34 protein-coding genes and 2 pseudogenes are annotated in these 42,162 nt (G+C 60.4%); 10 read left to right on the top strand and 26 right to left on the bottom strand.

All coding sequences use genetic code 11. The annotated features are described in order from the left end of the window. Together FEZ21_RS12795 and FEZ21_RS12790 are read right to left on the bottom strand one after the other, a co-directional pair. Positions 1-101: pseudogene (locus FEZ21_RS12795) on the bottom strand (electron transfer flavoprotein subunit beta/FixA family protein); the annotation flags it as partial. Positions 102-186: 85 nt separating this feature from the next. Continuing rightward, positions 187-891, bottom strand: a complete 705-nt coding sequence (locus FEZ21_RS12790) for a YoaK family protein (RefSeq protein ID WP_165439689.1) — start codon at positions 889-891, stop codon at positions 187-189. A 207-nt stretch (positions 892-1,098) separates the two neighbouring features. Here FEZ21_RS12790 and FEZ21_RS12785 point away from each other — a divergent pair, with 207 nt between their 5' ends. The 5 genes from FEZ21_RS12785 (at position 1,099) to FEZ21_RS12765 (ending at position 6,031) form a co-directional block, all read left to right on the top strand. Further along, positions 1,099-1,773 (top strand): histidine phosphatase family protein, encoded by a 675-nt coding sequence (locus FEZ21_RS12785; protein ID WP_003446489.1) that lies wholly within the window; start codon positions 1,099-1,101, stop codon positions 1,771-1,773. Between the two features lie 286 nt (positions 1,774-2,059). Continuing rightward, positions 2,060-2,281 (top strand): YgdI/YgdR family lipoprotein, encoded by a 222-nt coding sequence (locus tag FEZ21_RS12780; RefSeq protein WP_003446487.1) that lies wholly within the window; start codon positions 2,060-2,062, stop codon positions 2,279-2,281. A gap of 100 nt (positions 2,282-2,381) precedes the next feature. Then, on the top strand, positions 2,382-3,437 hold the full coding sequence (locus tag FEZ21_RS12775) for a permease (RefSeq protein ID WP_029612989.1): 1,056 nt from the start codon (positions 2,382-2,384) through the stop codon (positions 3,435-3,437). 268 nt (positions 3,438-3,705) lie between these two features. Next, entirely contained in the window at positions 3,706-4,434 is a 729-nt protein-coding gene (locus FEZ21_RS12770) for a carbonic anhydrase (RefSeq protein ID WP_160627340.1), read from the top strand. A 73-nt stretch (positions 4,435-4,507) separates the two neighbouring features. Then, a complete protein-coding gene (locus tag FEZ21_RS12765; protein ID WP_003446481.1) occupies positions 4,508-6,031 on the top strand; it encodes a SulP family inorganic anion transporter in 1,524 nt (507 codons plus the stop codon). A gap of 97 nt (positions 6,032-6,128) precedes the next feature. On the opposite strand, the gene FEZ21_RS12760 is transcribed toward FEZ21_RS12765, so the two are convergent. The 17 genes from FEZ21_RS12760 to FEZ21_RS12680 form a co-directional block, all read right to left on the bottom strand. Then, positions 6,129-7,157, bottom strand: a complete 1,029-nt coding sequence (locus tag FEZ21_RS12760; protein ID WP_003446479.1) for an AraC family transcriptional regulator — start codon at positions 7,155-7,157, stop codon at positions 6,129-6,131. A 75-nt stretch (positions 7,158-7,232) separates the two neighbouring features. Continuing rightward, positions 7,233-8,408 carry an MFS transporter gene (locus FEZ21_RS12755; protein ID WP_160627336.1) on the bottom strand — a complete coding sequence of 392 codons (1,176 nt, stop codon included), beginning with the start codon at positions 8,406-8,408 and terminating at the stop codon, positions 7,233-7,235. Positions 8,409-8,436: 28 nt separating this feature from the next. Next, positions 8,437-9,474, bottom strand: coding sequence for a Rieske 2Fe-2S domain-containing protein (locus FEZ21_RS12750; protein ID WP_003446476.1), 1,038 nt, complete (start codon positions 9,472-9,474; stop codon positions 8,437-8,439). A 244-nt stretch (positions 9,475-9,718) separates the two neighbouring features. Next, the gene (locus FEZ21_RS12745) at positions 9,719-10,552 is read right to left on the bottom strand and encodes an SDR family NAD(P)-dependent oxidoreductase (RefSeq protein WP_010657366.1); all 834 of its coding nucleotides are present in this window, start codon (positions 10,550-10,552) and stop codon (positions 9,719-9,721) included. A 16-nt stretch (positions 10,553-10,568) separates the two neighbouring features. After that, positions 10,569-11,336: an SDR family oxidoreductase gene (locus tag FEZ21_RS12740; protein WP_003446472.1), complete on the bottom strand. Its 768-nt coding sequence runs from the start codon at positions 11,334-11,336 to the stop codon at positions 10,569-10,571. 52 nt (positions 11,337-11,388) lie between these two features. After that, positions 11,389-12,633, bottom strand: a complete 1,245-nt coding sequence (locus FEZ21_RS12735; protein WP_369826381.1) for a helix-turn-helix transcriptional regulator — start codon at positions 12,631-12,633, stop codon at positions 11,389-11,391. Positions 12,634-12,799: 166 nt separating this feature from the next. After that, complete coding sequence (locus FEZ21_RS12730; RefSeq protein WP_003446467.1) at positions 12,800-15,232, bottom strand: RND family transporter; 2,433 nt, start codon at positions 15,230-15,232, stop codon at positions 12,800-12,802. Beyond that, positions 15,229-16,209, bottom strand: coding sequence for a YCF48-related protein (locus tag FEZ21_RS12725; protein ID WP_010657369.1), 981 nt, complete (start codon positions 16,207-16,209; stop codon positions 15,229-15,231). The genes FEZ21_RS12730 and FEZ21_RS12725 overlap by 4 nt, the downstream gene beginning before the upstream one ends. 284 nt (positions 16,210-16,493) lie before the next feature. Further along, entirely contained in the window at positions 16,494-17,849 is a 1,356-nt protein-coding gene (locus FEZ21_RS12720) for an MATE family efflux transporter (RefSeq protein ID WP_003446464.1), read from the bottom strand. A gap of 188 nt (positions 17,850-18,037) precedes the next feature. Next, positions 18,038-19,246: an acetyl-CoA C-acyltransferase gene (locus FEZ21_RS12715; RefSeq protein ID WP_003446462.1), complete on the bottom strand. Its 1,209-nt coding sequence runs from the start codon at positions 19,244-19,246 to the stop codon at positions 18,038-18,040. A 9-nt stretch (positions 19,247-19,255) separates the two neighbouring features. Then, positions 19,256-19,726 (bottom strand): MaoC family dehydratase, encoded by a 471-nt coding sequence (locus FEZ21_RS12710; RefSeq protein ID WP_003446460.1) that lies wholly within the window; start codon positions 19,724-19,726, stop codon positions 19,256-19,258. A gap of 9 nt (positions 19,727-19,735) precedes the next feature. Next, on the bottom strand, positions 19,736-20,521 hold the full coding sequence (locus tag FEZ21_RS12705; RefSeq protein WP_003446457.1) for an SDR family oxidoreductase: 786 nt from the start codon (positions 20,519-20,521) through the stop codon (positions 19,736-19,738). Between the two features lie 82 nt (positions 20,522-20,603). After that, the gene (locus FEZ21_RS12700) at positions 20,604-21,482 is read right to left on the bottom strand and encodes an SDR family oxidoreductase (RefSeq protein WP_003446455.1); all 879 of its coding nucleotides are present in this window, start codon (positions 21,480-21,482) and stop codon (positions 20,604-20,606) included. A 10-nt stretch (positions 21,483-21,492) separates the two neighbouring features. Further along, entirely contained in the window at positions 21,493-22,644 is a 1,152-nt protein-coding gene (locus FEZ21_RS12695) for an acetyl-CoA C-acetyltransferase (RefSeq protein ID WP_160627334.1), read from the bottom strand. 3 nt (positions 22,645-22,647) lie between these two features. Next, on the bottom strand, positions 22,648-23,706 hold the full coding sequence (locus tag FEZ21_RS12690) for an acyl-CoA dehydrogenase family protein (RefSeq protein ID WP_160627332.1): 1,059 nt from the start codon (positions 23,704-23,706) through the stop codon (positions 22,648-22,650). A gap of 8 nt (positions 23,707-23,714) precedes the next feature. Beyond that, positions 23,715-24,869 (bottom strand): acyl-CoA dehydrogenase family protein, encoded by a 1,155-nt coding sequence (locus tag FEZ21_RS12685; protein ID WP_010657371.1) that lies wholly within the window; start codon positions 24,867-24,869, stop codon positions 23,715-23,717. A gap of 10 nt (positions 24,870-24,879) precedes the next feature. Beyond that, positions 24,880-25,656, bottom strand: coding sequence for an enoyl-CoA hydratase family protein (locus tag FEZ21_RS12680; RefSeq protein ID WP_003446447.1), 777 nt, complete (start codon positions 25,654-25,656; stop codon positions 24,880-24,882). A 198-nt stretch (positions 25,657-25,854) separates the two neighbouring features. Here FEZ21_RS12680 and FEZ21_RS12675 point away from each other — a divergent pair, with 198 nt between their 5' ends. From FEZ21_RS12675 to FEZ21_RS12665, 3 genes are all read left to right on the top strand, one after another. Beyond that, positions 25,855-27,027: an acyl-CoA dehydrogenase family protein gene (locus FEZ21_RS12675; protein ID WP_160627330.1), complete on the top strand. Its 1,173-nt coding sequence runs from the start codon at positions 25,855-25,857 to the stop codon at positions 27,025-27,027. Next, on the top strand, positions 27,024-28,208 hold the full coding sequence (locus FEZ21_RS12670; RefSeq protein ID WP_160627329.1) for an acyl-CoA dehydrogenase family protein: 1,185 nt from the start codon (positions 27,024-27,026) through the stop codon (positions 28,206-28,208). The genes FEZ21_RS12675 and FEZ21_RS12670 overlap by 4 nt, the downstream gene beginning before the upstream one ends. A 701-nt stretch (positions 28,209-28,909) precedes the next feature. Further along, complete coding sequence (locus tag FEZ21_RS12665; protein ID WP_003446441.1) at positions 28,910-29,368, top strand: transposase; 459 nt, start codon at positions 28,910-28,912, stop codon at positions 29,366-29,368. A 1,412-nt stretch (positions 29,369-30,780) separates the two neighbouring features. Here FEZ21_RS12665 and FEZ21_RS12660 read toward each other — a convergent pair. From FEZ21_RS12660 to FEZ21_RS12645, 4 genes are all read right to left on the bottom strand, one after another. Continuing rightward, positions 30,781-32,394, bottom strand: a complete 1,614-nt coding sequence (locus tag FEZ21_RS12660) for a DUF1302 domain-containing protein (RefSeq protein WP_003446423.1) — start codon at positions 32,392-32,394, stop codon at positions 30,781-30,783. Between the two features lie 93 nt (positions 32,395-32,487). After that, complete coding sequence (locus FEZ21_RS12655) at positions 32,488-33,870, bottom strand: DUF1329 domain-containing protein (protein ID WP_003446421.1); 1,383 nt, start codon at positions 33,868-33,870, stop codon at positions 32,488-32,490. Between the two features lie 119 nt (positions 33,871-33,989). Further along, a complete protein-coding gene (locus tag FEZ21_RS12650; protein ID WP_160627326.1) occupies positions 33,990-36,368 on the bottom strand; it encodes an RND family transporter in 2,379 nt (792 codons plus the stop codon). A gap of 422 nt (positions 36,369-36,790) precedes the next feature. Further along, positions 36,791-37,261 (bottom strand): hypothetical protein, encoded by a 471-nt coding sequence (locus FEZ21_RS12645; protein ID WP_029612994.1) that lies wholly within the window; start codon positions 37,259-37,261, stop codon positions 36,791-36,793. A 453-nt stretch (positions 37,262-37,714) separates the two neighbouring features. On the opposite strand from FEZ21_RS12645, the gene FEZ21_RS12640 reads away from it, so the two are divergent. Further along, the gene (locus FEZ21_RS12640; RefSeq protein ID WP_003446415.1) at positions 37,715-37,945 is read left to right on the top strand and encodes a hypothetical protein; all 231 of its coding nucleotides are present in this window, start codon (positions 37,715-37,717) and stop codon (positions 37,943-37,945) included. A gap of 19 nt (positions 37,946-37,964) precedes the next feature. Here the strand turns inward: FEZ21_RS12640 and FEZ21_RS12635 are convergent, their stop codons facing one another. The 3 genes from FEZ21_RS12635 to FEZ21_RS12625 form a co-directional block, all read right to left on the bottom strand. Next, positions 37,965-38,183 carry a hypothetical protein gene (locus FEZ21_RS12635; protein ID WP_003446414.1) on the bottom strand — a complete coding sequence of 73 codons (219 nt, stop codon included), beginning with the start codon at positions 38,181-38,183 and terminating at the stop codon, positions 37,965-37,967. A gap of 125 nt (positions 38,184-38,308) precedes the next feature. Continuing rightward, positions 38,309-39,652: a DUF2235 domain-containing protein gene (locus FEZ21_RS12630; protein WP_160627324.1), complete on the bottom strand. Its 1,344-nt coding sequence runs from the start codon at positions 39,650-39,652 to the stop codon at positions 38,309-38,311. A gap of 187 nt (positions 39,653-39,839) precedes the next feature. Further along, positions 39,840-40,244 (bottom strand): TraR/DksA C4-type zinc finger protein, encoded by a 405-nt coding sequence (locus FEZ21_RS12625; RefSeq protein ID WP_003446412.1) that lies wholly within the window; start codon positions 40,242-40,244, stop codon positions 39,840-39,842. Between the two features lie 378 nt (positions 40,245-40,622). On the opposite strand from FEZ21_RS12625, the pseudogene FEZ21_RS12620 reads away from it, so the two are divergent. After that, positions 40,623-42,162 (top strand): annotated as a pseudogene (locus FEZ21_RS12620) (hypothetical protein); the annotation flags it as partial.

Raw genomic sequence — 42,162 nt, 5'->3', positions numbered from 1 at the left:
GACATCTTGACGTTGGCGAGGTCAACGCCGGAGTTGTCCGCTTTGACGCGAACCTTGACGTTGTAATCGACCACTCGCTTGATACAGGCCAGCACCTTCATTATTTCTCCCCCGATGGCTATTGGTGCCCCAGCTTATCCTGCAGGCACTGACCCGCGTATCGACCATTCGGGTTAGACAAGCCGCCTAGCGCGGCATGTAATCTCGCTGCCAGCGCCGCGGAATCTTCAGCGACACCAGCCCCAGTACGGTGGCAAAACCGGCACTGAACAGCATGGCCCGAAGCCCGAAGTGCGCCTCCAGCAATGCCCCCAGTACAGCTCCCAGCAACATCCCGGTCCAGGGCACCAGTTGCACTCGCCAGCCGCTGTGCCGTTCCCCCAGCATCCAGCGCCCCAGCCCCCGGCCAAAACGCGACAACGCGCCGGTCACATACGTCAGCCCCACCGGCAGGCCGTTAACCTGCTCCACAGCGGCATTGAGCATGCCCATGGCCACAATTGCCGCCAGCAATGCCGGAACCCGGGTATCGAACGGCAACAGCGCCGCCGTGCACAACAGACCGGCAATCACCAGCATCAAGGGTAACGCCCGGCGACCGCTCAAACGCCCCAGCAAAACACCCACGGCGTTGCCCGTAATAAACGCCAGCACGGCAAAGATCAGGCGTAGCGCCATGGACCCATCACCCTCGCCAATCGCCACTGCCATTCGGGTCGTGTTACCACTCATGAACGAGACGAAATCGCCGGTGGCCAGAAAGCCGATGGCATCGGTCATGCCCGCCAGTACCGACAAACTTGCGACCAACCCCAGCCCCACCCGGCCGCGCCAGGCACGCACACGCTGATGAAGGGGGTTGCTGGACCTTCTAAGTGGCACAGGAAGCATCGATCGGGCCCTCAGGCTTAAATTGTAAGAAAATCCCCATATTGCACAGGTATAACCGAACCAATATCGAAAAAGGCGTCTAATAGACACTTTGACTCAAGGAGGAGAATCATAGGACGTTTACACACGACAGGGATCAACGCCCGAGAACCCCCACTCGCCGCGTCCAGGCAGGTCAGCCTTAATGGACCTAACCAGAAGAGCCCCATGACCAAAGCTGTTTGGAACACCCCCCGACTCAAGCCTTATCTGCTCGGCGTCATCCCCGCGCTACTCGTCGCCGGTGCGATCACGCTGGCAGTGCATGCCGATAAAGTTTTTGCCCAACCCATAGACGGTGTGCAGACACTGGTTTTCATGCGCCATGCGGAAAAACCTGCCGACGGTCTTGGGCAACTCAATTGCCAGGGACTGAACCGTGCCATAGATTTGGCGACCCTGCTGCCACAACGCTATGGCAAGGCCGATTACGTATTTGCCGCCGACCCTTCGCGCCAGGTTGAAGAAGGCGCCGACGATGACGCCTACAGTTATGTCCGGCCGCTGATGACCATCAATCCCAGCGCCATCAAACTGGGTTTGCCGATCAACCTGGAGTACTCGGCCAACGATACCCGGGCCCTGGCCAACGAGTTGACTGACGACAAGTATCACAATGCAACCATCTACACCGCATGGTCCCATGGCTATCTGCCCGAGTTGATCAACGGCGTCGCCAGCAAAGCCCTGGGCAAAAAGACCACACTGACTGACGACTGGTCCGGCGGTGACTTTGATTCCCTGTATGTGCTGACCCTGACCTGGAAAGACGGCAAGGCCAGCCTCCTTAGCCGGGTGGACAAGCAGGGCCTGAACAATGGCGCCAAAGGTTGCCCGACCTGACGGGTCAGCTCCTGATCGAGCCCGGGGCCATGCTCGCCGCCGCCCTGCAATCGCTGTAAAACCAGTGACGTACCACAGTTTCTGGCTTTTCCCGGGCCTGCTGGCGTTTAATACGGCCCACGCTGCGGGCCCGGTCGCGATGCACCGGCCGTTTAAAATTTATCTCTGCCCATGACGCACTCCCGACGTAAAAAGCGGTCACATGCGGCAACCACTTTCAACGCTGGCCATTGCATCAGGCCCGGCACGACCAACTGCTTATTTGCGAACGAACCAAGGTACTTGCATGAAGATCAACGTTATCGGTTTGCCTTTACTCCTGGCTGCTGTCTTGGGCCTGGCGGGCTGTGCATCACCTACGGTCGTGACCCTGCAAAACGGCACGCAATACCTGACCAAAGACCAGCCAAAAACCACCGGCAAGGATGGCTTTTACGAATTCGTCGACATTGCCGGCAAGCACATCAAAATCAAGGCCGCTGACGTCGCCACCGTTAAATCGGACTGACCCCCGGTCACTGGCAAGTTGCTCCTGGGCAAGCAGCCACCCCCCGGACTGTGCGCTCAGGTATGATGCCGCGCTATTTCCCAGCGTTCGGTAATTCTTTATGTCCAGTCTCTCCTCACCCAGACCCGCCCGGGGCTGGTCATTCTGGTGGAAGCCTTTGCTGTTCCTGCTGGTCGCGGGGATCGGTCTGTACTACGTCAAATGGTCGCCCTACTACTTCAAGGCGTTTGTCGCCGCCGATAACCACAGCATCGGTGCGTCGATCCTCAACGACAATCAGGGCGAACCCGTTGCCGCTGCACTGGCCTATGCCAAGGTGTATTTCCTGGCGATCTGGAAAGCAGCCGTCCTGGCGGTCATTCTCGGCTCACTGATTCAGGTCCTGATTCCCCGCGACTGGCTACTGCGCCTGTTTGGCAAGGCCGGGCTGGGTTCGACCCTGCGCGGCGGCCTGTTCGCCCTGCCTGGCATGATGTGCACCTGCTGCGCCGCACCTGTGGCCGCCGGCATGCGCCGGCAAAAAGTCTCGGTCGGTGCGGCACTGGCTTTCTGGATCGCCAACCCGGTCCTCAACCCGGCCACCCTGGTGTTCATGGGCTTTGTACTGGGCTGGGGCTTTACCGCGCTGCGTCTGGTCGCAGGGGTGATACTGGTGATCGGCGTGTCCCTGATTGCGCAGCGCATCTCGCGTCCCGAGAGCATCCCTGAAGCAGCCCTGGATGCCGTATCGGAAGCCAGCGTGATCGATCAGCAGAATTTCTTCAGCCGCTGGGGCCGCACGCTGTGGCAACTGTTCTGGAACACCATCCCGGTCTACCTGCTGGCAGTCCTGCTGCTGGGTGCGGCGCGGGTGTGGCTGTTCCCCCATGTGGACGGTGCCATGAGCGACAGCCTGATGTGGCTGGTACCGCTGGCCATTATCGGCACCCTGTTCGTGATCCCGACGGCAGCTGAAATCCCGATTGTGCAAACCATGATGGCTCTGGGCATGGGCACCGCCCCTGCCGTAGCGCTGCTGATGACCTTGCCGAGCGTGAGCCTGCCGTCATTGTTGATGCTGCGCAAAGACTTCGACGCCCGGGTCCTGATCAGCGTGGCGCTGATGACCATGCTGGTGGGCGTGCTCAGCGGTCTGGCGGGGATGTGGTTGCTCTGAACCCTGCACCGGGGGCTGCTATTGCCCCCTACCCTGCAGGAGCGAGCTTGCTCGCGAGCTCTGTGTCATAAAAAGCCTGCTCGCGACCCAGGCACCACGGTCGCCCTCCCCCCTCTCACACCGCCACTGTAGTTGCCTTTTAACATCATCAAACCCTTGTTCTAGAGCGGCCCATTAAGGTTTAGTTAAGTTTCGCGCGCTAGTGTGACCGGCGAGTCACAAATGACTCGCATTAACTATTAACCCGCTCTGCCACAGAGGTTGAATGATGGATAATAAAGTCACACAGTCATCGGCTGCAGCATGTTCCCCTCCCGAAACAGAACATGCCGACGCAGCGCTTCACCTTATTGTCGAAGGTTTTTTACATTTTCATCGGGAGGTCTTTCCGCAACAGAAAGACCTGTTCAAAAAACTGGCCACGGCCCAACGACCAAGGGCAATGTTCATTGCCTGCGCAGATTCACGCATCGTCCCCGAATTAATCACCCAGAGTGCCCCCGGAGATTTGTTTGTGACCCGTAACGTCGGCAATGTCGTGCCACCTTACGGCGAGATGAACGGCGGCGTATCAACGGCCATCGAATACGCCAACCTGGCACTGGGCGTGCAGCACATCATCGTTTGCGGGCACTCCGACTGTGGCGCGATGCGCGCTGTGCTCAACCCCCGCAGCCTGGACAAAATGCCCACGGTCAAAGCCTGGTTGCGCCATGCCGAAGTTGCCAAAACCATGGTCCAGGAGAACTGTGCCTGTACCAATGAAGCCGAAGGCATGCACGCCCTCACCGAAGAAAACGTGATTGCCCAGTTGCAGCACCTGCGCACTCACCCGTCCGTGGCCTCGCGCATGGCCAACGGACAATTGTTCATCCATGGCTGGGTCTACAACATCGAAACCAGTCAGATCAAAGCCTACGATGCCGAGCGCGGCTGTTTTCTGCCTTTGGACAGCCTGCAAGACATCCCTTGCGCGACCCCCAGAGCGCGCTTCTGACCCCTCCTTGCCACCGCATTACACAGTTCAGACAAGCCTGGATGCGCCTCAATAAACCTCAGGGAGAATCATCATGCGTGCTGCACAATTAAAAGCTGTACTGCCACGGGAGCTGCTGGCCTCGGTGGTGGTGTTTCTGGTCGCCCTGCCCTTGTGCATGGGCATTGCCATCGCCTCCGGGATGCCGCCGGCCAAAGGCCTGATCACCGGGATCATCGGTGGCCTGGTCGTCGGCTGGTTGGCCGGCTCACCGCTGCAAGTCAGTGGTCCGGCCGCCGGGTTGGCAGTCCTGGTCTTCGAGTTGGTGCGCCAGCACGGCATGGCCATGCTGGGGCCGATCCTGCTACTGGCCGGCTTTCTGCAACTGGTGGCCGGGCGTCTGCGCCTGGGATGCTGGTTCCGCGTTACGGCCCCGGCCGTGGTCTACGGCATGCTCGCCGGGATCGGGGTACTGATCGTACTGTCACAAGTGCATGTGATGCTCGACGGCGTCCCCCAACCGTCGGGGCTGGATAACCTGACAGGCTTCCCGGCCGCCGTGGCCGAGGCCATTCCCGGTCTTGGCTGGCAAGCCGGCCTGCTTGGCCTGACCACCATGCTGGTGATGTGGGCCTGGGATAAATTACGCCCGCATAAATTGCGTTTTGTCCCCGGCGCCTTGCTGGGCGTGGGCCTGACCACGGGTGCCAGCCTGCTGTTGGCCTTGCAGGTCAAGCGCGTGCAAGTCCCGGAAAACCTGGCAGACGCCATCGACTGGCTACGCCCTGCCGACCTGCTCAACCTGGCCGACCCCAGCCTGCTGGTTGCGGCGTTCGCCGTGGCGTTTATCGCCAGTGCCGAAACCCTGCTCTCGGCGGCAGCCGTTGACCGCATGCACAATGGCCAGCGCTCCGACTTCGATAAAGAACTGTCGGCGCAGGGTGTCGGCAACATGCTGTGTGGCCTGGTCGGAGCCTTGCCGATGACCGGCGTCATAGTGCGCAGTTCGGCCAATGTACAGGCAGGTGCCACGACGCGGCTTTCGGCGATGTTCCATGGCGTCTGGCTTTTGGCTTTTGTATTGCTGCTGTCCAGTGTGCTGCAAAGCATTCCGGTGGCGAGCCTGGCGGGTGTACTGGTCTATACCGGGATCAAGCTGGTGGATCTCAAGGCGTTTCGTGGTCTTGGGCGCTATGGGCGGATGCCGATGTTTACCTACGCGGCAACAGCGCTGGCGATCATCTTCAGCGACTTGCTGACCGGGGTACTGGTGGGCTTTGGTCTGACCCTGGCGAAACTGGCGTGGAAGGCATCGAGGCTCAAGATCAGCCTGATTGAACTGCCCGTGGCGGGTGAAATGGAGTTACGCCTCACCGGCGCGGCAACCTTCCTCAAGGTTCCGGCCTTGACCCAGATACTGTCGCGGGTGCCTGCTGGTAGCAGCGTGCATGTACCACTCAACAACCTGAGCTATATCGACCACTCGTGCCTGGAACTGTTTGAGGAATGGGGCCGGGCCAATGCGGCCAAGGGATCCAGACTGATGATCGAACCACGGGGCCTCAAGCGTCGCCTGGAAGGCAGGATACGCACGACTACAGGGTTAGGCTCGGCTTAACGACAACCGCGTCGCCGATCGCAACCTTCGTAGCCGCTGACGAGCTACGCGAGGCTGCGATCGATCGATTGCACAGCGATCGATTATCCATCCGTGCCTACGCCGTCGGGGACTCCGCCCCCTGCAAAATCAAACTCCGATAATGCCCCGGATTGGTCCCCGACCATTTGCGGAACGCCTTGTAAAACGAGCTGGTTTCGGCGAAGCCCAGGCGCAGCGCAATATCGGCGAAACTCAGTTGCGGCTCTGCCAGCCAGCCAATAGCCAGCTCCTTGCGCACACTGTCCTTTATTCCTTGCCAGGTCTGCCCTTCCTCCGCCAGACGCCGACGCAAGGTTGAAGCCGACATGCACAACCGCTGGGCCATGCCCCCGGTTTCCGGCCACTGATGCGCAGGCAATTGCCGCAAATCCTGCTTGATCTGACTGCCCAGACTTTGCGGATCACGGTACTTGACCAGGATATTGGCCGGCGCCTGGGCCAGAAAGCTCTGTAACTCCTCGGGGCTGCGCTTGATCGGGGCTGCCAGACAATCAGCGGCAAAGATCATCCGCGTACGCGGGCGGTCAAAACGCAGGTTGGCGGAGAACATCACTTCATAATCTTCGCAGTAATCAGGCGCCGCGCAGCGCAGCTCGATGGCCATGATCGGAATCCGTCGGCCCGCCAGCCAGCAGGCAACGCCATGCACGATCATCCAGTAGGTGAAGTAGGTAAAAGCGCGGCCCGACCCGGCGTCAGATTCATGCAAGACAATTTCCGCCAGGCTCTGCTGGCGTACCAGACGCGCAGGCATGCGTTCGAGCATCAACGACAGAAACCCCAGTACCAGCTCCAGCCCCTGGGCCAGGGTGGGCTGGACCATGGCCGCGCGCGACATGAACGCCAGGCTGCCATGCCTGAGCTTGCGCGGGTCCATGCCAAAGAACTCATCATCCAGGCGTCGCGCCAGCAGTCGCCACAGGCGCGCATAAACAACCGCAGGCACCCGGGCCTGCGGCTGACCGAGCAACTGCGGGTCGATCCCGACCTTATGCAGCACTTCGTCCATGGCCTTGCCCGGCGCGCAGCTCTGCAGCAGCGCCTCACGCACCAGATGAATAGAGATGGTGTCTTTGTTCAGCATTGGCCCTGATCCAAGCCCGGTGACCTTCAGATGTCAGACATCTTAAGCAGCACGGATCAAAAAGCCAGTAGTACCTTAGCCTTGTGCGGGTAGCGCCAACGGCCGCAGCGTCAGGCGACTGGCCAGTAATCCGGCAAAGGCCAGCACTGGCACCACGGCCGTGCCCAGTGCCAGCCACAACAACCCGTCAAACCCGCCGGCGACCAATTGCCCGGCAAGGGCCGGTCCGACCATCGAGCTCAGGGCGAACGCTGCCGGTACCAACATGATCGCGCGCCCGCTCGGATCCAGCCTGGCGACAGCGGCGCTCTGGTAAATACAGCCCCAGCAAAAACCCACTTCCCAGATCCAGGCCCCCAGAGCGTACATCACAAAGCCCTGGGCATAGGCCAACAACAGCAAGCCGGCACCAATCACGGCCAACACCAGCAAATGCGGCCAGCGCGACCCCAGGCGGTCGCCGATCAGGGCCAGCGCCAGGGCAGCCGCGCCGCCCAGCAACTTGAGCACCGCAAACACCACCCCCATCTGCGCCGGTGCCACATCCAGCCCATGCCCCAGGCGTTCAAGAAACGCCCACAGGCCAATCTGACCGGCGCCAAACACGAAGAAAAAGCCCAGGGCCCAATATGCCGGCACCGGGAAGCGAAAACGGCCTTGAAGGGAACTGTCTTTCGCTTGATCAACCGCGAAATCACTGCGCCCGGGCAATGCAAATGCGCTCAGGCTCAGTAACAGAATCATTGCCGCCAACACCAGCGCAGCCCCTGCGTAGTGAAAATGGGCAATCACCAGCGAGGGCAGGACAAACAGCACCAGTGCCACCAGACCGAGTTCAATCCCCTGGCGCATCCCCAAGGCCCGCTCCTTGTCAGGCATTTCGGCCATGATGCGCAACCCGAGACAGGTCATGAGCGCTGCGAAAAAACCGATCAGGGCCCACAAGGGCAACTGCGCAGCTGCAGGTAACTGCGAGGAGGCGAGCAACGCCAGCGCCGAGCCCAGCGCACACCCGAAGGTCAGTGCGCGCCAGTTGCAACGGTCAATAAAGCCCACGGCCACCAGGGTACCCAGCAGATAACCGGTAAAGCACACAGACCCCAGCAAGCCGATCTGGCTCGCTGCAAAGCCAAAACTATCCGCCAGTGAACCCAGCAAAATAGGCAGCGTATTGAAAGGCAAACCGCCAATGGTCGATGCCAGACTCGCGGCCAGCATAAACACCAGCGTTTTGCGTTGATTCAACATCATTGGCAGTGCCCTTCCCTGAGCTGATCAATCAGCGTTGATCAACGGTCGTGATTTCACGGCGTTCGGCCATGCTCGCCGGCACGCCGGCCTCATCGGTGAAGAACTGCTGATACCACTCGCGCAGCTGATACACAGGGCCGTCGCCCTCGGCCAGAACCGGATTATTGACCCGGACTTTGTGGGTCCAGATATCAACGTCCTGATAGAACGAATCGCGGTTACGCTGCACATAATCCAGCGCCAGCGCTTCGTTTTGCGCATCGCTCCAGCCCGGGACTTTTTTCACCATGCAGCCAAAACGCAGTTCAAAACTGTTGGGGCCGATCGGCACGTGGCAGTTGAGCAGAATGGACTTGATTTCCTGACCGTCGAACATGGCGCGCATGCGGGTCAGGTGAGTGGCCGGGCCGTAATAGGCCGACTCCGCCACCAGATCCCCGCCCAGGCGCTCGGAGTCGCCATGGAAAATCTGCTCGGCAATATGCCCCTGGAAAACGTTGTGGAAATACTTGGTCGGCGTGCCGTGCACCGGGCCGAAATGCTGGGCATCCACCAGGTTGTCGACCAACTCGCGAGGATTGGTGTCGATGATCATCTTGTCCAGATGCCAGCTGTGCAGCCACTCATCGCTGTCCATTTCCGGCAGGTGCGGAATCACCACATCTTCAGCGGGCGGCTTGCCTTCCGGGTTGTTCCAGACAAACAGCAGCTTGTTCACTTCACAGGTCAGCCAGGCGCGGGTTTTGGCCTTGGGCGGGATACGCTTGCAATACGGGATCTCGACACATTTCCCGCTGGCTTCGTACTGCCAATGGTGAAAAGGACAGACCACACGGTCGTTCTCGATAGTGCCCTGGGACAGGTCGGCACCCATGTGCGGGCAATGGGCGTCGAGCACACTGATCTCGCCCTTGGAGGTGGCGTAGGCCAGCAGGCGGGAGCCGAAGATGTTCAGGGTATGTAATTTTCCATCACGGTATTCATCCGCCTCGCCCAGGCAATGCCATCCCCGGCCAAAGCGCGGAGCTAACGCATTCTCGACGTGGATTTCAGCGAGTTTAGTCATTTTTATTATTCCTCAGGTTAGGGACCAGGACGCGTGCCTGATTGATCTTCACCGAGGCGGGAGGCGGGCTCATCGTTCAGATGGACTAGAGACAGGACTTGCACAAATCCTCTGGGTGCCCGGCTTGCAGGCGATGCAGGCAACCGGCCAAGGCACAGACAGCCCGCCGATCCTGTGGCGGGGCAAGCCCGCTCCTGCAGAGTGCAGCCATGAAAATGCACAACCCCTGCAGGAGCCCGGCGTGTCAGCGCCAGTCGGCCACTATCCCGTGCTCACGGGCAAACGGCTGGCAGTGAATGGTTTGACGCTGGTAATCGCGCGCGGCTTCGTCAGTCGCCAACCACAGCATCACCGCCGCCGGAACCTCTGGCGGCGCAGAGCCGGCGCGCAGGGCAATCACGCCTTTATCGCCAATGGTTGCGCGCAGCGCCTCAGTGGTCACAACCCCGGGGTTGAGGGTGTAAGCCCGTATCCCCTGCTCACCCAGCTCCACCGACAAAATACCCGACAGCCGCGACACCGCAGCCTTGCCTGCACCATAGGCATAGCCCCAGCCACCCTTGCCGGCAGCCACTGGAGGGTCGGTTTCTCCGGCCCCGGAAGTGACGTTGATCACCACCCCGCCACCCTGCTCCAGCATTTTCCCGACCACCGCCCGGGTCAGCAAAAACGGGGTCAGCACATAGCCCTGAAACACCCGCTGCAAGGTCTCGGGCTGCAACTCCATAAAGGGCGAGTTGAGGTCGCTGCCCTGGTAAATCGCATTGTTGACCAGCACATCCACCCGGCCATATTCGGCAAACACCGCCTCACTGGCGGCCAGTACCGAGTCACTGTCGAGCAGGTCCATGGGCACCACCAGAACCTTGCACCCCAGTTCGCGAATCTCTGCCGCGGTGCCGTTCAGACTGCCGGGCAGTGCCGTGCCGTCCGGGTTGCGCAAGCCGTGCACATGACTTTCACCTTCATCCAGACTGCGCGCGCTAATGGCCAGATCAAAACCTGCACGGGCGAATGCCAGAGCTGTTTCACGCCCGATGCCACGGCTGGCGCCGGTAATAAATGCCACTTTGTTCATAGGGGTTCCTCAAAAATCAGAAGCGTTGCGCACGCACCATCGCGTCCATACCACCATCGACAAAGATCACGCTGCCGGTGACAAAGCTGGCCTGCTGCGACTGCAAAAACGCCACCACCCGGGCGATTTCCTCGGGATGACCGGCGCGCCCCAATGGCGCAACAAAATCACTCACCGCCTTGCCAAACCGCGGGTCATCCTTGGCTGCCTGATGCAGCGGAGTCTCGACGGCTCCAGGGGCAACCACATTCAAACGGATTCCCTGCCTGGCCCATTGCACCGATTTGCGCCGGGCCTCACAGGTCACCGCGTACTTGGAGCTGGCATAGGCCACATGCGGCTGGCCGAGGGCATCGGCCAGTTGCAGGGCCTGCGCTTCGTCAGCGGCGAGCAGCGCAGCAACCATTGGCTGCTGATCGGCACCGGGCTGGGTGGCCGCCACTGAACCTATCACCAGCGCCGCCGGGTTCTCGCCCTTGGCCAACGCATCGGCCAGGCCGTCAAGCAATTCACTGACGCCAAAATAGTTCACCGCCAGCACCAGGCTGCTGGAAGACGCGGTAACGCCCAGTCCGGCACAGCACACCAGCCCGTCAAGCACACCGCCAGACTGTTCAAGCACCTGGGCCACTGCCGCCCGGCGCCCGTCACGGGTGGACAGGTCGGCGACCACCTCGGCATTGGCCCGGTCAATTCCGATGATGCGGTGCCCCGCAGCCCGCAATTGCGCACACACGGCGGCGCCGATCCCGGAAGCGGAACCGCTGACAGCTGTAACTGGCATAAGACTTTCCTTGATAATGCAGGCTCACCGCGAGCCTGACTGACGTGAGTGCTTAAGCGCTTTTACGAACGGGCCGCGCCAACTGCGGCGCCGGTACAATCACCGACTCATCCCCCCGCAAGGCGCACTTGGGCTTTCCCAGCGCGACCACGCTGTTCAGCAGAATCCTTACCAGCTCGGTCTGACGGCGCACACCGGTTTTGGAAAAGATCGAGCGCAAGTGTGCCCGCGCCGTGTTGCGCCGGATGTTCAGGTTCTCGGCCGCTTCTTCCAGGGACAAGCCGTTCGCCAGCTCCATGGCCAGCGCGGTTTCGGCCTTGGTCAGGTTGAACAACTGCTTGGTCACCACTTCGCTGGCCAGGGACTTGCCCACCGAATCGCGGATATAGATCACTGCCGCCGGCTTGCTCTTGCCCTCAGCCCATTCCAGCGATGGAATCGCCTCCACCACCAGGCCCAGGCTGACCTGACCCGAAGGCCGGGTCACGGACATGGCATCGGCGGTCAACCCGCCCTCGCGTACTTCGGGGCTGAACGCGTGTTTGACCAGACGCTGCAATTCGCGGTTGTCGCTGGGATAGGTGGCCTCCAGTCGGCCGCCCACCAGTTTCAGGCCATCGGCGCTTTTAAGGATTTCTTCGGCCACCGGGTTAAGGCGCAGCACCTTGCCGGTCTCGTCGAGCACAATGGTCGCCACCGACAGCCGGCTGATGGCCTGGGCATAAAGCTCGCTCATGGACTCACTGCGGTCCAGCAGATTGTGCAGGTGCAGGGCGCGGCGCAAATGGGGCAAAAACATGCCGCACAGGGCACGTTCCGCAGTGGAAAATCTGGGCGAGGTTTTAGGCCGGGTGATCCGGAAACGCAGCTTGCCGCCGTCCGGGGTGGAGATGTCGGCGCCCATCACGTGATACACGTTTTGCGGCCCGCAATAGGCTTTGAAATAGGCAGAGTGGGTCCAGTCCGACTCACTCATCAGGTCCTCGACGGTGAATACCTGGTCCAGGGCCTGGCCGGCAAAAGGCGTGTTGGTCTGGGGGTACGTCTGGTAGGTCAGCTCACCCTCGCCTTCGATGTCACCCGCCACAATCATCAACCCCAGGTCCGGTTGATCCGGCACCCGCAGAATCAGCGTCGCATAGTTGGCAGCAAACATTTCACGCACGGCGCACAGGGTACGGCCCATGACCTTAGGGTCCAGCGCTCCATCATAAAACCTGCCGATCATTTGATCGTAATCGGACAAATCCAGTCCCAGACTGGTCAGGGTTTGGTGATTCAGGGTCACTGTATCCACGGACATTTCCTCGCATTGGGCCAGATTCAAAGACCTGCCCTCATTATTGTTTTTATGACTAGCGACTTGCCTTTGCGCAGAAGCGGGATGCTCCGTCAACCCTGCGCAAAAGCGACTCAGTATTTCTTTATGTTGACCGGCATACAAGCCCGGCCAACCCTCTATTTCAACGGTTTGACTGATCCTTGGCAGACACGCTCTGCTTGAGCGGGTAATGCCCGGCATGGGCCTGTGGTTCAACCACAGTCCTGACCTTGACCAGCGGCCGTCCCAGGTTGAACCAGGCAGCCAGGGCCGGCAGCAGGAAGATCGCCCCCAGCACGTTGACCAGGAACATAAAGGACAGCAGCACGCCCATGTCAGCCTGGAACTTGAGCGGCGCAAAAGCCCAGGTACACACACCGATGGACATGGTCAGTGCGGTAAATACCGCTGCCGTACCACGCTGGCACATGGCCTGGTAAAACGCATTGCGCAGATCTTTGCCGTCAGCCATTTCATGGGCTATGCGCTCGTACAGATAAATCCCGTAATCGACCCCCACCCCGACTCCCAGCGCCATTACCGGCAGGGTCGCGACTTTCAGGCCTATGCCCAGGGTCGCCATCAGGGCGTTGCACAGAATGGCCACGATCGCCAACGGCACCAGAATGCACAGCACCGCACGAAACGAGCCGAAGGTCAGCCAGCAAAACAGCGCCACCGAACCGAACAGGGCGGCGAGCATTACCACTTCGGCCTGTTTCACCGCCTCGTTGGAAGCCGCCATCACCCCCACATTGCCGCCGGCCATCAGGAACTGCACTTCAGGGGTTTGCAGGCCGGCAATGATGCGCTGGGTTTCCTTGACCACATGACTGACGGTCGCCCCCTCATGATCGGTCAGGAACACCAGAATCTGCATGCGCTGACAACCTTCGGTCACCAGTCCGTCGTCCGGCATATAGGCCCGTGCGCCCTGGCTCAAACCGCGCTCGGAGCCCGGAATGGCCGACCAGCGCGGGTTGCCTTCGTTGTTGCCGGCAATCACGTTCTTGCCCATGCCGGCCACGCTCTGCACCGACTGCACCCCGGGCACGCTGCGCATCTGGAAGTCGAACGACTCGATCGCGCGCATCACCTGCGGCGCCAGACAGCCTTCTTCAATGCCTTTGACCTGAACAAACACCGACATCACATCCAGGCCGATGGAGTAACTGTTAATGATTTTCTGGTTGTCCTGGTTGTAGCGTGAATCGGCGCGCAACTCCGGAGCCCCGACGCCGATATCGCCCACGGCCAGATCCCGCGCCTTGTAGGCACCCACACCCAGCAGCAACAGGCTGATGACAAACACCGCCAGCGCCGGTTTGGGCTCGGCCAGTGCCGACAGGCGCCACCACAGTGCATGCTTGCCCCCGGCAGCCTTGAGCCCCTGGGCCAGAGCGCGGGGTTCGAGCTTCAGATAAGAAAGGATGATCGGCAGCATCAACTTATTGGTGATGATCATCAGCATCACGCCGATACAGGCAGTCACCCCCAGCTCATGGACGATGGGAATATCGATCAGCATGATCACGCCAAAGCCCAGTGCGTTCATCAGCAACGCCAGCGAGCCGGGAATGAAAATCTTGCAAAATGCACTGTGGGCCGCCTGTACCGAAGGGCTGCCGGCCAGCACGTCCTGCTTCCAGGCATTGGTCATCTGCACCGCGTGGGACACGCCAATGGAGAAAATCAGGAACGGCACCAGAATCGACATCGGATCGATCCCCAGCCCCAGCAAAGGCAGCAGGCCCAGCAGCCACACCACCGGCAGCAAAGCCACCACCAACGCCACCAGCGTCAGGCGCCAGGAGCGGGAATACAGCCACAGCATCAAGCCGGTGATCACAAAGGCAATCACGAAGAAGCTGATTACCGTGGTCAAACCTTCAATCACATCCCCCACCAGCTTGGCGAAGCCGACAATATTGATCTCGATATCATCGTTGCTGTATTTGGCGCGAATGTCCTCCAGCCGCTTGGCGACCTCGGCATAGGACACCGGCTTGCCGGTTTGCGGGTCCAGGTCCTGCAAGTCGGCACGTACCATCGATGACTTCAGGTCATTGGCCACCAGCCGCCCGATCTGCCCAGAGCGGGCAATATTGCTGCGAACCTGGGCCAGGTCTTCGCCAGACCCGGTAAAACGCGGCGGCACCACCACATCCCCGAAAAAGCCTTCTTCGGTGATTTCGATATAGCGCACATTGGCGGTAAACAACGAGGTAACACTGGCGCGGCTGACGCCGTTGATAAAGAACACATCGCCGGTGACTTTGTTGAGGGTGTCGAGGTACTCGCGATTATAGATATCGCCCTCACCTTTCCACTTCACGCTGACCAGAAAACGGTTGGCACCGGTGAAGTACTGACTGAAATTGAGGAAATTGACCATGAACTCGTTGCGCACCGGGATTTGCTTGTTAAAGCCCGGATCGAGCTGAGTGTGGGTGGCGCTGTAGCCCAGGGCCAGGGTCAGCAACACAAACAGTGCCAGCAACCCCTTGCGCCAGGCGATCAACAGGTCGGCGGTACGCTCGACGACGCGGTCCACTGCAGATTTAGCCGTGCTCATTTGGCATCTCCCAACGCAGCAACGCTGCCATCAGTGCCTTGGAATACCCCGCGCTCACCGCCCACCAGCAACCGCTGTGAGCCCACCAGCACCGCCGAGGTCAAGGTGCCCAGACCGGGCAAGCGGCTGGCACTGACTAAATGGCCGTTGCCATCCAGACGCACCACGGAACTGCCCGCGCCAACTATCAACAGCCCGCCGCCGTTGGGCAACAGGGCATGGCCATAGAGCGGCAACTGATTGCCCACCGCCACCGGATCCCAGCTCTGACCAAAGTTCTGACTGACAAAGACATGCCCGCGCATGCCGTAGGTTACCCAGCGGTCGGGGCTCAAACGCACCACGCCAAACAGTGACCCGTTATAGAACGCGGGCAGTTTCTGCCAATTGCGCCCGCCATCGTCGCTGCGCATCACCAGACCCTGCTCGCCCACCAGCATCCGCCGGCCATCCGCGCCGCCGTCCATGCCGTTCAGGTGGGCACTGTCGACTTCCAGCGGCTGGGCTTGCCAGGTACGGCCGTCATCATCGGACTGGTAAAACTTGCCAAAACTGCCGAACGCCAGCACGTGCTTGCCTCCGGCATTCCAGATTCCCAGCAAAGGCTCGGCGACTTCATCGTCGTGACGCACTTCAGTCCAGTTCGCGCCCCCGTCTGCGGAACGCAAAATCCAGCCATCATGGCCGACAGCCAACAGCGTCTTGTCCGACAGCTGCACCAGCGCGGTGAGGGTCAAGTCACGTTGCGGCTTGACCACGGCAGACTGCCAGGACAAACCCTGGTCGTCGCTGAGCAGAATATTGCCGCGCTCACCCACAGCCACCACGCGCTGATCGAGGTACAGCATGCCGTTGATCTGCAGACGATCGGGACGCAACTGAACAGAGGCGACAACGGGTGCAGGATGGGGAGTGAAGGTGAAAACGACGGTTGCCGCGACAATCAGGCAAACCAGATAGCCGATCATTGCACGCATGGTCGAAGCCTCGCTGCACGATTCAGTTGCTGGGCAGAGTTCATGCAGCCAGTCCTCTTTTTATTATCGTGGATGCTCTGGCTACCTCGGCGGCGAGGTGCCTAGAACCTGCCTTCGATCTTCGGACTGGTGGGTCACGGGCACATCGTCCAAATGGCCTAGCCCGGACGGCCTGACTTGCCTCTCTATGTATCTGCATATGTACATATCTGCAGGAGCGGGCTTTAAAATGGCCAACAGCTCGCGAGGCAAGCTCGCTCCTACAGGGTTTCAGGGGTACGGGTTCAGACCAAACGTTGTATCTGCTTGTGCCGCCATACCAGACGGTAATACGCCGTCTGCAATCCCAGCATCGCCAGGTAGGTGACCGGGAACGCCATCCACACCCCTTCCAGGCCGAAGTGGGCATTGAGGGCATAGGCCACCGGCAGTTCGATGCACAACACGCAGAAAATCGTGATGCCCATCGGCACCAGCACCACGCCGCTGGCACGCATGATGCCGCCAATCACAGCCTGGAAACCGAACACCAGAATGCTCCAGAGCATGATGTGCAACAGGTGCTCGGCCCGAATCCGCGCATCGACATCGGTAATGAACAGCCCCAGCAGCCAGTCCGACAACACATAGCCCAGCACGATCAGAGCGCCGGTCAGGCACAGGTTGATCAGCATGCCGGTACGCAGGATCGGCCCGATACGCTCGTTGCGCCCTGCCCCGATTGCCTGGGCCCCGAGAATCGACGCCGTGATGGCAATCGACAGCGCCGGAAACTGCACGTAATTGACGATCTGGGTCACCGCGCCATAGGCGGCTGTGGCCTGGGAGCCGTGGCTGTTGACCAGCGCCAGAATCACCAGCTCCGAGAGCGACAACACCACCATCTGTACCCCGGTGGGCAAACCGATGCGCAGCACCTTGCCGAGAATTTCCCGGTTCAGGCGCAGCGCGGCCCACAGCTCGCGGTCCGGTGCCATCACACTGTTTTTATGACGCAGGCGATAGCCCAGAAACAGCATGGCCAACAGGTTGCCCACCAGACCGGCCAGTGCTGCGCTCTGAATACCCATGGGTGCCAGCCCGACCCAGCCCTTGATCAAGGCGGGGGTCAGCAGCAGGCCCACCGCGGTGGATACCATCAGCGCCAGCAACGGCGACAGGGTATCGCTCACCCCGCGCAGCAGTTGGGTGAACAGAATGAACACCATCAGCAAGGGCAGGATCAGCATCATTACCTGGGCATAACCGACGGCTTCATCCAGCACATCGGCCGGAGTGCCCAACGCCTGCATGGCAGGTCGTGCAAACACACTGCCGAGCACTGCAGCGATCAGCCCGACCAGCGCACCGAGGGTCAATGTGGCCCCGGTGATCTGCTTCACCATGGACGTCTCGCCGGCCCCCCAGGCCTGACCGATGAGCACCGAAGCCCCGGCGCCCAGACCAATCACCAGAGCGATAAAGAAAAACAGCACGGGAAACATTCCCGACACCGCTGCCAGTGCGTGAGTGCCCAGCATCTGCCCGATATAGATTCCGTTAAGGGTGCCGGAAAACCCCTGCAGGAAGTTGGACAGCACCATAGGCGCCAGGAAGATCAGATAGATCTGCCACAGCGGCCTTTGTGAAGGGGTTTGCATAACGGATTGTCCTTATTGAAAAGCCATAAGGCGTTATACCCCACAGGTCGCAAAAAGCGTTACCAAACATGTCCCCCATCACAGCCTGCGTTCTCTGTAGGAGCGAGCTTGCCTCGCGAGCTCTGTGTCGCTCCGTGGAAAAGCTCGCGAGACAAGCTCGCTCCTACAGGTTCAGGTCTAGTTCCAGATCAATTCAACTCAAACAGCCCCGCCGCGCCCATGCCGCCGCCGATACACATGGCGACCACCACAAACCTGGCGCCACGGCGACGGCCTTCCAGCAGGCTGTGGCCCACCATCCGCGCACCCGACATGCCAAACGGATGACCAATGGAAATCGCCCCGCCATTCACATTCAGGCGGTCATTGGGGATCTCCAGAAAATCACGGCAGTACACCACCTGACAGGCGAACGCTTCGTTGATCTCCCACAGGTCGATGTCGGACACGGTCAGGCCAAAGCGCTTGAGCAATTTGGGAATCGCAAACACCGGACCAATACCCATCTCTTCCGGCGCACAACCACTCACCGCAATCCCGCGGTAGGTGCCCAGCGCTTCGATCCCGCGCTGTTTCGCCTCGGCACGGCTCATCAGCAGCACCGCCGCGGCACCATCAGAAAATTGCGAGGCGTTGCCCGCAGTGATGAACTCGCCCTGTTGCACCCACTTGCCGTCTTTCCAGACCGGTTTCAGGGCGGCCAGGTCTTGCAGTGTGGTGGAGGGGCGATTGCACTCGTCGCGGTCGGCAATCACGTCCTGATAACCGCTGGGCTTGCCTTCCTTGTCGAACAGCAGCTTGCGCGCAGCCAAAGGCACGATTTCATCGGCGAACAGCCCGGCGGCCTGTGCGGCTGCGGTGCGCTGCTGGCTTTGCAGGGAGTACTGGTCCTGCACTTCGCGGCTGATGCTGTAGCGTCGGGCCACGATTTCGGCCGTTTCAAGCATCGGAATGTAGGCCGTCGGCATGCACTCCAGCACCGCTTCGGACTGGGCCCGGTAGGTGTTCTTGTACTTGTTCTGGGTCAGGGACAGCGACTCGACCCCCCCGGCAACGGCAATCGACATTTCGCCGGTCATGATCCCTTTGGCGGCCACGCCGATGCTCATCAGGCCCGAGGCGCACATGCGATCAATAGCCATGCCCGGCACGGTGTCGGGCAAGCCCCCGGTATTGGCGCACAGGCGGCCGATGTTGTAGCCCTGGGTGCCCTGTTGTGCGGCGGCGCCCATGATCACGTCTTCGACCGAGCCCGGCTCGATACCGGCACGCTCTACCACCGCCCGTACCACATGGCCGCCGAGCACCGGTGCTTCAGTGTCGTTGAACGAACCGCGGAAGGATTTGCTCAGCGCGGTGCGGGCCGTGGATACGATCACAACGTCATTTAAATTCATGTTCAAGGCTCACTGTTCAATAGGGTTGAAGGTGTAGCGGCTGATGGTGTCCACCACGCAGCCGGGGCGCTCGCTGCCCTCGATTTCGACGCTGATGCGCACCACCGCCTGCAACGCATCGCCCAAGGCCTCGACCCCCAGGATCTGGCCATGCCCGCGTACCCGCGAACCAACCTTGACCGCTGCCGGAAAACGCAGCCGGTCGCTGCCGTAATTGACGCCCATGGCCAGATTGGCGAACTGCATCAACTGCGGCATAAACAGATTGGCCAGCGCCAGGGTCAGATAACCGTGGGCAATGCAGGCACCAAACGGGCCGCTGGCGGCGCGCACAGGGTCAACATGAATCCACTGGTGATCCCCCGTCGCCTCGGCAAACAGGTCGATCCGCTCCTGGGTCAGCAGCAGCCAGTCGGTGCGCCCCAGATCCAGCCCCTGTGCGGCGAGTAACTGCCCGGCGCTGCTAAAAAGCGTACTCATTGCCTCACCTCAAGCCTGTTGTGAACTGACGGGCAGCACTTCGCCGACCATGTACGAGGCGTAGTCACTGGCCAAAAACACCATGACGTTGGCCACTTCCCAGACTTCGGCGGCGCGGCCAAAGGCTTCACGGCTGGTGAGCTGCTCCAGCAATTCGCTGCTGGAGGCTTTTTTCAGGAAGTCGTGCAAAGCGATCGACGGCGCCACGGCGTTGATCCGCACCCCGCTCTCCGCGGCTTCCAGGGCGCTGCAACGGGTCAGGGCCATGACCCCTGCCTTGGCCGCGGCGTAGTGGGCCTGTTCCTTTTGCGCACGCCAGCCCAGCACCGAGGCGTTGTTGACGATGGCACCGGCGCCACGGCGTTCCATATGCGGCAGCATGGCGCGGGTCATGCGCATGGTGCCGGTCAGGGTGATATCGAGTACCGACGACCATTGTTGATCGGTCATTTCCGTGAGGCGTACCTGACCGCCAAGGCCGGCGTTATTGATCAGTACGTCGACCCCGCCCAGCGCCTCTTCGGCAGCGGCCACCAGCGCCTGAACATCGGCTTCGACAGTGACGTTGCACAGTTGCCCGTACACCGCCTGCAACCCGGTTTCGGCCTTGAGGCGCTCAACCGCTTCTTCGAGGCGGCGCGGGTGGATATCAGAAATCATCAAGGCACGGCAGCCTTCTTCGGCGCAGCGCTTGGCAGCGGCATAACCGATACCGGCACCGGCGGCAGCGGTAATCAAAATCGACTTGCCGGCCAGCAACTGGTGACCAGGCACATAGGGAGGAGCTTGTCTCATGGCAGAAATTCTCTTGTTCTAACGAAACAACATGCGCAACCTTGTGGGAGCTGGCTTGCCAGCTCCCACAGGGGCATTCGTGTCAGCTGCCCCAGACCCGCTGCGGGGCGGGGGCTTCAGCGAGGATCTGGGCCATGGCCACGCCCACTTCTTCGGGCTGCCATTGCGCGCCCTTGTCCCGGGTTACACCGGTGCGCCAGCCATCCCCCAGGGACAGTCTGCCGCCCTGGCTTTCGATGATTTGCCCGGTCACATGGCCCGACAGGCTGCTGCCCAGCCACACCACCAGCGGCGCAACGTTTTCCGGGGCCCAGGCATCAAAGCCGCCGTCGTCAGGCTTCTTCACCACGTCCGGCATCGCGCTTTCGGTCATAGAGGTACGGGCCGCCGGGGCCAGGGCATTGGCGGTCACTCCGTAGCGCGCCAGTTCCGCGGCCTGTACCAGGGTCAAGGCGGCAATCCCGCCTTTGGCGGCGCTGTAGTTGGACTGTCCCACCGAGCCCTGCAAGCCGGCCCCCGAGCTGGTATTGATGATGCGTGCGGCCACCGGTTGACCGGCCTTGGCCAGGTCACGCCAGCGCTTGCCGAGGATGTTGGCGAGGCAGAAGTGGCCTTTGAGATGGACCCGCATCACCGCGTCCCAGTCGTCTTCACCCAGGCTGATAAACATCCGGTCGCGCAAAATCCCGGCGTTATTGACCAGCACATGCACTTCGCCAAACGCCGCCAGTGCGGCATCGACGATGTTTTGCGCGGTGGCGGTGGTGGTGATGTCATCGGCGTTGGCGATGGCCTGGCCGCCTGCCTGGCGAATTTCGGCGACCACTTCTTCAGCGGCTTCGCGACGAATGTCGTTGACCACCACATTGGCCCCCTCCCCGGCGAAAGCCAGGGCATAGGCGCGGCCCAGGCCGCCGCCAGCGCCGGTGATGATCACGGTACGGTTTGCACAAATTGCCATGTCAATGCTCCTAGAGACGCTCAATAATGGTCACGTTGGCTTGCCCGCCGCCTTCGCACATGGTCTGCAGGCCATAGCGCCCGCCACTGCGCTCAAGCTGGTTGAGCAGGCTGGTCATCAACCGCGCGCCGCTGGCCCCCAGCGGATGGCCAAGGGCAATCGCGCCGCCATTGGCGTTGGTTTTGGCCGGGTCGAAATCCAGCTCCTTGGCCCAGGCCATGACCACCGAGGCAAAGGCTTCGTTGATTTCCACCAGGTCGATGTCGTTGATGTTCATGCCGGCTTTTTTCAGCGCGGCACGGGTCGCGGCAATCGGCGCCGTGAGGTGCCAGATCGGGTCGTCGCCCAGCACCGAGAGGTGATGAATCCGCGCCCGGGGTGTCAGGTTGTAGCGTTTGAGCGCAGCTTCCGAGACCACCAGCAAGGCTGCCGAGGCATCGCAGGTCTGGCTGGAAACTGCTGCAGTAATCGAAGGGAAATCGGCAGACACCGGCTCCAGCTCGGCCATTTTGGCGAGGCTGGTGTGGCGCGGCGTTTCGTCGTCCCACACACCTTCGCAGGGCACGATTTCATTGACAAAACGGCGCCCGGCGATGGCATCCAGTGCCCGACGGTGGCTTTCCAGGGCGTAGGCTTCCATCTGCTGGCGGCTGATATCCCAGTGGTCGGCAATCCGCTGCGCCGCATAAAACTGGTTGACCGGCTGATTGCCAAAACGTGCCTGCCAGCCTTTGCTGCCGGAAAACGGGTCGCTGAAACCCAGGGGCTGCCCGGCCAGCATCGCCGAAGAAATCGGGATCTGGGTCATGGTTTGCACACCGCCCACCGCGATCACATCCTGGGTGCCGCTCATCACTGCCTGCGCGGCGAAGTGCAGCGCCTGCTGCGACGAGCCGCACTGGCGGTCAATGGTGGTGCCGGGCACATTGAGCGGCAGACCGGCGGCCAGCCAGCTGGTGCGGGCGATATCCCCCGCTTGCGAACCAATGGTGTCAACGCAGCCAAAAATCACGTCGTCGTATTCGTCGGCCGGAATCTGGTTGCGCTCAACCAGTGCCTTGAGTACATGGGCACCCAGATCAATCGCGTGAACATGGGCCAGACCGCCCTTGCGCTTGCCGGTCGGGCTGCGCAAGGCGTCAACAATATAGGCTTGGGGCATCAATCAATCCTCGAAGGTATGGCCGGGGCCCAAAGGCGCCGCGCCGCTCAGTACATGCTCGGCCACCCGGGTTTTATGCAGGGCGCGATCACCCCAGGCGTTGTCCAGCGCCCAGGCCCGCTTCATGAACATTTGCAGGTCGACTTCCCAGGTGTACCCCATGGCACCGTGTACCTGAATGCCGTGACGGGCCGCCAGCCAGCTGGCTTCACAGCAGGCCAGACGTGCCTGGGACACCCACACCGAGGCGTTTTTCTCGCCGTGGGCCAGGGCGTAAGCGGCGCGATACAGCACCGGCTTGGCAAATTCGAGCTGGGTGGCAACATCCGCCAGGTGATGCTTGACCGCCTGGAAACTACCAATCGGCTTGCCGAACTGTTTGCGCTGGGCGGCGTAATCCACTGACAAATCGAGCATGCGCTGGGCCAGGCCCACCAGTTGCCCGGCCACCAGCAAGGCGCCACGGTCGAGGGTCTGCGCCCAAAGCTCGCGGCCATGCTCGCCCTCGGCCACCAGGGTTGCTGGGCCCGGTTGCCAGCTGACCTGCGCCAGACGCCGGGATGCATCGATGCTGCTGTGGGGTTGCACGTCAACCTGGCTGCGGGGCACGGCATGCACTTCATCGCCATGGGCCAGCAGCAGCAGGTCGGCATGGGCGGCATCGGCCACCAGCGGGTTGACCGGGTGGCCGATGGCGACCCGCAGGCTGCCTTCAGCAATGCGCTCCAGCCATTCGCCACGCTGCGGGGTCTGGGCTGGCAACTGTACAATCAGTGCGCTGGCGACATAGGCGGTGTCGCCCAGAGAGTCGGGAATGGCGTAGTAACCCAGTTCCTGGGTCATCAAGGCCCAGGCCACATCGTCCATGCCCAGGCCGCCGAAGGCTTCGGGAACCGACAGCGCGGTCAGGCCCTGCTCGGCAATTTTGTTGCGCAAATCCGGTGAGCGACCGACGTCGGTTTCCCAGATTTCGCGAAGCATTTCCGGTGCCGCTTCGGTCATCAAAAAACGACTGATGGCTTCGCGGAAGACTTGCTGGTCATCGGTAAAGGTAAAGTCCATACCCGGCCTCACTTCGGCAGGCCGAGCATGCGCTCGGCAATGATGTTGCGCTGAATCTCGTTGGTCCCGGCGTAGATCGGCCCGGCCTGGGCAAACAGGAAGCCCTCCAGCCAGTCGTGGCCGTCTGCCGATTTACCGGTCAGCTCGCCATTGGCACCCAGAATCCGCATCGCGGTCTCATGCATGCGCAAATCCAGTTCCGACCAGATGATTTTGTTGGTGCTCGATTCGGCGCCAATCTGCGCGCCGCGGCTCAGCCGGCCTACGGTGTGATAGGCCGACAAGGCATAGGCCTGGGCGTCCGACCAGGCCTTGCAGACGGCTTCGCCAAGGCTCGGATCACGGTCGGCGCTGGCGCGATTGGCCTGGTACAGCTCCACCAGCTTGCGGGCGGTGTACTGAAAGCGGGCCGGCGAACGCAACAGCAATCCGCGTTCAAAACCGGCCGTGGCCATCGCCACATGCCAGCCCTGCCCTTCTTCACCGATGCGGTTTTCCAACGGGATGCGCACGTCATCGAAGAACACTTCGGCAAACGCGTCCTTGCCGTTCAGGGCCTTGATGGCACGGACGGTGACGCCCGGTGCATCGAGCGGCACCATCACAAATGACAAGCCGTGGTGGCGGCTGGACGCGGGGTCGCTGCGAAACAGTCCGAACAGCCAGTCGGCAAAGATGGCCCGGGTCGACCAGGTTTTCTGGCCGTTGAGCACATAGCTGTCACCGTCGCGGGTGGCCTTGCTGGTGATCGCCGCCATGTCGGAACCGGCATTGGGCTCCGACCAGCCCTGGGCCCACATGTCGGCACTGGCCGCCATGCGCGGCAGAAAGCGCTTCTTTTGCGCCTCGGTACCAAATTCCATCAGGGTCGGGCCCAGTAACAGCTGGCCATTCTGGTTGACCCGCATCGGTGCACCGGCGCCGTAATATTCTTCTTCGAAAATCAGCCATTCGATCAGGTCGCAGCCGCGCCCGCCCAGGGCGGTGGGCCACATCACCATGGAAAAGCGGCTGTCGAACAACTTGGCTTCCCACTGGCGGTGCTGCTCGAACCCTTCACGGGTGTCATAACTGGCCAATGGCTCGGCCGGCAGGTTGGCCGCCAGCCAGTGGCGCACCTCCTGGCGAAAGGCCTTTTGCTTGGGGGAGTAAGTCAGGTCCATCGTCAGCTCCTCAGAACGTGGCGTCGCGTTTTTCAACAAAGGCGCGCCGGGTTTCGGCAGAGTCCGCGCTGTTGTATGCCTGGAGTGTGAAGCCCTGCTCCCAGCGGTATTTGTCTTCCAGGTTGCCGTCTTCGATACCGTTCAACGCCTCTTTGGCGATGCGGATCATGTCCGGGCTTTTGCTGGCGATCTTGCGGGCGATCTGCAAAGCGGTTTCGCGCAGTTGCTCGCGGGGTACGACACGTTCGATAAAGCCGTACTGCTGGGCCTCCACCGCACCGATCTTGTCGCCGGTGAAAAACAGATAACGGACCTTTTGCACCGGGAACAGGCGTTGTAAATGCGCGCCGCCGCCCATGGCGCCACGGTCAACTTCCGGCAGCGCAAACGTCGCGCAATCGGATGCCACCACGATATCGGCAGCCCCGGTAATGCCAATCCCGCCACCCAGTACATAGCCATGAACCGCCACGATCACCGGCACCGGGTTGCGATGCACGGCCTTGAAGGTGGCGTAGTTGCCCGCATTGACGGCCACGATGCGTTCGGGGTGGGCGTCCAGTTCCTTGATATCGACACCGGCACAAAAACCGCGGCCCTCGGCACGAATCACGATGACCCGCACTTGCGGGTCTTGCCCCAGGGCTTCGAGGGTGCGGGCCAGGTCCAGCCACTCCTGGCTATTGAGGGCATTGACCGGTGGCCGGTCGATCACCAGCTCGGCGATCCCCGCCTCAATACGGGTGTGAAAGGCGGTATGGGTTGCGGTGGGGGCTGCACTGTTCACAGGTGCTCCTCAATTGGCGAAAGGCATGCGGGCAGTATGGGAATGCGCAGGGGGTGGCTCATCGTCCGTTGAGACTAAACACCTGCGGGGCCGTGCCGGGGATCCGACCGCCAAATGGACTAGTCCGGCTCAGGGATTACGCGCCTGTGCTGCCCTTCCATGCTCAAGACTTGATCCACTTATAGAGTGAGGAGTCCTATGGAGCTTGCCCTGACCGAAGAGCAGCGAATGATTCAAGAGTCTGCCGAACGCTTTTTGGCGCAGGTGGCCAGCTCCGGAGCGGTGCGCACGGCAATGGCCGCCGAGTCCGGTCTCGACCACACGGCCTGGGCCCGCATTGCCCGCGAGCTCTATTGGCCGGCACTGGCGATTCCCGAAGAATATGGCGGGCTGGGCCTGGGCTTTGTCGAGGTGTGCCTGTTGCAGGAACAGCTGGGCCGCTGCTTGTTGCCGACGCCGTTTTTTGCCACCTGCTGCATGGGGATTCCGGCGCTGCTGCTGAGCCGCAATCAGGGGCTCAAGAACCTCTGGCTGCCCCGGCTGGCGGCCGGCGAAATCAGCGCCAGCCTGGCCTGGACCAGCGCCCCGCGCTGGGACGACAGCGGCGTGCAGGTCTATGCACAGAGCTGTGCCGGTGGTTATCGCCTCAACGGTCAGTACCGGTATGTAATCGACGGTGCCGAGTGCGATTTGCTGATCATTGCCGCCCGCACCCCGGGCAGTATCGGCGAGGCCGGGATCCGCCTGTTTGCCGTGTCTGCCCTGACGCCCGGCATCAGCCGCCAGCAGCAACCGACGCTGGATCAGACCCGACGTTTTTCCACCATCACCCTTAATGACGTGGTGCTCAACGATGAGCACCTGCTCAGCGAGCCCGGCCTCGGCTGGCCGCTGTTGCGCGATGTGCTGCACATGGCCTGTATCGGGCTCGCCGCCGAGCAGACCGGCGGCGCGCAAAAGGTACTGGATCTGACCCTGACCTATATCGGCGGCCGCGAACAGTTTGGTCGCAGCATCGCCAGTTTTCAGGCGGTCAAGCACCGCTGCGCTGACCTGATGCTGGCCGTTGAGTGCGCACGGTCCGCCAGTTACTACGGCGCCTGCATTGCCGACCAGTGCCTGAATATCGATGGCGACCCCAGTGCCCAGCTGCAACTGGCGGAAGCCGCGGCCACGGCAAAAATCCATGCCAGCGAAGGCTTTTTCAACTGCGCCGCCGAGTCGATCCAGCTGCATGGCGGGGTTGGCTTCACCTGGGAGTACGACCCGCATCTGTACTTCAAGCGGGCACGGGCCAGCGAGCAGTTATTGGGCACGCCGGCCTTTCATCGTGAGCAATTGGCCAGGCATATTTTCGGAGAGCGCCCATGAACATTGGTTTCAGCGCGGCAGATGAGCATTTTCGCCAACAGGTGGCGCAGTGGATGCAGGAGCACCTGAACGGGCAATACAACGAACTGCGCTTTCGTGGCGGGCCGGGAGACGAAGACTTCGCCCCCGGATTGCGCAAGCAGTGGGAGCGCGAACTGGCCGCGGGCCGCTGGGTGGGTGCGGGCTGGGCCATCGAGCATGGTGGTCGTGGTTTGAGCATCAACCAGCAAGTGATCTTTTATGAGGAATACGCCCGCGCGGGTGGCCCGGGGCGCATGGGGCACATCGGCGAAGGACTGGTCGGTCCGACGTTGGCGGCCTTTGGTACACCCGGGCAACAACAGCGGTTTCTGCCGGCCATTCTGAGCGGGCAGCACTTTTGGTGCCAGGGCTACTCCGAACCCGGTGCCGGCTCCGATCTGGCCAATATCAAGACCCGCGCCAGCCTCGACAGTGAGAGTGGCCAGTGGCTGATCAACGGGCAGAAAATCTGGACGTCCCTGGCCCATGAATCGGACTGGTGTTTTGTCCTGGCGCGTACCGAGCCGGGCAGTGTCGGGCATCGCGGCTTGTCATTCCTGCTGGTGCCGATGGCTCAGGCGCAGATTCGCGTGCAGCCGATCCGGCAACTGACCGGCACCAGCGAATTCAATGAAGTATTTTTCGACCAGGCGCGCACTGCGGCCGACAACCTGATTGGCCAGCCCGGTGACGGCTGGAAAATCGCCATGGCCCTGCTGGGTTTCGAGCGCGGGGTATCGACCCTTGGCCAGCAGATGCAATTTCAGAACGAACTGGACGAAGTGGTGCGCATCGCCAAGGCCAATGGTGCGGCGCAAGACCCGATCATGCGGCAACGCATCGCCCAGGCCTGGAGCGGCTTGCGGGTACTGCGCTACAACTCGTTGCGCATGCTCTCGGGGCTACAGGATGGCAGCCTGCGACCTGAGGCGACCATTTATAAACTGGCGTGGTCGACCTGGCACCTGGAGCTGGGGAAACTGGCGATGGATGTACTGGGGCCGGAGGCAGAGTTGCTGGCGGCAGCGCCTTATGAACTGACGCGGTTACAGGCATTGTTCCTGTTCACCCGGGCGGACACCATCTACGGCGGCAGCAACGAAATACAGCGCAACATCATCGCCGAACGGGCCCTGGGAATGCCCCGCGAGGCCAGATAGATCGTGGCGCACCTATCGCCGGCAAGCCGGCTCCCACAAGGTCAGACGCGACCCTACCATTGTAGGAGCCGGCTTGCCGGCCATAGGCTCTCAAAGCCAGACAGCATCCCACATTGACTGTGTTGCCTCTGATCCTGTGGGAGCCGGCTTGCCGGCGATAGACTCTCAAAGCCAGACAGCACCCCACAATGACTGTGTTGCCTCTGACCCTGTGGGAGCCGGCTTGCCGGCCATAGGCTCTCAAAGCCAGACAGCATCCCACATTGACTGTGTTGCCTCTGACCCTGTGGGAGCCGGCTTGCCGGCCATAGACTCTCAAAGCCAGACAGCACCCCACAATGACTGTGTTGCCTCTGACCCTGTGGGAGCCGGCTTGCCGGCGATAGACTCTCAAAGCCAGACAGCACCCCACAATGACTGTGTTGCCTCTGACCCTGTGGGAGCCGGCTTGCCGGCGATAGACTCTCAAAGCCAGACAGCACCCCACAATGACTGTGTTGCCTCTGACCCTGTGGGAGCCGGCTTGCCGGCGATAGACTCTCAAAGCCAGACAGCACCCCACAATGACTGTGTTACCTCTGACCCTGTGGGAGCCGGCTTGCCGGCGATGCATCAGGCCATGAAATATTTGGTCCAGAGACTCTCGGAAGTCGCTTGCCTCAGAAACTAGTCTTTGCAGCTCTGACTTATGAGTAGAGCTCATGACCCAACGTCCTGCCTCCAGCCGTTTAAGGTATGGCCGATTTTCCCAGGCCAATGGCATCTACCTGTTGACCGCCAATACGCTGGACCGGGAACCTCTGTTCTCTGACTGGCGCGTTGGCAGGTTAGTGGTTGCTCAATTTCGTCATGAGCACACACAAGGTTCGGTCAATTCACTAGCATGGGTTGTAATGCCCGATCATTTTCATTGGCTGGTAGAGCTGCAAAGCGCTTCACTTGACAAGCTCATGGGGCGTACCAAGTCATTGAGTGCTCGCGCCATCAATCGCATGACAGACAGAACCGGCAGGCGCTGGCAAAAAGGGTTTCACGATCATGCATTGCGTCGCGAAGAAGATCTGAAAAATCTGGCGCGCTATGTGGTAGCCAATCCTTTACGGGCAGGTCTGGTGAAGCGGGTTGGGGATTACCCTTTGTGGGATGCTGTCTGGCTTTGAAACCTTATCGCCGGCAAGCCGGCTCCCACAATGACAGTGCTGTATCTGACCTTGTGGCAGCCAGCTGTCTGGCTTTGAAACCCCATCGCCGGCAAGCCGGCTCCCACAATGACAGTGCTGTATCTGACCTTGTGGCAGCTGGCTGTCTGGCTTTGAAACCCCATCGCCGGCAAGCAGGCTCCCACAATGACAGTGCTGTATCTGACCTTGTGGCAGCCGGCTGTCTGGCTTTGAAACCCCATCGCCGGCAAGCAGGCTCCCAAAATGACTGTGCTGCTTCTGACCTTGTGGCAGCCAGCTGTCTGACTTTGAAACCTTATCGCCGGCAAGCCGGCTCCCACAATGACAGTGCTGCATCTGACCTTGTGGCAGCCAGCTGTCTGGCTTTGAAACCTTATCGCCGGCAAGCCGGCTCCCACAATGACTGTGCTGTATCTGACCTTGTGGCAGCCAGCTGTCTGACTTTGAAACCCCATCGCCGGCAAGCCGGCTCCCACAATGACTGTGCTGCTTCTGACCTTGTGGCAGCTGGCTGTCTGGCTTTTAAACCCCATCGCCGGCAAGCCGGCTCCCACAATGACTGTGCTGCATCTGACCTTGTGGGAACTGGCTATCTGGCTATGAAACCTTATCGCCGGCAAGCCAGCTCCCACAATGACTGTGCTGCATCTGACCTTGTGGCAGCCAGCTGTCTGACTTTGAAGCCCCATCGCCGGCAAGCCAGCTCCCACAATGACAGTGCTGTATCTGACCTTGTGGCAGCCAGCTGTCTGACTTTGAAGCCCCATCGCCGGCAAGCCGGCTCCCACAATGACTGTGCTGCATCTGACCTTGTGGCAGCTGGCTGTCTGGCTTTGAAACCCCATCGCCGGCAAGCCGGCTCCCACAATGACAGTGCTGTATCTGACCTTGTGGCAGCCGGCTGTCTGGCTTTGAAACCCCATCGCCGGCAAGCAGGCTCCCAAAATGACTGTGCTGCTTCTGACCTTGTGGCAGCCAGCTGTCTGACTTTGAAACCTTATCGCCGGCAAGCCGGCTCCCACAATGACAGTGCTGCATCTGACCTTGTGGCAGCCAGCTGTCTGGCTWTGAAACCTTATCGCCGGCAAGCCRGYTCCCACAATGACTGTGCTGYATCTGACCTTGTGGCAGCCAGCTGTCTGACTTTGAARCCCCATCGCCGGCAAGCCRGCTCCCACAATGACAGTGCTGTATCTGACCTTGTGGCAGCTGGCTGTCTGGCTTTGAAACCCCATCGCCGGCAAGCCGGCTCCCACAATGACTGTGCTGCTTCTGACCTTGTGGCAGCCGGCTGTCTGGCTTTGAAACCTTATCGCCGGCAAGCCGGCTCCCACAATGACTGTGCTGCATCTGACCTTGTGGGAGCCGGCTTGCCGGCGATGGGGGCAGGACTAGAAGGTGTACTTGCCGTTGAACGACAGGTAGTCCCTGTCGGCCATGGTCCGGCCTTGGGCCAGGTCTGCCGAGCTCAGGTAGGCCACGTAGGTCAGCCCCAGCTGGAAGTTGCCCAGGTATTTGAAATCCCCGCCCAGGGTCAGGCGCTTTTCCGCACGGCCCAAACCGGAGTAGGCGCTGCCATCAATGTTCTGGGTCCAGGTGGCCTTGGTGGTCAGGTCCCAGCCATTGAATATGTTCGGATGATCGAAGTACGTGCCAATCCCCAACAGGCTGGAACCCCTGGTCTGGCCGTCGTACACGTATTTGTTGAACGTGCCGTCGGTACCCGCCCCGCCGCCGGTAACGGTCAGGTCATCAACCCCCTGAATCCGCTGGTGCACCACTTCGGCCATGAGGGTGGTTTGCTGCGCCATGAACGTCGGCCCGATCATGTACACCGCGTTGAGGTTGCCTTGCCACAGCTGGCCCCGGGCCGGTGCACCATTGCTCAGGTAGACCGCCGCACCGTCGCGGTAGCTCAGGTCGCCGGCAAACTGTACCGAGTCCCCCGCTTTGGTGGTGAAGCTGATGCCTGTCAGCTTGATGTTGTCGAAGTAACCCAACTGGTAACTCGGACCGTAGCCACTGCCCCCGACCTTGTTCAGTGAGGAGTAATGGGTCTGCCCGGTAAAGTCGAAAAACAGCGCCGGTACGCGATCGTGGTAGCGATAGTGGAACAGGCCGATTTCGGTGTTTTGGGTGATCCGGTAGCGGGTACCTATACCCCACTCGCCGCTGTTACCCGGCTTGACCGAGCCGCCATAACCCACCGCAGCTGAATCGGGCAGGCTGCTGACAATGCCGGGGGCCAGACGATAAAACTCGGCCCCCGGACCAAAGGTGTCGCTGCCGAAGTAATCACCCACCGGGTTGAGCTGGGTTTCTTCCCATTTGTATTGGTAAAAACCGAGCAAGGCCAAATCTTCATTGATCGACCACGAGCCCGACACCTGCCCCACAGGCAGGTAGGCGTCCTTGGCCTCGGTTCCCGGCACGTTGAATTTGGTCGCATCCACGGGCGCCTGTCCCTGGCTGATGTTGGGCCAGAACAGGCTCTCGCCCCAGGCCACCAGGTGCCGGCCGGCCTTGAGTGACACGTACTGATCGTCGTTGACGGTGAAGTCGCCATACACATAGGCGTCCAGCAGACGGGCCTTGCTGCCGCTGAGTTTGCGCGTGTCCCGGCTGAAGTCGTTGTAGCGCCCGGTTTTGTTGACCGTGTCCGGCGAGTCATTGTCGTTGCGCTGGTGGTACACCTCGTCATAGAAGTGGCTGCCTCGCATCACGGCACCGAGGTTGTCGTGCTTGAGCATCAACTCGCCAAATACGCTGACCCGGTTGTTGATCAAGGAACCCCGCTTGAAGTTGCGGGTGGCATCGTCGTTGTTGATGCTGTTGAGGTATTCGTGATCAGGCTTTTCTGTACGCATGGAGGCGGTGTAGTTGACCGTAAGCGACGAGTCGAGGGTGGTGTTTTCTCCCAGCTCGATGGTCGGCGCCGCCAGTACCAGGGTGCTCAAACCCGACAGTAAACCGGTCCCCACAAAACGTGTGCAGTGCTTAAGCATGCCGTGCTCCTTGTTTCTTATTGTTGTGCATCACCCGCCCGCCCGCGCACAGGCAACCTGTGGCAGACGGGTAAAGTCAGGGGGGTTGACCGTTTATTTGCCAGCCCGGCGAGCGGCTTCCGGGCCAAAGTCTCCGGGGGCCAGACCGCCCTTGTTCAGGACATAGCCGTTGCGCTGCTCATTGATCAAGTTGAAGGCCAGGTAACTGCCGGCGTTCAAGTCGTGGTACAGGCCGACACCTGCCTGCCAGGTCTGGGTTTCCGGGGCGTAGAAGTAGTTGACCATCGAAGTACGCCACAGCTCGCCACGGTTGTCGTAGTTGTCGCCCATGACCGGAAACCAGCTGTCCTCGTCGATGTACATCGTGCGCTTGCCATACAAATGACGGTTGCCGGGTTTGAGCACACCTTCGAGGACCCAGACGCGGTGCAGTTCATAACGCATGTTGTCGGGGTTGATGTGGCCCGGGGTCAGCATCCCGGCGTATTTGAGATCGCTGGCGTGCAGACGCGCGGTGTTGTAAGGGATATACAGCTCTTTTTTGCCAACGATATTCCAGTTATAGCGCTGGGCCGAACCGTTGAAGATCCGTACTTCGTCGACCGTGATCGAACCGCCGGAGCCCGGGAAGGCCATGTCAAAACCGTAGCCCGGCGACTGCCGCACGCGCCGGGTGCCCGGGTCGTAGCGCCAGCTCTGGCGCGGCTCGGTCTTGTCGTTCCAGTACTCGGTACCGGTGTTGATTTCGCCCTTGTCGCGCTGTGGCAGCAGGGTTTCGTTGAGGTAGAACGAGGAGTTGCCGGTGGTATCACCGATCTTGCCCGGCTCCAGCCCCGGCGCCATGTTGCGCGAGTGCACGCGGCCCCAGTTGATATTGCCGTCCTTGAGCACATAGGCGTTGTCCGAGGTGTATTCCTCAGTCCAGGCCCTGACCGTGAACAGCGAGGCATTTTTCAGCAATTCAATGCCGTTCTGCGGGATCGGAAACGCGACCCCGCCGGTACGGGCCACCACGCCTTCGCCATCATCCACCAGCTTGGCGACCGAGGCGTTTTCCAGAGTGGCCTTGCACACCGTGTCGGAAAAACGGAAATCGCGGTGGGACGGGTACACCGGCATGCGGAAGGTTTGCGGGTAGAGCTTGAACAGGGCTTTCTGGCCCTCGGACAGGTGCGCACCGTACTGACTCAGGTTTTGCGCGGTAATCACGAACAACGGCTTCTCGTTGGGGTAAGGGTCGATCGGATGTTTACCTGTGCCTTCGAACTTCATGCCGGGAGCCGCCCCCAGCCATTGGCCGCCGAACGGCGGGATAGTGCCCTCGGCGTTGCCCGCCTGCTGGGCGCCGACACAGGTCAGATCCTTGCCCAGCCGGGCAATCTGGTCGGCTGGGGCCTGGGCCTGGAGCGGCCCGCTGTAACTGTGCAAAACCAGAGCGACTGACAGCCAGCCGCCCACCTGAGAAAGACGTCGCATGGGGGTGTTCTCCTTGTTATTAGACGTACATGCCGATCTGCAGGAGCGCCCTTGCTCGCGATGCAGACACTGCAATTCTTCAATGGGTAGCGGCGATGCCATCGCGAGCAAGCTCGCTCCTACAGATTGACAAGCGGTTGATCGCAGGAAGCGCGTACGCTGGATGGTCTTTTGTTCACCAGCGGCTTGCCCAGGTTGAACCACGCAGCCAGCGCCGGGAGCAGAAAGATCGCGCCCAGTACGTTGACCAGAAACATGAAGGCCAGGAGCACGCCCATATCGGCCTGGAACTTGAGGGGTGCAAACACCCAGGTACAGACCCCAAGGGACATGGTGACGGCGGTAAATACGGCCGCCGTGCCGCGCTGGCACATGGCCCGGTAGAACGCTTCGCGCAGGTCTTGCCCGGCCGCCATCTCGTGCTCAATGCGCTCGTAGAGGTAGATCCCGTAATCCACCCCCACCCCGACCCCCAGCGCCATGACCGGCAAGGTCGCGACCTTGAGGCCGATGCCCAGCAGAGCCATCAGGGCATTGCACAGCACCGCCACAATCGCCAGCGGCACCAGAATGCACAGCACCGCGCGCAATGAACGGAAGGTCAGCAGGCAAAACAGCGCCACGGAGAAGAACAACGCCGCCAGCATCACCACCTCGGCCTGCTTGACCGCTTCATTGGAAGCGGCCATGACCCCGATGTTGCCGCCCGCCAGATGGAAGGTCACACCCGGCACCTGGATGGCGCCAATGATGCGCTTGGCCTCCCCCAGTACATGGGCCACGCTGGCCCCTTCGTGATCGGTCAGAAACACCAGAATCTGCATTTTCTGACAGCTGTCGGTGACCAGCCCCGAGTCCGGCGAATAGGCATAGGCGCCCTGCTGCAAGCCCTGGGCGGAACCCGGAATCGCGGCCCAGCGCGGGTTGCCTTCGTTGTTGCCGGCAATCACTTGCTTGGCCATGCCGGCCACGCTTTGCACCGATTGCACACCTGGCACTTCGCGCATCTTGAAATCGAAGGTTTCGACCGCGCGCATGACTGCCGGGTCGAGGCAGGCTTCACTGCGCCCGCCAATGGTCAGAAACACCGAGAGCACATCCAGGCCGATGGAGTAGTTGCTGATGATTTTCTGGTTGTCCTGGTTATAGCGCGAATCGGCCCGCAGCTCCGGAGCCCCGGAACCAATGTCACCAATCTGCAGTTCACGGGCCTTGTACGCCCCCGCTGCCAGCAGCACCAGGCTGATGGCGAAGACCCACAGTGCCGGGCCAGGCGTGGCCAGCGCCGACAGCCGCCACCACAGCGGATGGCGCCGGGTCGAACCGCGGCTGCGGGCATTGAGCAGATGCGGCTCAAGTTGCAGATGGGCGATGATCAGCGGCAGCATGATTTTGTTGGTGATGATCATCAGCATCACGCCGATGCACGCGGTAATCCCCAGTTCGTGAACGATGGGAATATCGATCAACATGATCACCCCGAAGCCCAGGGCATTCATCAGCAAGGCCAGGGCCCCCGGGATGAATATCTTGCTGAAGGCAGCCTTGGCCGCACTGACCGAATCGCTGCCTGCCAGCACTTCCTGCTTCCAGGCATTGGTCATTTGTACCGCGTGGGACACGCCAATGGAGAAGATCAGAAACGGCACCAGAATCGACATCGGATCGATTCCCAGGCCCAGTAACGGCAATAAGCCCAGGAGCCAGATGACCGGCAACAAGGCCACCAGCAGTGCGACCATGGTCAGGCGCAACGACCGGGAATAGACCCACAGCAGCAGGCCAGTAATCAGGAATGCGATGGCGAAAAAACCCATCACCGTGTTCAGCCCCTCGACCACATCGCCCACCAGCTTGGCGAAACCGACGATGTTGATTTCGATGTCGGCATTACTGTATTTGGCGCGAATGTCTTCGAGGCTGCGGGCGATTTGCACATAGCTCACCGGCTGCCCGGTTTTCGGATCGGTGTCTTGCAGGTCGGCCCGCACCATGGCCGATTTCAGGTCGTTGGCCAGCAGCCGGCCAATCTGCCCGGAGCGTGCGGCATTGCTGCGTACTTGCTGCAGGTCTGCGGGGGTTGCCGCATATTGCGGCGGCACCACCAGATCACCGACGTAGCCTTCTTCGGTGATTTCGATATAGCGCACGTTGGGTGTGAACAGCGAGGTGACGCTGGGCCGGCTGACCCCGGAGATATAGAACACGTCGTCCGTGACCTGTTGCAGGGTCTGCAGGAACTCGGGGTTGTAGATATCGCCCTGGCCCTTCCAGTGCACGCTCACCAGTAGCCGGTTGGCCCCGGTGAAGATGCGGCTGAAATCCAGAAAGTTGAGCATGTAGGCATGGCGCACCGGGATCTGCTTGTTGAAACCCGGGTCCAGCCGTACGTGGGTGGCGCTGTAACCCAGGCCCAGGGTTATCAGCAGAAAAAAACCCAGCAGGGATTTTCGGTGCGTCATTAACCGGTCGGCGCAACGGTTCACAAAACGCTGCATGGGAGGGACTTTATGAGCGTCGGCCATTTCGACCTCGCACAGCTAATGAAAAGACGATGGCGCTCATGCTCACGATCCCTCGCACATTCTTATTATTTTTTTGGGTTCCGGCCTGTTCAGCCAGTGGGATCGATAATCAAGCTGGCCCGAAACCCGGACATCGTCCATAAGGCCTAGGCTGTTTGAGGGGAAGATGGATGGCGTGCGGGCGCTGCCCGTTAACAGCCGTTGCAGAGCAGTTGGCGAAGGCTACGTCCGCTTGCGAAGCAATCGTAATCCGCAGGGCCGGGGTTATCTGAAGAACCGCGGGGCATGACTTTACGACGGTTTCGCAACCGGACTCAGCCTCGATTCTCTCGTCAGCTGCTACAGGTACAGGGCAATTGCCGAAAGGGGCTACAGGTTTGCGGAGCGCGTCAGCGTCACTCTTTGCTGGCCTTGAAGGTCAACTCGCCCTTGGGCCATTTGGCGGCTTTGGCAGTGACGGCTTTCAATGTTTTGCTCAAGCCTTCGGTAAGTTGCTCTTTGGCAGCAAAGATCAACATCACGGTCTGGCCTTCTTTGAATACCACGCCTTCACCCAGAGGTGAGGCGACATAGGCGTAATCACCGATGCCGTAAATGGTGGTCTTGATATCACGGAATTTTATTTCGAACTTGCCACCTTCACGGCTGGGCAACACTGCTGCGCGAAAATGATCGCCGACCTTGAGTTCAAGACCCGGTTTGTCATCTACCACCAAGGCTGTTTCGGTATCAATTTCAGCGATGTAAATACCTTCGGCGTTTTGTTCAGTTACGTATACAAAGCGCGAGTGGAACAGCTTGACCAAACGTGCCCGCAAGTCACCCAAAACGAACAACGCATGCATTTCCAAATTACTGACTGCCAACGCAAAACCCTCGAAAACCTGAAATGGAACTGTCCGGGCAAACCACCGACAGCAAAAATTAATTGAAAACCCGAGTACGACAAGTGCTCCTGACTGCTCGAATCAGGAGTGGCATGTAACATCTGGACTAAATAGAGCAACGCCATGATTACCCCGGCGAACAGGCACAACAGAGTGAAGCAGCGCCTGCATCAGCGAAAACTGGCTGAAAAAAATAGCCGGGGGGCACCATTCTACCGGGTCATGCCCGAAGATGGGTATATACATCCTCTTCTCTATCAAGCAATCAATCAATTTTTTTGCCGGATTGAGTCTGTGCCCGGCAGGGCTTTCGTCGCGTGAATGAGTTAACTGCGCCACTGAGAGTCAACTACTGCCATACTCGCGTAAAAATCGACCTGGCCCATGCCGCCGGGTCATGCAGGCTTCATTACCTCCAAGGGAAAGCGACACGTGACGGAATTTGATATTGGCGAATTTTTTATCCGCGGTGAGTCCAAAGACGTCGACGGCGAATTTCAGGCAGTGATCATCATGCGCGCCAAGCCACCACTAACGACAGTCACCTTCCATCAGGTCGAAAAGGATCGCTGGTTCAAGACAGCCGAACTGGCAGCAGATGCCGCCAAACAATCGGCAAAAGAATTAAAGGCTGCAGTGGACGCCGGCGCCCTCAACTCCTAGTGCCAACCTGTGTATTGCATCAAGCGCGCTGAGCATGCCCCCTGTTGCACAGTTGGCCGGCATTCAGCTGCGCCAGCCATGCCGCGCGGCACTCTTCGGCTTCCGGGCGACTGGAAAAAGCCGTCCCGCGCTGCTCACCATTGACCAGCACCACCCAGCAGGCCTTCTGCCCGGTATCGCGCAAACTCTTGGGCACACCACTCCCGATCATTACGGCAACATCAACTTGATTGGACATGATGGTTTCTCCAGCTATTAGTTAGGCACCTAACGATGTCGGCTATATTAGTGGCTAACCGTCGCCGGAAAAAGCTATCTACGGCATAGATCAATTGCATAAGCCGTAACAATCTTCTGCTTTGCCTAGGCGTAATCCGGTGCTTTCTGATCGAAGACCCAGCGCCCGCCTTCCTCGGGGATATTGAAGAAAGCCCTTTGCAGCACGGCCTCGCCCGCCCCCACGCCGGGGTTCCAGTTGGCCGACTGGTGGATATAGCGCTGGCGCAGCAAACGTTCTTCATCGGCGCTCAGCTTGATCGTCCCCTGGCGCACCTGGGCCTCAAGCGTGGCCATTATGGGCTTCAGCTCATCGGGCAACGCGGCCTGGGCATCGGTCAATGCGTTGAAGGGCACACCGTGCTCAACCGCCAGGCCATGCATGATCCGCAAATGCACCCGGGCAAGACGGCCATCGATCCTGCGCTGCATGAACACTGCAGCCTGTACCCGTTTCATCGGGTCTTCACGGCTACCTTCCTTGCGTTCAAGAGTGCGGATCTGCAGGAAATTCTCCGCAGCGCGGGGATCAATCAGGTCTTCGGCCTGCCATGCCAGCAACTGAGACTGGGTCAACTTCCAGGCCCGGGTCTGTTCAATGGCTGTGGACGGCTGCACCAGATTGCTCTGCCAGCGGCTCAAAAAAACCTGTTCCAGCATATCCAGCGGATAACCGCCGCCGACGTCGGCATGCGCCCCCGGCACCGCAATATCCAGCGGCCACTGTGGCGCGATGCGACTCAAGGAAAAATTTCGCCGTTGTTCATCCCGCGCGCTCAACTGGACCACCTGTTGCGCGCAGTCCGGGCCCAGGTACAGGTTGAGTCCGGGATTGATGTCATCGGCCACATCCCCCCAATCCTCCAGCCCGCCCATGGCGGCGACTGTGTCAAACAGACCAATAAAGTGGATGGAGCATGCAAAGTCGGCGGCCAGGGCAAACTGGGCGGTAAATGCGCTGGCGTTGATCTGGTTCACAAAATGCCGGGCCGCCGCCGCGCCGCGACTGAAACCAAACAGGTCCAGCTGCAAACGGCTCAGGGTATTGGGGGGCAGCTGCGCGACAAAGTGTTGCAAGCACTCCGTCAACCGGGTCCGGGCCAGTTCAGCCTTGCCCAGCACCCCCGTATGGCCACGACCATAGGTCTGGCCCGGAAACTGAGTATCGGCCGCGCCGGTGGTGGTGCCGATACCGCTGATATACAGCGAAGTCACGGCATGGCCAGCAGGGTCAAACCCTGACTGGGCCGGGTAGCACTGATGCAGCTTGGCAATATTGGTCACAGCAGAGCCATAGCTGCTGCCAGGATCAATCAGCAGCCCCTGTTCCTGACGCTGCTGTCCCTGCAGGCTATTGAACTGGTTATTGGCCGTCCCATCGAAAAAGATGCCGACCCGCAACACTGCTCCCGCGTTGCTTGAATTGCTCATCAATCCTGCCCTCGATTATTTCTACTGCGCGCAATAATGCCGCGCCCAATATAAGACGCAAGAAGCACGGCCAGCTCAAGATTCGGAAATTGTTTTGGAGGGGGTTACAACAATGGCTGCAATACGAACGACTGCAGGACCCGACTGATGCCGGAACCGCGTGGCGCGGCTCCGGCAAAGCAAACAGTCAGGCTTGACGCTGATGCTTGTCGATTTGCTCATGGCGCTCTTGAGCTTCGATGCAGTACTTGGTGGTCGGGCTGATCAGCAGGCGCTTAAGGCCAATTGCCTCGCCGCTGTCATCACACCAGCCGAAGCTGTCATCTTTGATGCGTTCCAGTGCTTGTTCCAGTTGAGGCAGCATGCGCTGGTCGCGATCGATAGAGTTCACCAACCAGGTACGCTCTTCTTCAACCGAAGCGGCGTCCGCAGGGTCAGCTGGAGTGTCCAGGCTTTCGATCGCGATGCGGTTCTGCTCAATACGCTCGTGGGTTTCAACCTTCATGTTTTGCAACAGCTCGCTGAAAAAAGCATGTTGCTCGGCATTCATGTAGTCATCCGCCGGCATGGCCAGCAACTTATCCTTTGTCATTGATTTCTCTATAAAAAATACGTGCATTAAGGCGAATTAGGGAGCGTCCTGACCGTTCTTCATCCCAACCAGTTAGGTGCCATCTATTTCAAGCGCCACCCGGCACTCAATTTACGAGGGGCGGCAGTCTAAGGCCGACTTATCGAGTCAGCAACTGAAATGACAGCTATTTGTCCAGCAAAACATGGAAAACGACGAAAAACCTGTTACGCAGGGGCTAATGGAGTGCGTTTATCGCAAGAAATTCAATTGTTGCCCTGAAAATGCCCCCAGTGCGGACTTCTGTCCCGCTCCCTCCTACAAACCTCGCTCATTGCTGGCCTCAAGCAAGGGTTCCTATTGTGCGGCTCCTCTCCAGATAGCCAAGGAATAGTCATCATGACTGCCCCGACTGACCACACGACGCCCTCCCCCGAGATCAAATCCGCCCCCAGCCTGCTCAACAGCGGTGACCTGTATTCCGGAGCCTACAACTTTATGAGCAGCATCAGTGCCGGGGTCGATCCGCGCACCGGTGGGTTCTCGGCCTCGGTGAGCCTGCCCACCGGCGCCGCCAACGATTTGCGCGGACCCATCAGCCAGTTGCGCCTGAGCCATAGCCCGCTGATGGCCGAAGATCAGGGCTTCGGTCTGGGCTGGATGCTCGGCACCACCTCCTGGGACGGCGCCAGCCAACAACTGCAACTCAATTCCGGCGAGCGCTTTCGCGGTGAAATTGTCGGCCAGAGCATGCGTTTCCCGGATGTGCGTTTGCCGGTAGTCGCAGTGACCGTTCAGCGTCAGGAAATGTGGGTCAGGCATAACGACGGCAGCTGTGAACGCCTGATCCCGCTGGCCGGACACTCCAGCCTGTGGGTGGTGAGCACTCTGGTGGGCGCCGACGGTAGCGCCTTGACCTTTGACTGGCGTTCGGTCGGCAACGCGGCGTACCTGCAAAAAGTCAGTGATGCCCAAGGCCGCACGGTGCTAGCTCTGGCCTACGAGGGCGTGACAACCCGTCTGACGTTGCAACCGGATACCCCCGCACAGGTGGTGATGTCATTTCATCGGGTCTCCGGGCAGTTACGCCGGGTGACAGTGGACGGACTTCCCGACAGTGGCTGGCAGTTTGAGTACAGCCGCAGTGATTCAGGTCTGTTGCTGCTGAGCAAATGCACCCAGCCCACCGGCAGCAGCGAAGAGGTGACCTATAGCGAGGCAAAGGGTCTGGCGTTGCCGCCGGGGGCGCCGTTTGCGCGGATGCCGGTGGTCAGTCAGACCCGCAAAGACCCGGGGGACGGCCAACCGGTGCAGCTGGTGCGTTATGACTACGGCCTGTACGGCAGCAATAACTATTTTGGTTGGCCGGCAGTGCGCCAGTGGCGCAACCGCGAGGACAATCTCTACCACCTGACCGGGGGCGGCGATTTCCTTTATGGCTCCACCGAAACCCTGATGGATGCCCGGGGTACTGTTTTGCAAACAGTGTCCCGCACCTTTAACCGCTTTCACCTGCTGACCCGTGAACGCACGCTACAGGGCCAGACCCTGCAAGAAACTGAAACCACCTATTACGACGAGCCGTGGCTGCCCATTGCCCGGCAACTGCCGTATTTCCAGTTCCCGCACAAGGTCATTACCCGTAAGGCGCAGCTGGATGGCCAACGGGTACTGCGGGAGCTTGTTACCGAAGAAGAAACCCGCTACGACGAACTGGGTAACCCGGTGTGGCACCGCAATGCCCTGGGCGGGATTGAAGAGTCAGAGTACTACCCGGTGAGCGGCGAGACCGACAACTGCCCGGCCGACCCACTGGGCCGCATCACCCGTCTGAAAAGTCGTACGATCAGCCCGCCACCCGACACCGAAGGCCCGGTCAAGCAGACCCGCTACCGTTATCAGGCGCTGCCGGTACGTCAGGATGCTCCGGCGTTTGCCT

Origin of the sequence: Pseudomonas sp. 9.1(2019), from assembly GCF_009910445.1 — a bacterium.
GTDB lineage: Bacteria > Pseudomonadota > Gammaproteobacteria > Pseudomonadales > Pseudomonadaceae > Aquipseudomonas > Aquipseudomonas paraversuta.
This window is presented reverse-complemented; position numbering and strand designations above follow the sequence as displayed.

Coding starts and splice junctions, on each gene's coding strand:
- FEZ21_RS12790 (WP_165439689.1), bottom strand. CDS start 891: ATGCTTCCTGTGCCACTTAGAAGGTCCAGCAACCCCCTTCATCAGCGT.
- FEZ21_RS12785 (WP_003446489.1), top strand. CDS start 1,099: ATGACCAAAGCTGTTTGGAACACCCCCCGACTCAAGCCTTATCTGCTC.
- FEZ21_RS12780 (WP_003446487.1), top strand. CDS start 2,060: ATGAAGATCAACGTTATCGGTTTGCCTTTACTCCTGGCTGCTGTCTTG.
- FEZ21_RS12775 (WP_029612989.1), top strand. CDS start 2,382: ATGTCCAGTCTCTCCTCACCCAGACCCGCCCGGGGCTGGTCATTCTGG.
- FEZ21_RS12770 (WP_160627340.1), top strand. CDS start 3,706: ATGGATAATAAAGTCACACAGTCATCGGCTGCAGCATGTTCCCCTCCC.
- FEZ21_RS12765 (WP_003446481.1), top strand. CDS start 4,508: ATGCGTGCTGCACAATTAAAAGCTGTACTGCCACGGGAGCTGCTGGCC.
- FEZ21_RS12760 (WP_003446479.1), bottom strand. CDS start 7,157: ATGCTGAACAAAGACACCATCTCTATTCATCTGGTGCGTGAGGCGCTG.
- FEZ21_RS12755 (WP_160627336.1), bottom strand. CDS start 8,408: ATGATGTTGAATCAACGCAAAACGCTGGTGTTTATGCTGGCCGCGAGT.
- FEZ21_RS12750 (WP_003446476.1), bottom strand. CDS start 9,474: ATGACTAAACTCGCTGAAATCCACGTCGAGAATGCGTTAGCTCCGCGC.
- FEZ21_RS12745 (WP_010657366.1), bottom strand. CDS start 10,552: ATGAACAAAGTGGCATTTATTACCGGCGCCAGCCGTGGCATCGGGCGT.
- FEZ21_RS12740 (WP_003446472.1), bottom strand. CDS start 11,336: ATGCCAGTTACAGCTGTCAGCGGTTCCGCTTCCGGGATCGGCGCCGCC.
- FEZ21_RS12730 (WP_003446467.1), bottom strand. CDS start 15,232: ATGAGCACGGCTAAATCTGCAGTGGACCGCGTCGTCGAGCGTACCGCC.
- FEZ21_RS12725 (WP_010657369.1), bottom strand. CDS start 16,209: ATGCGTGCAATGATCGGCTATCTGGTTTGCCTGATTGTCGCGGCAACC.
- FEZ21_RS12720 (WP_003446464.1), bottom strand. CDS start 17,849: ATGCAAACCCCTTCACAAAGGCCGCTGTGGCAGATCTATCTGATCTTC.
- FEZ21_RS12715 (WP_003446462.1), bottom strand. CDS start 19,246: ATGAATTTAAATGACGTTGTGATCGTATCCACGGCCCGCACCGCGCTG.
- FEZ21_RS12710 (WP_003446460.1), bottom strand. CDS start 19,726: ATGAGTACGCTTTTTAGCAGCGCCGGGCAGTTACTCGCCGCACAGGGG.
- FEZ21_RS12705 (WP_003446457.1), bottom strand. CDS start 20,521: ATGAGACAAGCTCCTCCCTATGTGCCTGGTCACCAGTTGCTGGCCGGC.
- FEZ21_RS12700 (WP_003446455.1), bottom strand. CDS start 21,482: ATGGCAATTTGTGCAAACCGTACCGTGATCATCACCGGCGCTGGCGGC.
- FEZ21_RS12695 (WP_160627334.1), bottom strand. CDS start 22,644: ATGCCCCAAGCCTATATTGTTGACGCCTTGCGCAGCCCGACCGGCAAG.
- FEZ21_RS12690 (WP_160627332.1), bottom strand. CDS start 23,706: ATGGACTTTACCTTTACCGATGACCAGCAAGTCTTCCGCGAAGCCATC.
- FEZ21_RS12685 (WP_010657371.1), bottom strand. CDS start 24,869: ATGGACCTGACTTACTCCCCCAAGCAAAAGGCCTTTCGCCAGGAGGTG.
- FEZ21_RS12675 (WP_160627330.1), top strand. CDS start 25,855: ATGGAGCTTGCCCTGACCGAAGAGCAGCGAATGATTCAAGAGTCTGCC.
- FEZ21_RS12670 (WP_160627329.1), top strand. CDS start 27,024: ATGAACATTGGTTTCAGCGCGGCAGATGAGCATTTTCGCCAACAGGTG.
- FEZ21_RS12665 (WP_003446441.1), top strand. CDS start 28,910: ATGACCCAACGTCCTGCCTCCAGCCGTTTAAGGTATGGCCGATTTTCC.
- FEZ21_RS12660 (WP_003446423.1), bottom strand. CDS start 32,394: ATGCTTAAGCACTGCACACGTTTTGTGGGGACCGGTTTACTGTCGGGT.
- FEZ21_RS12655 (WP_003446421.1), bottom strand. CDS start 33,870: ATGCGACGTCTTTCTCAGGTGGGCGGCTGGCTGTCAGTCGCTCTGGTT.
- FEZ21_RS12650 (WP_160627326.1), bottom strand. CDS start 36,368: ATGCAGCGTTTTGTGAACCGTTGCGCCGACCGGTTAATGACGCACCGA.
- FEZ21_RS12635 (WP_003446414.1), bottom strand. CDS start 38,183: ATGTCCAATCAAGTTGATGTTGCCGTAATGATCGGGAGTGGTGTGCCC.
- FEZ21_RS12630 (WP_160627324.1), bottom strand. CDS start 39,652: ATGAGCAATTCAAGCAACGCGGGAGCAGTGTTGCGGGTCGGCATCTTT.
- FEZ21_RS12625 (WP_003446412.1), bottom strand. CDS start 40,244: ATGACAAAGGATAAGTTGCTGGCCATGCCGGCGGATGACTACATGAAT.